This window comes from Ferrimonas kyonanensis DSM 18153 (genome assembly GCF_000425405.1).
Lineage (GTDB): Bacteria > Pseudomonadota > Gammaproteobacteria > Enterobacterales > Shewanellaceae > Ferrimonas > Ferrimonas kyonanensis.
This window is the reverse complement of the sequence record NZ_AUDJ01000023.1, coordinates 1-57,671: the sequence shown is the minus strand read 5'-3', so window position 1 is coordinate 57,671 and position 57,671 is coordinate 1. Positions and strand designations below refer to the sequence as shown.

At 58.1% G+C, this 57,671-nt stretch carries 51 protein-coding genes (1 of these 51 running past the window's edge); 22 read left to right on the top strand and 29 right to left on the bottom strand.

What is annotated here, in order from left to right; translation table 11 throughout:
- Both serC and gyrA read right to left on the bottom strand, forming a co-directional pair.
- Positions 1–198: the 5' portion of a 3-phosphoserine/phosphohydroxythreonine transaminase gene (gene serC, locus H598_RS0109035; RefSeq protein WP_028112735.1), read on the bottom strand. It extends 867 nt beyond the left edge of the window; only the first 198 of its 1,065 coding nucleotides appear in the window; its start codon is at positions 196–198; its stop codon lies beyond the left edge, outside the window.
- 176 nt (positions 199–374) lie between these two features.
- On the bottom strand, positions 375–3,014 hold the full coding sequence (gyrA, locus tag H598_RS0109030; RefSeq protein ID WP_028112734.1) for a DNA gyrase subunit A: 2,640 nt from the start codon (positions 3,012–3,014) through the stop codon (positions 375–377).
- A 357-nt stretch (positions 3,015–3,371) separates the two neighbouring features.
- On the opposite strand from gyrA, the gene ubiG (H598_RS0109025) reads away from it, so the two are divergent.
- From ubiG (H598_RS0109025) to yfaE, 5 genes are all read left to right on the top strand, one after another.
- The gene (gene ubiG, locus H598_RS0109025; RefSeq protein ID WP_028112733.1) at positions 3,372–4,109 is read left to right on the top strand and encodes a bifunctional 2-polyprenyl-6-hydroxyphenol methylase/3-demethylubiquinol 3-O-methyltransferase UbiG; all 738 of its coding nucleotides are present in this window, start codon (positions 3,372–3,374) and stop codon (positions 4,107–4,109) included.
- Positions 4,075–4,755 carry an HAD family hydrolase gene (locus tag H598_RS0109020; RefSeq protein ID WP_028112732.1) on the top strand — a complete coding sequence of 227 codons (681 nt, stop codon included), beginning with the start codon at positions 4,075–4,077 and terminating at the stop codon, positions 4,753–4,755. The genes ubiG (H598_RS0109025) and H598_RS0109020 overlap by 35 nt, the downstream gene beginning before the upstream one ends.
- Positions 4,756–5,118: 363 nt before the next feature.
- Positions 5,119–7,395, top strand: a complete 2,277-nt coding sequence (nrdA, locus tag H598_RS0109015) for a class 1a ribonucleoside-diphosphate reductase subunit alpha (protein WP_028112731.1) — start codon at positions 5,119–5,121, stop codon at positions 7,393–7,395.
- Between the two features lie 49 nt (positions 7,396–7,444).
- Positions 7,445–8,581: a class Ia ribonucleoside-diphosphate reductase subunit beta gene (gene nrdB, locus H598_RS0109010; RefSeq protein ID WP_028112730.1), complete on the top strand. Its 1,137-nt coding sequence runs from the start codon at positions 7,445–7,447 to the stop codon at positions 8,579–8,581.
- Positions 8,582–8,593: 12 nt separating this feature from the next.
- The gene (gene yfaE, locus H598_RS0109005) at positions 8,594–8,848 is read left to right on the top strand and encodes a class I ribonucleotide reductase maintenance protein YfaE (protein ID WP_035415752.1); all 255 of its coding nucleotides are present in this window, start codon (positions 8,594–8,596) and stop codon (positions 8,846–8,848) included.
- Here the strand turns inward: yfaE and H598_RS0109000 are convergent.
- Positions 8,835–9,203: a hypothetical protein gene (locus tag H598_RS0109000; protein WP_028112728.1), complete on the bottom strand. Its 369-nt coding sequence runs from the start codon at positions 9,201–9,203 to the stop codon at positions 8,835–8,837. The two genes, yfaE and H598_RS0109000, sit on opposite strands and share 14 nt — an antisense overlap.
- A 197-nt stretch (positions 9,204–9,400) precedes the next feature.
- Here H598_RS0109000 and H598_RS0108995 point away from each other — a divergent pair, with 197 nt between their 5' ends.
- Positions 9,401–9,907: a hypothetical protein gene (locus H598_RS0108995; protein ID WP_028112727.1), complete on the top strand. Its 507-nt coding sequence runs from the start codon at positions 9,401–9,403 to the stop codon at positions 9,905–9,907.
- Positions 9,908–9,999: 92 nt separating this feature from the next.
- Here the strand turns inward: H598_RS0108995 and H598_RS0108990 are convergent, their stop codons facing one another.
- On the bottom strand, positions 10,000–12,132 hold the full coding sequence (locus tag H598_RS0108990; protein ID WP_084144397.1) for a TonB-dependent siderophore receptor: 2,133 nt from the start codon (positions 12,130–12,132) through the stop codon (positions 10,000–10,002).
- A gap of 99 nt (positions 12,133–12,231) precedes the next feature.
- On the opposite strand from H598_RS0108990, the gene H598_RS0108985 reads away from it, so the two are divergent.
- The 8 genes from H598_RS0108985 to fhuF are packed head-to-tail and all read left to right on the top strand — an operon-like array spanning position 12,232 to position 23,003.
- Positions 12,232–13,773 (top strand): pyridoxal phosphate-dependent decarboxylase family protein, encoded by a 1,542-nt coding sequence (locus H598_RS0108985; protein WP_028112725.1) that lies wholly within the window; start codon positions 12,232–12,234, stop codon positions 13,771–13,773.
- A gap of 8 nt (positions 13,774–13,781) precedes the next feature.
- Positions 13,782–15,068 carry a lysine N(6)-hydroxylase/L-ornithine N(5)-oxygenase family protein gene (locus H598_RS0108980; RefSeq protein ID WP_051252617.1) on the top strand — a complete coding sequence of 429 codons (1,287 nt, stop codon included), beginning with the start codon at positions 13,782–13,784 and terminating at the stop codon, positions 15,066–15,068.
- Positions 15,065–16,270 (top strand): MFS transporter, encoded by a 1,206-nt coding sequence (locus tag H598_RS23845; RefSeq protein ID WP_051252616.1) that lies wholly within the window; start codon positions 15,065–15,067, stop codon positions 16,268–16,270. The genes H598_RS0108980 and H598_RS23845 overlap by 4 nt, the downstream gene beginning before the upstream one ends.
- The gene (locus tag H598_RS23840) at positions 16,267–18,648 is read left to right on the top strand and encodes a GNAT family N-acetyltransferase (RefSeq protein WP_084144396.1); all 2,382 of its coding nucleotides are present in this window, start codon (positions 16,267–16,269) and stop codon (positions 18,646–18,648) included. The genes H598_RS23845 and H598_RS23840 overlap by 4 nt, the downstream gene beginning before the upstream one ends.
- Complete coding sequence (locus H598_RS0108965; protein WP_245595579.1) at positions 18,648–19,481, top strand: ABC transporter ATP-binding protein; 834 nt, start codon at positions 18,648–18,650, stop codon at positions 19,479–19,481. Before H598_RS23840 ends, H598_RS0108965 begins: the two co-directional genes overlap by 1 nt.
- 8 nt (positions 19,482–19,489) lie before the next feature.
- Positions 19,490–20,344, top strand: coding sequence for an ABC transporter substrate-binding protein (locus H598_RS23835; RefSeq protein WP_051252615.1), 855 nt, complete (start codon positions 19,490–19,492; stop codon positions 20,342–20,344).
- Positions 20,341–22,293 (top strand): Fe(3+)-hydroxamate ABC transporter permease FhuB, encoded by a 1,953-nt coding sequence (gene fhuB / locus H598_RS23830; protein WP_035415736.1) that lies wholly within the window; start codon positions 20,341–20,343, stop codon positions 22,291–22,293. Before H598_RS23835 ends, fhuB begins: the two co-directional genes overlap by 4 nt.
- Complete coding sequence (gene fhuF, locus H598_RS0108950) at positions 22,269–23,003, top strand: siderophore-iron reductase FhuF (protein WP_028112722.1); 735 nt, start codon at positions 22,269–22,271, stop codon at positions 23,001–23,003. The genes fhuB and fhuF overlap by 25 nt, the downstream gene beginning before the upstream one ends.
- Here the strand turns inward: fhuF and H598_RS0108945 are convergent.
- From H598_RS0108945 to folD, 4 genes are all read right to left on the bottom strand, one after another.
- Positions 23,000–23,896 (bottom strand): fructosamine kinase family protein, encoded by an 897-nt coding sequence (locus tag H598_RS0108945; protein ID WP_051252614.1) that lies wholly within the window; start codon positions 23,894–23,896, stop codon positions 23,000–23,002. The genes fhuF and H598_RS0108945 overlap by 4 nt on opposite strands.
- Positions 23,893–24,768 carry a patatin-like phospholipase family protein gene (locus H598_RS0108940; protein WP_035415735.1) on the bottom strand — a complete coding sequence of 292 codons (876 nt, stop codon included), beginning with the start codon at positions 24,766–24,768 and terminating at the stop codon, positions 23,893–23,895. Before H598_RS0108940 ends, H598_RS0108945 begins: the two co-directional genes overlap by 4 nt.
- 8 nt (positions 24,769–24,776) lie before the next feature.
- A complete protein-coding gene (locus tag H598_RS0108935; protein ID WP_028112719.1) occupies positions 24,777–25,085 on the bottom strand; it encodes a hypothetical protein in 309 nt (102 codons plus the stop codon).
- A gap of 74 nt (positions 25,086–25,159) precedes the next feature.
- Positions 25,160–26,041, bottom strand: a complete 882-nt coding sequence (gene folD / locus H598_RS0108930; protein ID WP_028112718.1) for a bifunctional methylenetetrahydrofolate dehydrogenase/methenyltetrahydrofolate cyclohydrolase FolD — start codon at positions 26,039–26,041, stop codon at positions 25,160–25,162.
- Between the two features lie 276 nt (positions 26,042–26,317).
- Here folD and H598_RS0108925 point away from each other — a divergent pair, with 276 nt between their 5' ends.
- Genes H598_RS0108925 through H598_RS0108915 form a run of 3 tightly spaced genes read left to right on the top strand, consistent with a single transcriptional unit; the run spans position 26,318 to position 29,404 of the window.
- A complete protein-coding gene (locus H598_RS0108925) occupies positions 26,318–28,297 on the top strand; it encodes an SDR family oxidoreductase (RefSeq protein WP_028112717.1) in 1,980 nt (659 codons plus the stop codon).
- Between the two features lie 8 nt (positions 28,298–28,305).
- Positions 28,306–28,800, top strand: a complete 495-nt coding sequence (locus tag H598_RS0108920; RefSeq protein ID WP_084144395.1) for a DUF2505 domain-containing protein — start codon at positions 28,306–28,308, stop codon at positions 28,798–28,800.
- Position 28,801: 1 nt separating this feature from the next.
- Positions 28,802–29,404, top strand: coding sequence for a TetR/AcrR family transcriptional regulator (locus H598_RS0108915; RefSeq protein WP_028112715.1), 603 nt, complete (start codon positions 28,802–28,804; stop codon positions 29,402–29,404).
- Here the strand turns inward: H598_RS0108915 and H598_RS23825 are convergent.
- The 6 genes from H598_RS23825 to H598_RS0108885 form a co-directional block, all read right to left on the bottom strand.
- Entirely contained in the window at positions 29,379–30,287 is a 909-nt protein-coding gene (locus H598_RS23825; protein ID WP_035415733.1) for an alpha/beta hydrolase, read from the bottom strand. The genes H598_RS0108915 and H598_RS23825 overlap by 26 nt on opposite strands.
- A gap of 9 nt (positions 30,288–30,296) precedes the next feature.
- Positions 30,297–31,700, bottom strand: coding sequence for a wax ester/triacylglycerol synthase domain-containing protein (locus H598_RS0108905; protein ID WP_028112714.1), 1,404 nt, complete (start codon positions 31,698–31,700; stop codon positions 30,297–30,299).
- Positions 31,701–31,723: 23 nt separating this feature from the next.
- Entirely contained in the window at positions 31,724–32,074 is a 351-nt protein-coding gene (locus H598_RS0108900) for a phasin family protein (RefSeq protein WP_051252613.1), read from the bottom strand.
- Between the two features lie 24 nt (positions 32,075–32,098).
- Positions 32,099–32,596 (bottom strand): phasin family protein, encoded by a 498-nt coding sequence (locus H598_RS23820; protein ID WP_051252612.1) that lies wholly within the window; start codon positions 32,594–32,596, stop codon positions 32,099–32,101.
- A 109-nt stretch (positions 32,597–32,705) separates the two neighbouring features.
- Positions 32,706–32,981 carry a polyhydroxyalkanoic acid system family protein gene (locus tag H598_RS0108890; RefSeq protein WP_028112712.1) on the bottom strand — a complete coding sequence of 92 codons (276 nt, stop codon included), beginning with the start codon at positions 32,979–32,981 and terminating at the stop codon, positions 32,706–32,708.
- A gap of 537 nt (positions 32,982–33,518) precedes the next feature.
- The gene (locus H598_RS0108885; protein WP_028112711.1) at positions 33,519–34,751 is read right to left on the bottom strand and encodes an integrase arm-type DNA-binding domain-containing protein; all 1,233 of its coding nucleotides are present in this window, start codon (positions 34,749–34,751) and stop codon (positions 33,519–33,521) included.
- 122 nt (positions 34,752–34,873) lie between these two features.
- On the opposite strand from H598_RS0108885, the gene pepF reads away from it, so the two are divergent.
- From pepF to nrdG, 3 genes are all read left to right on the top strand, one after another.
- Entirely contained in the window at positions 34,874–36,730 is a 1,857-nt protein-coding gene (gene pepF / locus H598_RS0108880) for an oligoendopeptidase F (protein WP_028112710.1), read from the top strand.
- A gap of 496 nt (positions 36,731–37,226) precedes the next feature.
- A complete protein-coding gene (gene nrdD / locus H598_RS0108875) occupies positions 37,227–39,344 on the top strand; it encodes an anaerobic ribonucleoside-triphosphate reductase (protein ID WP_035415732.1) in 2,118 nt (705 codons plus the stop codon).
- A 55-nt stretch (positions 39,345–39,399) separates the two neighbouring features.
- Positions 39,400–39,900, top strand: coding sequence for an anaerobic ribonucleoside-triphosphate reductase-activating protein (gene nrdG / locus H598_RS0108870; protein WP_028112708.1), 501 nt, complete (start codon positions 39,400–39,402; stop codon positions 39,898–39,900).
- Here nrdG and H598_RS0108865 read toward each other — a convergent pair.
- The 6 genes from H598_RS0108865 to H598_RS0108840 all read right to left on the bottom strand — a co-directional run bounded on the left by H598_RS0108865 (position 39,897) and on the right by H598_RS0108840 (position 47,202).
- Positions 39,897–40,718 (bottom strand): MBL fold metallo-hydrolase, encoded by an 822-nt coding sequence (locus H598_RS0108865; RefSeq protein WP_028112707.1) that lies wholly within the window; start codon positions 40,716–40,718, stop codon positions 39,897–39,899. The two genes, nrdG and H598_RS0108865, sit on opposite strands and share 4 nt — an antisense overlap.
- 250 nt (positions 40,719–40,968) lie before the next feature.
- Positions 40,969–41,403, bottom strand: a complete 435-nt coding sequence (locus tag H598_RS0108860) for a hypothetical protein (protein ID WP_028112706.1) — start codon at positions 41,401–41,403, stop codon at positions 40,969–40,971.
- Positions 41,404–41,707: 304 nt separating this feature from the next.
- On the bottom strand, positions 41,708–43,675 hold the full coding sequence (locus H598_RS0108855; RefSeq protein WP_245595578.1) for an alkyl/aryl-sulfatase: 1,968 nt from the start codon (positions 43,673–43,675) through the stop codon (positions 41,708–41,710).
- 291 nt (positions 43,676–43,966) lie between these two features.
- On the bottom strand, positions 43,967–45,268 hold the full coding sequence (locus tag H598_RS0108850; protein ID WP_028112704.1) for an alkaline phosphatase: 1,302 nt from the start codon (positions 45,266–45,268) through the stop codon (positions 43,967–43,969).
- A gap of 73 nt (positions 45,269–45,341) precedes the next feature.
- Positions 45,342–45,851: a hypothetical protein gene (locus H598_RS0108845; RefSeq protein WP_028112703.1), complete on the bottom strand. Its 510-nt coding sequence runs from the start codon at positions 45,849–45,851 to the stop codon at positions 45,342–45,344.
- A 145-nt stretch (positions 45,852–45,996) separates the two neighbouring features.
- Positions 45,997–47,202 carry an OmpP1/FadL family transporter gene (locus H598_RS0108840; protein WP_028112702.1) on the bottom strand — a complete coding sequence of 402 codons (1,206 nt, stop codon included), beginning with the start codon at positions 47,200–47,202 and terminating at the stop codon, positions 45,997–45,999.
- Between the two features lie 227 nt (positions 47,203–47,429).
- On the opposite strand from H598_RS0108840, the gene H598_RS0108835 reads away from it, so the two are divergent.
- Entirely contained in the window at positions 47,430–47,696 is a 267-nt protein-coding gene (locus H598_RS0108835; protein ID WP_028112701.1) for an acyl-CoA-binding protein, read from the top strand.
- Positions 47,697–47,791: 95 nt separating this feature from the next.
- Positions 47,792–48,559 (top strand): bifunctional 2-polyprenyl-6-hydroxyphenol methylase/3-demethylubiquinol 3-O-methyltransferase UbiG, encoded by a 768-nt coding sequence (gene ubiG / locus H598_RS0108830; RefSeq protein WP_028112700.1) that lies wholly within the window; start codon positions 47,792–47,794, stop codon positions 48,557–48,559.
- Between the two features lie 21 nt (positions 48,560–48,580).
- Here the strand turns inward: ubiG (H598_RS0108830) and H598_RS0108825 are convergent, their stop codons facing one another.
- The 9 genes from H598_RS0108825 to H598_RS0108780 all read right to left on the bottom strand — a co-directional run bounded on the left by H598_RS0108825 (position 48,581) and on the right by H598_RS0108780 (position 57,397).
- A complete protein-coding gene (locus H598_RS0108825) occupies positions 48,581–51,310 on the bottom strand; it encodes a cation-translocating P-type ATPase (protein ID WP_084144393.1) in 2,730 nt (909 codons plus the stop codon).
- Positions 51,311–51,523: 213 nt separating this feature from the next.
- On the bottom strand, positions 51,524–52,063 hold the full coding sequence (locus tag H598_RS0108820) for a GrpB family protein (RefSeq protein WP_028112698.1): 540 nt from the start codon (positions 52,061–52,063) through the stop codon (positions 51,524–51,526).
- Positions 52,064–52,065: 2 nt separating this feature from the next.
- Entirely contained in the window at positions 52,066–52,455 is a 390-nt protein-coding gene (locus tag H598_RS0108815; RefSeq protein ID WP_028112697.1) for a hypothetical protein, read from the bottom strand.
- A gap of 302 nt (positions 52,456–52,757) precedes the next feature.
- Entirely contained in the window at positions 52,758–53,366 is a 609-nt protein-coding gene (locus H598_RS0108805) for a hypothetical protein (protein ID WP_028112696.1), read from the bottom strand.
- A gap of 106 nt (positions 53,367–53,472) precedes the next feature.
- Complete coding sequence (locus tag H598_RS0108800; protein WP_156896985.1) at positions 53,473–53,784, bottom strand: hypothetical protein; 312 nt, start codon at positions 53,782–53,784, stop codon at positions 53,473–53,475.
- A 277-nt stretch (positions 53,785–54,061) separates the two neighbouring features.
- Positions 54,062–54,493: a hypothetical protein gene (locus H598_RS0108795; protein ID WP_028112694.1), complete on the bottom strand. Its 432-nt coding sequence runs from the start codon at positions 54,491–54,493 to the stop codon at positions 54,062–54,064.
- Between the two features lie 262 nt (positions 54,494–54,755).
- Positions 54,756–55,700, bottom strand: a complete 945-nt coding sequence (locus H598_RS0108790; RefSeq protein ID WP_028112693.1) for a hypothetical protein — start codon at positions 55,698–55,700, stop codon at positions 54,756–54,758.
- Between the two features lie 527 nt (positions 55,701–56,227).
- On the bottom strand, positions 56,228–56,668 hold the full coding sequence (locus H598_RS0108785) for a GNAT family N-acetyltransferase (protein ID WP_028112692.1): 441 nt from the start codon (positions 56,666–56,668) through the stop codon (positions 56,228–56,230).
- A 114-nt stretch (positions 56,669–56,782) separates the two neighbouring features.
- Positions 56,783–57,397, bottom strand: coding sequence for a hypothetical protein (locus H598_RS0108780; protein WP_028112691.1), 615 nt, complete (start codon positions 57,395–57,397; stop codon positions 56,783–56,785).
- Positions 57,398–57,671: the final 274 nt, after the last annotated feature.

Here is a 57,671-nt window from a genome sequence, read left to right as displayed (position 1 = left end):
GTAGTCGTCGCCGATGTTCATCAGCTGGCGCAGGTTGGCCTCGGCGGCTTCGGCCACCGCCATAAAGGATGACGAACGGTGACTGAGCTCCATAACCGATACCCCCAACCCCTGAAAATCCAGCAACTCGGCCTGAGCCTTAGCCATCACATCAGTGGGTAACATCGCCGGACCGGCGCAGAAGTTGTATACGGTCATTGTTCTCAATCCCTAACTGCTAAAACAGCCATTTAACACCAACATGGACGCCAGCGCGATGAAAAATAATCGATAACCCCATAACCGCCAGCCACAGCGCCACCTTTTTGGTGCCGCAGGCATAAAAAAACGGACGCCGAAGCGTCCGTTATCAGGTCGAAAACCCCAGCAGGAAGTTACTCTTCGCCGGGGTCCTCGGCCGCATCACCGGCGTCAGCCTGAGGCTGAACTTCGGCGTCGGCAGCGCCCTCGCCTTCGACGGCGGTGTCGTCGACCAGAGACTCGTCTTCTTCGATCTCGTCGATGCGCTGAAGACCCACTACCTGCTCTCCCTCCTGGGTACGGATAATGGTCACGCCCTGGGTGTTGCGGCCAACCTGAGACACCTCATGCACCCGGGTGCGCACCAGGGTGCCACCGTCGGTGATCAGCATGATCTCGTCGTTTTCAGTCACCTGAACCGCGCCCACTACCGGGCCGTTGCGCTCACTGACCTTAATGGAGATCACGCCCTTGGTGGCGCGGCCCTTAACCGGGTACTCGACTTCGTCGGTACGCTTACCGTAGCCGTTCTGAGTCACGGTCAGGATGGCACCGTCGCCACGAGGCACGATCATCGACACCACCCGATCGACGTCATCCAGGCTAATGCCCCGAACCCCGATGGAGTTACGACCGACAGAGCGCACGTTGGTCTCATTGAAACGCACCACCTTACCGGCGTCGGAGAACAGCATGATCTCGTCGTCACCGTTGGTGATGTCCACGCCAATCAGCTCATCGCCGTCGTTAAGGTTGATGGCACGAATACCGGAAGACAGCGGACGGCTGTAGGCGTCCAGGGCGGTCTTCTTGATGATGCCCTTGGCGGTGGCGAAGGCGATGAATTTGCTCGGATCGTATTCACGCACCGGCAGAATCGCCTGAATCACTTCGCCGTCATCCAGGGGCAGCAGGTTAACGATCGGCTTACCACGGGCGGTGCGGCTGGCCAGCGGCAGCTGGAACACCCGCATCCAGTACACCTTACCGGCGTTGGAGAAGCACAAGATGGTGTCGTGGGTGTTGGCCACCAGCAGACGCTCGATGAAGTCTTCATCCTTCATCTTCGCCGCCGCTTTACCCTTACCGCCACGGCGCTGGGCTTCGTACTCGCTCAGCGGCTGGTACTTAACGTAACCGGCGTGAGACAGGGTCACCACCACGTCTTCTTCGGTGATCAGATCTTCCAGAGAGATGTCGGCTGAGGCGGCGGAGATCTCGGTGCGGCGCTCGTCGCCGTATTCGGCCTTGATCGCCTCCAGCTCTTCGCGAATCACTTCCATCAGACGCTCTGGGCTGGCCAGGATCAGCATCAGCTCGGCGATCTCTTCCAGCAGCTGGCGGTACTCATCGAGAATGTTCTCGTGCTCCAGGCCAGTCAGCTTCTGCAGACGCAGATCCAGAATCGCCCTCGCCTGCTGCTCGGTCAGGTAGTACTGGCCATCGCGAATACCAAACTCGGGGGTCAGCCAATCCGGACGGGCGGCGTCATCGCCGGCCTTCTCCAGCATCGACGCCACGTTACCGAGATCCCAACCGCGGGACAGCAATGCTTCGCGAGCTTCTGCCGGCGTCGGCGAGTTACGAATCAGTTCGATGACAGGATCGATGTTGGCCAGTGAGATGGCCAGACCTTCGAGGATGTGGGCCCGTTCGCGCGCTTTGCGCAGCTCGAACACGGTACGACGGGTCACCACTTCGCGACGGTGGGTCACGAAGGCTTCCAGCGTCTCTTTCAGGTTAAACACCTTAGGCTGGTTGTTGCCCAGTGCCACCATGTTGATGCCGAACACCGTCTGCATCTGAGTCTGAGCGTACAGGTTGTTCAGCACCACTTCCGGCACTTCACCGCGCTTCAGCTCGATCACCACCCGCATGCCGTCTTTATCGGACTCATCACGCAGGCCGCTGATCCCTTCCAGCTTCTTATCTTTCACCAGCTCGGCGATCTTCTCGATCAACCGCGCTTTGTTCACCTGGTACGGCAGTTCATCGACGATGATGGACTCTTTACCGGTGCTGCTGGTCTCGACATTGGTCTTGGCACGAACGTAGATCTTACCGCGACCGGTCTTGTAGGCATCGATGATGCCCTTACGACCGTTAATGATGCCGCCGGTGGGGAAATCCGGACCGGGGATCAGTTCCAGCAACTCTTCGAAAGTGACATCGCTGTTGTCGATGTACGCCAGACAGCCATTGATCACTTCGGTCAGGTTGTGAGGCGGAATGTTGGTGGCCATGCCCACGGCAATACCACTGGAGCCGTTAACCAGCAGGTTCGGCACCCGGGTCGGCATCACTTCAGGAATCTGCTCGGTGCCGTCGTAGTTGGGCACGTAGTCGACGGTTTCCTTATCCAGGTCCGCCAGCAGTTCATGGGCCACTTTGGCCATGCGGATTTCGGTATAACGCATCGCCGCGGCGGAGTCGCCATCGACGGAACCGAAGTTACCCTGACCATCGACCAGGGTATAACGTAACGAGAACGGCTGCGCCATACGTACGATGGTGTCGTACACGGCACTGTCACCATGAGGGTGGTACTTACCGATCACGTCGCCCACGATACGGGCGGATTTTTTATAGGGTTTGTTCCAGTCGTTGCTCAAACCGTTCATCGCAAACAGGGTGCGACGGTGTACAGGCTTAAGACCATCCCGGACGTCGGGCAAGGCACGCCCGACGATCACGCTCATGGCATAATCGAGGTAGGAGCTTTTCAGTTCCTCTTCGATATTAATCGGCGTGATTTCGTTAGCCAGATCAGTCATAGACAGATGTTGTCCCTAAATAGCGCCCTGAAACCTCGGTTCCAGTCGCCCCGGCCAAGCCGGTAAAAACGGTGATTGAACATTTTAACACAGTCAAAGCGATTGGAAAGTGGCGTTTCTTATCCTGATAAACAACGACTTATAAGTGGCCATTTTTCACTCAAACTGGCGGTCTCCAATGAGTGAATGACGCAATTTTAACCAGTAGTTTTGACATTTTCCGGCCGCTTTAGTGGTTTTCTCTTCAACCCCTGTCGGCGTATACTGGACCCACTCAATCGGTTCTGTGGTTGCAGCGAGGTGCTTCGGCACACAATCTCACCAGAACCCCTGCAGGCAAGATAAAAAGGACAGAGAATGCAGCAGTCGAACGTTGATCCCGTTGAAGTCGGCAAATTTGAAAAACTGGCGACCACCTGGTGGGATCCGCAAGGTCATTCCAAACCCCTGCATCAACTCAACCCCCTGCGCGCCGGTTACATCGAGCGACACGCCGACGGCTTGTACGGCAAGCAGGTGCTGGATGTGGGCTGTGGTGGCGGTCTGCTGACCGAGGCCATGGCCAAGGCCGGTGCCCAGGCCACCGGTTTGGACATGGGCGAGGAGCCGGTAGAGGTGGCGCGCCTGCACGCGCTGGAAAGCGAACTGGATATCAACTACCAGTTATGCACCGCCGAAGCCCATGCCGAGCATAAAGCCGGTCACTACGAGGTGGTGACCTGCATGGAGATGCTGGAACACGTTCCTGATCCGGAGTCGGTGATTCGCGCCTGTGCCGCCATGGTCAAACCCGGCGGCCACCTGTACCTGTCCACCATCAACAAGACCCCACTGGCTTACCTGACCACCATCGTTGGCGCCGAGCACATCGTTAAGGTCCTGCCCAAGGGCACCCACGATTATAAAAAGTTCCTGCGACCGTCACAGCTGATCCGCTGGTGCGAACAGGCAGGACTGCGGGTCGCTCACGCCGACGGCGTGCTCTACAACCCGCTGACCGAAACCTTTAAATTGTCCAACCGGATGGACATCAACTACATGATTCACGCGGTGAAACCAGATGAAAACCAAGGAAGTGAAAGCCCTACTCTTTGATCTCGACGGCACCCTGCTGGATACCGCTTTGGATCTTGGCCAGGCCGCCAATGTGGCCCTGGCCCAGTTTGGCTACCCTGGCCTCAGCCGGGAACAGGCCTACCTGTACACCAGCCATGGCAGCCGCGGGTTGCTGAAGGCGGCCTTGGGAGAGGACACCTTCGAGCGCACCGATATCACGCCGTTGCGTGAAGTCTTGCTGGCCGCCTACGCCGACAACATCAGCGAGCACACTCGCCCCTACGACGGCATCGAACGGATGCTGAGTCTGCTGGCGCAGTTGCAGTTGCCCTGGGGCATTGTCACCAACAAGCCGGAAGGCCTGGCCAGGCAGTTGCTGCAACAGCAGCCGAGCATGGCCGCCAGCGTCAGCCTGGTGGGCGGTGACACCCTGCCGGTATCCAAGCCGCATCCGGCGCCGCTGCTGAAGGCGGCGGACGAGATGGGGGTAGCCCCGGAGCAGATCCTGTATGTGGGCGACGCCGAACGGGATATGGTGGCCGCCAACCACGCCGGCATGATCAGCGTCGCCGCCCTGTGGGGCTACATCAGTCCCGAAGACCGAGCCCACGAATGGCCCGCCAGCCATCGTTGCGATCGACCCGACGATCTGTTTGATCTGGTCCGTGATCTGGCTCAAAAATAGCCACACAAACCGGCGCTGGAAATTTTTTTCCGGTGCCTTTTTTTTGTCGAAAAAGGGGTTGCTTTTCTGTCAGCGCAATGCTGGTGCAGGTTCCACGAAGCTGGCCCTTTTCTGGCTGCGGTTATTCACACAGTTACCCACAATTTGCCCACATTCGAGGGCCTTGCGCATTCCCCAAAACCGGCTTATCTTGTAGATCATCCCATTGGCGCTACTACATGTAGTGTCCGATAATAAAAAAGAACACTAACGTCGGGGATCGCCGGTCTGACCGGTGATTATCATCTCAAGTACTTACATTAAGGACATGAGACGTGCCTTCAGTCCATTGCGACTGTGTTGTTCGCACGTCGATACTCAACGATGAATAAAAATCTGCTCATTACCAAACGCAGCGGCAAAAAGGAGCCCCTCGATCTCGATAAGATCCATCGGGTGATCTATTGGGCAGCCCAGGATCTGGATAACGTCTCGGTCTCTCAGGTAGAGCTGGCCAGTCACATCCACTTCTTCGATGGCATCGAGACCGAAGCGATTCACGAAACCATCATCAAAGCCGCTGCAGACCTCATCAGTGAAGAGACCCCGGACTACCAGTACCTGGCCGCGCGCCTGGCGGTGTTCCACCTGCGTAAGAAGGCCTACGGTCAATTCGAGCCGCCGCACCTGTACGACCACGTCAGTAAGATGGTGGAGCTGGGCCGTTACGACCAGCACATTCTTCAGGATTACAGCCGCGACGAACTCAATGAGCTGAACGAGCACCTCGATCACTGGCGCGACATGGACTTCTCCTACGCGGCGGTCAAGCAGCTGGAAGGCAAATACCTGGTGCAGAACCGGGTCACCGGCGAAGTGTTCGAGAGCGCCCAGTTCCTGTACATGCTGGTGGCGGCCTGTCTGTTTGCCAACTACCCGAAGGCCAGCCGCCTGGACTACGTCAAGCGGTTCTACGACGCCACCTCCAAGTTCAAGATCTCGCTGCCCACACCGATCATGTCCGGTGTGCGCACCCCGACCCGGCAGTTCAGCTCCTGTGTGCTGATCGAGTGTGGCGACAGCCTCGACTCCATCAACGCCACCTCAGCGGCCATCGTCAATTATGTCAGCCAGCGGGCCGGCATCGGCATCAACGGCGGCAACATTCGCGCCCTGGGCAGCCCGATTCGCGGCGGCGAAGCCTTCCACACCGGCTGCCTGCCGTTCTATAAGCATTTCCAGACCGCGGTCAAATCCTGCTCTCAAGGCGGCGTGCGCGGCGGTGCAGCGACCCTGTTCTACCCCTTGTGGCACCTGGAAGCGGAAGAGCTGCTGGTACTGAAGAACAACCGCGGCACCGACGCCAACCGCATCCGTCACCTGGATTACGGGGTTCAGATCAACCGCACCCTGTATCAGCGCCTGCTGGATGGTGGCGACATCAGCCTGTTTTCCCCTTCGGACGTGCCCGGTCTGTACGACGCCTTCTTTGCCGACCAGCAAGAGTTTGAGCGCCTGTACTGCCAGTACGAAGCCGACAGCAGCATTCGCCGTAAGACCGTCAAGGCGGTGGCCCTGTTCAGCCTGCTGATGCAGGAACGTGCCTCCACCGGCCGCATCTACATTCAGCACGTGGATCACTGCAACACCCACAGCCCGTTCGACCCGAAAGTGGCCCCGGTGAAGCAATCCAACCTGTGCCTGGAGATCGCCCTGCCCACCAAGCCACTCAAGCACCTCAACGACACCGACGGTGAGATTGCCCTGTGCACCCTGTCGGCGTTCAACCTGGGTGCCATCGACAGCCTCGACGAACTCGAAGAGCTGGCGTCCCTGGCGGTGCGGGCACTGGACAGCCTGCTGGACTATCAGGACTACCCGGTACCGGCGGCCGAGCTTGGTTCCATGAAGCGCCGCACCCTGGGGATTGGCGTCATCAACTACGCCTACTACCTGGCCAAAAATGGCGCCCGCTACTCCGATGGCAGCGGCAACAACCTGACCCACAAAACCTTTGAAGCGATTCAGTACTACCTGCTCAAGGCCTCCAACGAGCTGGCCATCGAGCAAGGAGCTTGCCCGGGGTTCAATGAGACCACCTACTCTCAGGGAATCCTGCCCATCGACAGCTACAAAGACGCCATCGATGAGATCTGCGACGAGCCGCTGCATCTGGATTGGGACGGCCTGCGCGCCAGCATCGTTGAGCACGGCCTGCGCAACTCCACCCTGTCGGCGCTGATGCCGTCGGAGACCAGCTCGCAGATTTCCAATGCCACCAACGGCATCGAGCCCCCTCGGGGACTGGTGAGTGTCAAAGGCTCCAAAGATGGCATCATGAAGCAGGTGGTGCCGGGCATCGACACCCTCAAGAGCAACTACGAGCTGCTGTGGGACATTCCCAGCAACACCGGTTACCTGCAACTGGTGGGGATCATGCAGAAGTTCGTCGACCAGGCCATCTCTGCCAACACCAACTACGATCCGTCCCGCTATGAGGACAATAAGATGCCCATGGGCATGCTGCTCAAGGATCTGATGCTGGCGTACAAGTACGGCTTGAAGACGCTGTACTACCAGAACACCCGTGACGGCCAGTCCGACGCCCAGAGCAAAGCGGACAGCGACGACGATTGCGCCGGTGGCGCCTGTAAGATTTAACCGCCAGGGCCCCGCTCAGGCGGGGCGCTGCCACGGATAGGACAAGATTATGACCCACAGATACAGCACATTTTCACGGGAAGCCAACAACGCCCTGAAAGAGCCGATGTTCCTCGGCAACCCGGTGAACGTGGCCCGCTACGACCAACAGAAACACCCGATCTTCGAAGAACTGATCGAAAAGCAGCTGTCGTTCTTCTGGCGCCCGGAAGAGGTAGACGTCACTCAGGATCGCATCGACTTCAATGATCTGCCGGAACACGAAAAGCACATCTTCCTGTCGAACCTGAAATACCAGACCCTGCTGGACTCGATTCAGGGCCGCAGCCCCAATGTGGCACTGCTGCCGCTGGTATCACTGCCGGAGTTGGAAACCTGGATTGAGACCTGGTCTTTCTATGAGACCATCCACTCGCGCTCTTACACCCATATCATTCGCAACATCGTCAATGATCCCGGGGTGGTGTTCGACGACATCGTCGCCAACAGCGAAATTCAGAAACGCGCCAACGACATCTCCAAGTACTACGATGCCCTGATCGACTACACCCAGCGCTATCAGCAGTTTGGCGAAGGCCAGCATCAGGTGGGCAGCGAGCAGTTCACCCTCAGTCGCCGCGAGTTGAAGAAGAAGCTGTACCTGTGCCTGATGTCCATCAACGTCCTGGAAGCGGTGCGCTTCTACGTCAGCTTCGCCTGCTCCTTTGCCTTTGCCGAGCGGGAAGTGATGGAGGGCAATGCCAAGATCATTCGCTTTATCGCCCGTGATGAACAGTTGCACCTGGTGGGCACCCAACACATGCTCAACCTGATGGCCACCAACCAGGACGACAACGAGATGGCCGAAATCGCCATCGAGTGTCACAGCGAAGCGGTGGAGATCTTCCGCCGTGCCGCCGAGCAGGAGAAAGACTGGGCCTCCTACCTGTTTAAAGACGGCTCGATGCTGGGCCTGAATAAGAAGATCATCGAAGATTACGTCGAATTCATCACCAACCAGCGCATGAGCGCTCTGGGGCTTGCCCCGATCTTTGACAAGCGCTCCAACCCGCTGCCGTGGATGAGCAAGTGGCTGGAGAGTGACGCCGTTCAGGTGGCGCCACAAGAGGTCGAGGTCAGCAGCTACCTAACCAACCAGATTAAGAACGAAGTCCACCAGGACGAGTTCTCCTCGTTCGAACTGTAACGGTTGCAACGATTGAAACTGTGGAAAATCCGCCTCAACGGCGGCCGGGAACTGGAGCATGGCAGTCACCACACCACCCTGCTTCAGGCCCTGGAATCCGTCGGCCACTACAGTGAGTGCCGCAGTGGCTACTGCGGCGCCTGCAAGGCCACCCTGGTGAGCGGCAGCGTCCGCTACCTGACCACCCCCATGGCCTTCCTCAAACCCGGTGAGATTTTGCCCTGCTGCTGTGCCCCGGAAACGGATCTCGAGCTCAATCTTGGCTAGCGTCAGGCTCGGCTTCCCCGGTTAACGGCGTTGCCGGCCGGGCCTTGGCCATCGCCACTTCCCGCTCGGCGTATTTGTCCACCGGCGATTGTGGCGGCCGCCACCGCTCCAGAGCCAACTGCGCTTCACCGGTCATCGCCTGGCTCTGCTGCAACGAATCCTCTCCCAGGTGCTGCGCTTCCAGCCACAAAACCTGCGCCACCTCGATGGTGCTGTCCAGAATGACCCGAGCCGCCGCCTGAGCGTTGTCCATGGCTCTGTCTACCCTCTCCTGATTGGCTTCACTGCAGCCACTAAGCCATCCGACCGACCCCATCACCACCAGTACCTTTAACCACTTCATAGGTTGATGCATGACCTGCCCTCCGTCGAATAGCACTAAGCATAGTCCACTCACTCAAGATGGGCGTCGAGGCGGTTATTTCTTCGCCGGGATCACACATTCGTTGATCCAGAAGCAGAAACCTTCACCGCCCGGCCACCATTTTCCCTGTTATCGGATTCAGGCTTTGGTACACTTGCGGCATTGATAACCGGGCAACGAGACCGATAATGACCGAGCCAAACAAGATTCCACCCGAAGGCGCTTCCGCCGAGCTGTTCAACGGTGACATCAACCGCATCATGATCGCCATTCCAGCACCGAGTCACCCCGAGGTGGAGCAGGTACTGGGCAAAGGCCAACACCGCATCAAGGCCGGTGTGGTCTATCGTGTCCCCGCCATCCTGCTCTCCTTTGACTTCGGCAACGGCCTGGTGATGGATTGCCCCTTTGAAGCCAAGGGACTGGGTGAACACTTCGTTGCCCCGACACTGAATGACGACGGCCAGTTGCCGCTGACCCTGCAGGTGTTCGATGCCGAGAACGGTACCCTGCTGGAGACCACCGAGGTGGCCTTGCATGCCGACAACACCCAGGTGCTGATGGACGCGGTGGCGGATCAGCGCAGCCACGACTGGAGCCATCAGGAGTTCATCGGCCAGTTGTCCGAGCTGTATAAGATTGAGATGGGTGAGTTTTTGCAGCTGGTGCAGCAGCGGGAACTGGCGGCCCTGTAAGCCCGCCCAGGCGCACGTAAAACGGGCCCCCTGAGGAGCCCGCCCGTCTGCATTATCCAAGCCCGGCCACTGTGCCGGGCTTTTCAATAGCCTCAGAACCAGAACGACGCCGACGCTTCAATGCTGCGCTCTGCGCCCATCCAGCAGTTGTTGCCATCAAAGCACGCGCCCACATAGCGTTTATCAAACAGGTTGCTGGCCGACAGGCTCAGACTCCACTGCTCACCCAGTTGATAGGAAGCGGCCATGTCCCAGAGGGTATAGGCAGGCACCGTATCGGTGTTGGCCGCATCCAGCTGAGTTTCGCCGACGTAGCGGACACCGGCACTCACCTGCATCGCCTCCAGCGGGTAGTAATCCAACCAGGCTGACGCCGTTTGATCCGCCACCCACACCGGGGTGGTGCCCTCGATGGCCGGATCCAGTGGGTTGTCGGTCACTTCCGCATCCAGGTATCCGTAATTCAAGGTCAGTTCCAGGTTATCCAGCAGACGTTGAGACAACGCCAGTTCCACCCCTCGGGATTGCACTTCACCATTTTGCGTGTATTGGCCAAAATCCGGCGTATTCACCACTACATTCTTCTTTCGAATGTCGAAGGCGGCCACCGTCAGGGTCGAAGCCAGATCGGCATTGTGATACTTCACACCAACCTCCCACTGACTGGCCGTGGTCGGCTTGAACGCGGCGCCGGTATTGCTGTCCACACCGGACACCGGCTCAAATGACTCCGAGTAACTGAGGTAGGGCGCCCAACCACTGTCAAAGGTATAGATGGCCGCCGCCCGGGCACTCAACTCATCTTGATCGATCTCAGTGACACTGCCGTACTCGGTGCCAGCGTAGTTATTGTCGGCGGTGTCGGTGCTTTCATAGCGATCCCAGCGCGCCCCCACAACCAGGGTCAAGGCATCGAACCGAACCTCGTCCTGCAGGTAAATCCCCAGCTGAGTCTGCTCGATCACATTGGCCTGCTGATAGAAGTCCACCGGCAAGCTGGCCGGATCAATCAAGTGATAATCGGGACTGGCCAGATCCAGCATCGGCGTCTGCTGCCCCAGGGTATCGCCATAGGCGACATCGGAGTCCAGGCTGCTGTATTCCACTCCCAGCAACCAGCGATGCTCGCTGCTGCCCAGGCTGGTCAACCACGCCAACTGGTTATCCACCACGTAGCCCTCGATGGACTCATCGGTAAAATAGGCACTGCGAATCAGGTTCTGCTGGTCTGCCAGACCGTAGTTGTACATATTGCGCTGGCCCGCATCGGCATCGGTGTAGCGAAAGTTCTGCAGAAACTCCAGGCTATCGGAAAACTGATGATTGAGTTTATAGCCCAACATCAACACCTGGCGGTCGAAGCGATTCCAGTTGGCGTCACCGGCATAGGCATCGCTGGCTAATTTGCCATAGCTGGCGGAATACACCGTTCCCAAGGCAGGCAACGGCGTCGAGGGCACCATTGACGGATCATCCTGGTAGTAGGCGCTGAGCTCAATGCTGGTGTGACGGCCCATCTCCCAGACGATTGAGGGGGCAATGAAACGACGCTCCTCTCGGGTGGTTTCCTGCTGGCCGTCCCGATCCCGGTACAAAGCGATGAGGCGACCATTGAGGCCGTCGGTTAACGCCCCGGTGGAGTCGAGTGCCAGCTCATAGAGGTCGTTGCTGCCTACCCGACCTCGCAGCTCGGTCATGGCGTCGGCCTGTGGCTTTTTCGCGACCTGATTCACCATCCCGCCCGGAGGCGCGGCGCCATAGAGCACCGAGGTCGGTCCCTTCAAAATCTCAATGCTCTCTGTGGCAAAGGCATCCACCTGGGGCGCCAGGTTCCACAAGCCATTGTACTGAAGCGGCAAACCGTCGTAGAAATTCCGGTAGGTCTCAAAGCCCCGAATGGTGTACTGATCGAAGATGGTGACACTGCTGCGGTTCTCGGCCGTAACCCCTGGCACATAGCGCAGCGCCTCATTGACGCTGTCCACCTGGCGCCGGTCCAGCAACGCCCGGTCGTACACCTCAAAACTCATCGGCGACTCCAGCGGCCGCAACGAGGATTTGGTGCCGGTGGTGCGATAGGCTGCGCCCTGCACCTCAATAACCTCAATCTCACGTCCCTGCTCTTCCTGGCTGGCCCAGGCCGATGTCGGCCAACCCGCCTGGTGAATCACCGGCAACAATGCCGCGCAGACAAGCGCACGGCGCCCTGGGTGATTTCCATTCATTTTTTAATCCCTCATCCATTGATTTCTATTGTGATTATCACTTACCATTCCTGCGAATGATAACCACTCTCATTCTCGTTATCAACAAAGAGGCAATTAATGGACAACAATTGCGCTACGTTTGATGCCACTGCAGAGAAGGAACTCTCAGCGGATCTCAAGGCATCCCTGTTTACTCAACAGACTCAACATCAATACCAAACACGGATGACGCAAGCGATGCGGCTGGTCAGCCAACACATCAACACCAGTGACCGCGCCTTTACCGGCACCCGCCCCGAGGCGCTGGCGACCCTGTTCGCCGAGGTGGATCTCGACCAGCCGCTGCGACGCTGGCAATCCGCCTACACCGAACTCAGCCGCCTGTATCTCGACGACGCCGTTCATTTTCATCACCGCCACTACCTGGCGCATCTGAACTGCCCCATCACCTTGCCGAGCCTGGCGGCGGAAACCATCGCCTCGGCCTTGAATACTGCGGTGGAAACCTGGGATCAGAGCGCCGGTGCCACCCTGATCGAGCAGAAACTGGTCGATTGGAGCTGCGACAAAATTGGTTGGGGTGCCGATGCCGACGGCGTGTTCACCTCCGGAGGCAGTCAGTCCAACCTGATGGCGATGCTGTTGGCACGCTACCGCGCCTGTCAGCGCCACTGGCAGTGGGACCCTCACCAGCAGGGCCTGCCGCCCCAGGCAAACAGATTGCGCATCTATACCTCGGAGCTCAGTCACTTCAGCATCCAGAAAGCCGCCTCCATGTTGGGATTGGGGTTTGATGCGGTGGTCGCCATCCCCTCCGACCGATTCCAGCGCATGGACATGGCCGCCCTGTCACAGGCACTGCAACAGGCACGGCAACAGGGGCTGGTGCCCATGGCCGTGGTCGCAACCGCTGGCACCACCGACTTCGGCAGCATCGATCCGCTGCCCGCCATCGCAACCTTATGCGCTCGGCACTCGGTGTGGATGCATGTGGATGCTGCCTATGGCGGCGGGCTGCTGATTTCACCGAAGTTTCGCCATAAACTGTCCGGCATTGAGCTGGCCGACTCCGTGACCGTGGATTACCACAAGGCGTTTTTCCAACCGGTCGCCTGCAGTGGATTTTTGGTGCGAGAGGCGGCCACCCTCTGCTCACTGACCTACCACGCCGAGTATTTAAACCCGCTGCGCCAGCATCAGGCCGGCATCCCGGATCTGATCAACAAAAGCCTGCAAACCACTCGCCGCTTCGACGCTTTAAAACTGTGGCTCAGCCTGAGAATTCTGGGGGCCGACACCCTGGGACGCGGCTTCGATCAGTTGCAGCACCTGGCGAAACAGGTCTATTGGTTGCTGCTGTCTCAACCGGAAATTGAGGTGGTGCATCAGCCACAGATCAGCACCCTGGTGTTCCGCTACCTGCCGAGCGCTGACGCCAGCGACGAGCACATCGACACCCTGAACCGCGCCATTCGCTCCCGGTTGTCGAATCAGGGCGATGCGCTGATCGCCGCCACCCGCTATCGGGGCCACCAGTACCTGAAATTCACCCTGCTTAACCCTGCCACCGAGATCAAGGCGATCCATCAGGTCGTTCAAAGAATCTGCCGCTATGGTCAGGAACTTCACATCGCCTCTGCAGAAACGGAATTCGCCTAGGACCGCTCATGAAAATCTATGACTTTATTGCCATCGGCTTAGGGCCGTTTAACCTCAGCCTGGCCGCACTCACTCAGCCACTGGATCAAGCCGACGCCCTGTTTCTGGAGCAGCGCAGTGACTTCAATTGGCACCCGGGGATGATGCTGGAAGGGACCCACCTTCAGACTCCGTTCATGTCGGATCTGGTGACGCTGGCCGATCCAACCTCCCCCTACAGTTTCCTGAACTACCTCAAACAGCACCAGAAACTGTACCGCTTCTACATTCGAGAGAATTTCTTCATTCTGCGGCACGAGTACAACCTCTACTGCCAATGGGTGTGCCGGCAACTGACCAACCTTCGTTTCAATACTCGGGTCACCGCCATCAGTTTCGATGCCGAACACCACTGCTACCGCCTGGAAACCCGCCGCCCCGATGGCCAAGACAACGGCCTGTATTACGCCCGCAAACTGGTGATCGGAACCGGCCCAGTCCCTCACCGGCCCGACGGCTGCGACACGCTGGGTGAGCACGCCATTCACTCCAGTGAATACCTTCAGCAAAAACCGACGTTACTTGAACAACCAAGGATCAGCGTCATTGGTGGTGGACAAAGTGCGGCGGAGATCGTCTACGACCTGTTGGATGAACAGCGGCAGCGCTCGTTTCATCTCGATTGGATCACCCGCTCACCACGCTACTTCCCGCTGGAATACAGTAAACTGACCCTGGAGATGACCTCACCGGAGTACGTGGATTACTTCCACTCGCTACCGATGGCTACCCGGGATACGCTGCTGTCTCAACAGCAAAACCTGTATAAAGGCATCAACAGCGACCTGATTAACGCCATTTTCGACCGCCTGTATGAAATGGATCTGCATCATGCCCCCCGAGTCAGGCTGCTGACCAACACCGCAGTGAGTCGAGTCGAGGCCAGCGGCGCTGAGTTTCACCTGAGCCTGGATCATCAGGAGCAACAGCGCCACGCTACCCTGACCACCAACGCGCTGATTTTCGCCACCGGCTACCGTGCAGCCCTGCCCGAGTTTCTCGGCGGCATTGCCAACGAGATCTGCTGGGACAGCAAGGAGCGACTCGCGGTCAGCCGCCACTACGCCATCGACAAACAGCAACGGCTCTTTGTTCAAAACGCCGAGCTGCACAGTCATGGCTTCGTGACCCCGGATCTGGGCATGGCCTGCTATCGAAACAGCGTGCTGCTGCACAAGTTGTTGGGGTGGCAACCCTATGCGGTTGAGAAAAAGATCGCCTTTCAGCAGTTTGGTTTCGATGAGGCAGGCGCGTGAGTCCAAACCAGCTTGCCAAATGGGCACTGATTGCGGTCACCGCGTTTGCGGTGATCAGCGACAGCATGTTATTGCCGTTTTATCCCATCTACTTTGAGGTGATGTTTCACAGCAGCGACCCCTTGCTCACCAGCCGCTATCTGGCCGTCAGTTGCCTGATTGTCATCGTCGCGCTGCCGCTTTGGGCTCGAGTGGCTCGCCGATTCGGTACCCTCAAGGTTCTGATGCTGTCACAAGTAGGGGCGCTGCTGGCCAGCGTCGGCTGCGCCAATGCGCCAACGCTTGCGGTCCTATTTGCCTCGGGTTGGATCATGGTGCTGTTCAAAGCCAGCTACCTGCTGGTCTATCCCTACCTGTTGACACTGGAAGAGGCCAAACACCAGCCTCACACCGTCGGCCTGCTGTCGGTGATCGTGCACCTCGGTGCCATCATCGGCGCCCTGGTCGGCGGCAGCATTCTGCAGCTCGCCCACCCGCCTCAGGCGTTTTTGTGGATGGCCGTCGGTGATGGCTTACAGATACTGGTGTGTGGCTGGTTGCTGCTTCGAGTGCAGCCCCAAAGCCTGGTCGCCAACCGCCAGCAGCCTTGCGAAGACACCACGGCCGCCGCCCGTCGCGCCACTACTCGACCCAAAGTGCAACTGGCACTGATTATGTGGCTGTTCTACTTCAGTGCTTACCTGATCCGTCCGTTTTTCGTTCAGTACTGGCACCGGCTGTCGCCTCAGTCCGGCGAGATTGAAGCCGCCGTCATCTTTGCCATTCCTGCCGCCATTGCCATCGCGGCATTGATGCTGCAACGGCACTCGCGTCAGCCTCGCTGGCTACAGACTCTGGGCCAGATCCCGGTGGCATTGGCCATTGGCGCCGTCGGTTTTGCCCTGCAGGCTCAGCCCCAACCGCACTGGATCATCGTTGGTCGCGTGCTGTATGGCTGGGCGCTGTTCCATGCCACCGTCAAACTGGATCTTAAGATCTTTGCCCTCAGTCATCCTAACGAGTACAGCAAAGACTTCGCCACCCTGCATATCTTCCAGAGCCTGGGCGTGCTGGTCGCGTCCTATGCGGCGGGACAGCTGATGGTGGCCGGCGGTGACCAGCTGCTGTTTGTCTGTGCCAGTGGCGGATTTATCCTGACCACCTTGCTGTTCTGGCAATGGTTTATGCCCCGCGAGAAACGCCTCAAAGGAGCCACGTTATGACCACTGCCACCACCGGCGCCCCAAAGCTGGTCCTGTCTCGATTCCGTCTTTGTCTCGAGGCAACGAACCCCATGAGCCTAAGACCGTTCGAAGTGGCCGAAGACGCCCTGTGGCTGCAGCAGTGGCTGAACATGGACTACGCCGCATTCTGGGGAATGCAAGGGTGCACGGTCGATGAGGTGATCACCGAGTACACTCGGCTCGCCGGCCACAGCCAAATACTGGTGGCCGAAATCGACGGCCAACCTCGTGCCCTGTTTGAGATCTACCACCCCGCAGCCGACCCTTTGTCGCAGCATTATCCAGTGCGTCGGGGCGACATCGGGATGCACATTCTGCTGGGGCCACCCACCCGGCCCATCGCCGGATTTGGCACGGCGGTGTTTACTGCGCTGATCGCCTTTATCTTTCGCCACCCCGACGTGGCGCGGATCGTCGTCGAACCCGATGCCGACAACCGCGCCATACACCGCCTCAACGCCCATGCTGGCTTTCGCTACCAAGGGGTGCTGCGGCTGCCTCACAAACACGCCTACCTGGCTTTTCTCTATCGCCATCAACATTCAATGATGACCAACCACACCAACCCAAGGACTCGGGACACCATGAATCATCACTTTCTCACCCCTGCCAACTGGCACCAGGCCAATCGCCAACTGATCACCAAAGCGCTCAGCGAAGGGTGCCATGAGCGTCTGTTTGCACCAACGCCGTTAGAAAACGGCGACTACCAACTGGACTTTGATCAGGGCCACTACCGCTTTAACGCCGAGCGACTGGCGCTGGAACACTGGGTGATTGATCCAGACAGCATCGAGAAACACCACCAGCAACACAGTGCCCCGCTGGATGCCATCGCCTTCATCGGTGAATTCCAGCAATCACTGGGGATCAGCGACGCCCAGTTGCCGCTGTACCTGGAGGAGATCGCCAGCACGCTGCGTGCCGGAGCCTATAAGTTGGCCCATGGTGATCGTGAGGTCGACACCCTGCTCGACGCCGATTTCCAGACTCTGGAAGCCGCCATGAGTGAGGGCCATCCGGCCTTTATCGCCAACAATGGCCGCATCGGATTTGGTCAACAGGACTTCCTCGACTACGCCCCGGAAACCGGCAACGTCTTTCAACCGGTATGGCTGGCAGCACGACGCAGCCTCTGCGTGCAAAGCTTCAGTAAGTCCTTGTCAGAAAGCCAGCTGTTTCAGCAGGAGCTAGGCGACTCGCTGCTGGCGCAGTTCGAACAGCAGCTGGCCTCGAAACAGCTGCAGCTGAGCGACTACTGCCTGATCCCGGTGCACCCTTGGCAATGGCACAACAAAATCGCCATGGGTTTTGGCGCCGATTTGGCCAATCAGGATCTGGTGTACCTGGGCAGCGGCCACGATCACTATCAGCCGCAGCAGTCCATTCGCACCCTGTTCAATCACACCGCGCCACAAAAGCACTACGTCAAAACGGCGTTGTCGATATTGAACATGGGCTTTGTGCGCGGATTGTCTGCCGATTACATGGACGCCACGCCAGCCATCAACGATTGGATTGCCACCCTGATCGAGCACGATCCCTTCCTGCACGCCAACGGATTCAGTGTCCTGAGAGAGGTCGCCGCCGTTGGCTATCGGCGGCCGCAATGGCAAGGACTGGTGCCCAAGGGGGACGCTCAACTCAAGATGTTGTCCGCCTTGTGGCGCGAAAGCCCACAGCCCCGACTCCAGGGCCAGCAACGATTGATGACCATGGCCGGGTTGCTTCATTGCGGCAACGACGGTCGTTCTTTGGCGGTGGCGATGATCCGCGCCTCCGGTCTGGAGACCGCCCGCTGGCTTGAGCACTATCTGGACGCCTACCTGAAACCGCTGTTGCACTGCTTCTATGCCCACAACCTGGTGTTCATGCCCCATGGAGAAAACCTGATCCTGGTGTTGGACAACCACACGCCCCAGTACTGCTTGATGAAAGACATCGCCGAGGAGTGCGCGGTGCTGAATAAGGACGCGGTCTTGTCGCCGACCATCGCCCGCATCGCCGTTGACGTTCCGGATGATCTGAAGGTGTTGTCGATTCAGACCGACATCTTTGACGGCTTCTTCCGTTACCTCTCGGCCTTGCTGCACCGTCAGCTCGGGTTTGATCAATCTCAGTTCTGGCGACTGGTTGCCGACTGCATCCTCAGCTATCAGGCCAGCCAACCACAACTGGCGGACCAGTTCCAACGTTATGATCTGTTTGGTGCGCACTTCGATCACTCCTGCCTGAATCGGCTGCAATTGGCCAACAATCAGCAAATGGTCGACCTGGCCGATCCTGCCGGCAGTCTGCAGTTTCAGGGCCAACTGACCAACCCGATTGCGGCGTTCGCCGCCACTGAGACCCACTGATGCGTGGTCGTCAACCCTTGACCGTGGTCAGCCCTGTGGCTGACCCGGATTCGGCTATGGCCAGAGATCTGTTTCAGCTGCAACAGGTCAGCGTCAACGTGGATCGAAAAGCCATACTGCACCCGACGTCGCTGACGCTGCAGTCGGGTACCCTGTATGGCCTCATCGGTCACAATGGCTCGGGAAAATCCACGCTGATGAAAGTGCTGGCGCGTCAACTCAGCGCCAGCACCGGTCAATGTCGATTCAAGGGTCGCGAGCTGGACAGCTGGAGCGGCCGCGCCTTTGCCAGGCAGGTGGCGATGCTGCCGCAACACCTCCCTGTCACCGACGACCTCAAAGGCCATGAGCTGCTGGCCATGAGCCGTTTTGCCTGGCAGGGCCTGCTCGGCCACCAACGTGCCCGCGATCGCGCCGCCATTGAACACGCGGTCGCCCTGACCGGAACCCAACCCTTATTAACCGCTGACATCGGCTCGCTGTCCGGGGGCGAACGCCAACGGCTGTGGCTGGCGATGCTGGTGGCCCAGCAGACCGAGGTGCTGTTGCTGGACGAACCCACCTCGGCCCTGGATCCTGGACACCAATTGGAGGTATTGACCCTGATTCGGCGCCTGGCGGTTGAACAGCACAAATGCGTGGTGGTCATCATTCACGACATCAACATGGCCGCCCGTTTCTGCCACCAACTGCTGGCGCTCAAAGGCGGCAGGCTGATCGCCCAAGGGCCACCGGCGCAGCTGATGCAGCCGGAGCCCTTGCAGCAGATCTTTGACGTTGCCATGGAAGTCATTCAGCGGCCGAACCGGGCGCCGCTGGGGGTCCTCAAATGAGACTGACCATGCTGATCCTTTCCCTGCTGTGGCTGCCACTGTCGGCGATGGCCCAGCGGTCGCCCCTGAAGGTGGTGTCGCTGGACTACGCCACCACCACCACCTTAATCGCCCTCGGCTTGCCCCCGGTGGCCATCGCCGATGTAGCGGGTTACCGGCGCTGGGTACTGACGCCGCCCCTGCCCGGCGACATCATCGACCTCGGCAGTGCCAATGAGCCCAACCTGGAGCTGCTGGCTCAAATCCGGCCGGATCTGATTCTGATTACGCCCTACCAGGCCCAGCTGACGCCACTGCTGAGCCGAATTGCGCCGGTTCACAGCTTCTCAATCTACCAGTCCACCGGCGACGCCATAGAAAAGGCCGAGACCCTGACCCGCAACCTGGGTCAACTCCTGAATCTGCAGGCACAGGCGCAATCACTGATCGACCGCAGCCGCGACCATCTGCAGGCCCAACGGCGGCGACTGCAACACGCGGTTGCGTCGCCACCGCCGCTGTATCTGATCAGGATGCACGATGACCGCCATCTGTGGGTGTATGGAAAACACAGCCTCGGACAGGCCGTTATCGACAGGCTCGGCCTCAGCAATGCCTGGCAGCAGCCCACCAACACCTGGGGCTTCAGCGCCCAGAGCATCGAGATACTCAGCCAGCCGCCTCAAGCCAGGATTCTGTTTCTCGACCCCGTACCTCACGGTGGCGTCGCCACCCTAGGCCAGTCGCCGCTGTGGCGACATCAACGCTGGTTTGCCGACAACCACTACCAGGTGCTACCGGTGGTGTTGATGTTTGGCGCACTGCCATCGGCTCAGCGCATGGCCACCCTGCTGGTGGACGCACTGCTGCAGGAGGCACCATGACCCTGTCTCCCATGCGGCTGACCCTGTTTATGGCGCTGCTGAGCGTGGCACTGGCCGCAGTCTCTCTGCATCACATCGCTGGCGCCATGCCCCTGACTCAGCTTTGGCACGGCCCGGCGGACGGCTGGCAACGGTTGTTGCTGCACTACAGCTGGGCCCCGCGACAACTGGTGGCCCTGCTCTGCGGCGCCGCGCTGGGGCTGAGCGGCTGTTTGTTTCAGCAGTGCTTACGCAACCCTCTGGCCTCCCCCTCCACCCTTGGGGTCTCGGCCGGTGCGCAGCTTAGCCTGACCCTGGCGACCCTCTATGCACCGAGCCTGCTGATCATCGGTCGCCCCTGGGTGGCCATCGCCGGTGCGCTGATGGCGGCCGGCATGGCATTGGCGCTATCGTCGCGACGCCGGTTTTCCCCGCTGGCGGTGATCCTGGCTGGCATGCTGTTGAGCCTGTACTGCGCCGCCGCCAGTGCCGGGTTAGTGCTGATCCATCATGATCAGCTCGCTGGCGTATTGCTGTGGGGCGCCGGCTCACTGATACAAAATGACTGGCACAGTGTGCACGCACTGGCCATCACGCTGGTGATCACCGCCCTGCTCTCGACTCTGTTGATTCGGCCGCTGTCTCTGCTCAGCCTCGGCGAACAGGTTGCCGTCGGTCTGGGCGTCCATTTGGGCGGCGTTCGAATCACCGCCTTGATTCTGGCCACCGTCCTCAGTGCCATGGTGGCGTCCCAGGTCGGCATCATCGGCTTTATCGGCCTGGCGGCGCCGGCCCTGGCCCGCCTGTGTGGTTGCCAGCGTTTCGGGCTGCAGCTGTTATGGGCGCCAATCCTCGGTGCCCTGACCCTATGGAGTATCGATCTGGCGGTCCAGGTCATCGGTCCGGTGGCGGGCAGCCTGCTACCCACCGGCGCGGTGACGGGCCTGTTTGGCGCGCCACTGCTGATGCTACTGCTGTTTACCTTGCCCAAATCCCCACCGGCGCTGCAATCCCACTCCAGCCAAACCCGGCGCCACCACCACCCCACCGCGCTGGCGCTCGTCATGGCACTATTGTGCGTGCTGTTGGCCGCCGTTGCGCTGTTGGTCGGGTACAGACTTGAAGGCTGGGCGTTCAACCCGGGCTTGTTACCCTGGCGCTGGCCCCGGGTTATGGCAGCCGCCTGTGCGGGTGTGCTGCTGGCCAGCTCCGGTGTGATGATGCAACGCCTGCTGGCCAACCCCATGGCCAGCCCGGAGCTGCTTGGCGTCAGCGCCGGCGCCGCCATGGGGATCGCCGTCGCCATGATGGTATTTGACCGTTCAGGACTGAGCGGTCAGCTCGGCGGTGCCATCGCCGGGGCTTTTATCACCCTGATGATCATCAGCGCCGTCAACCATCGCAACCAGTATCAGGCCACCACCCTGATCTTGTCTGGCATCGCCCTGAGTGCCCTAATGGAGGGGGCGACCGTCATGATCACCGCCAGCGGCGATCCCCGTGCCGCAACCCTGCTCAGCTGGCTCAATGGCTCAACCTACCGGGTCAGTGCCCCGGTGGCGCTCACCTGTGGCCTGGCCGCCGCCCTACTGCTGACTCAGGCGGCACTGGCACAGCGACCATTGCAAGCGCTGGCTTTAGGGGATGCGAACTGCCGCAACTGCGGCTTTCACCCGGCGAAAGCGCGTTTGGGATTGCTGGCGTTGATCGCCATGATGAGTGGCGCCGCCACTCTGGCGGTTGGCCCCTTAAGCTTCATCAGCCTGATGGCGCCCCACATCGCCCGTCGACTCGGCGCCATCACCCTGGGCCAGCAACTGCTGGTGGCAGCGCCTTTGGGCGCCGGACTGCTGATCAGCGCCGACTGGGCGGGGCGATACCTGATCTTTCCCTGGCAACTGCCCGCCGGCTTGCTCACCACGCTTATCGGAGGGCCCTACCTGTTATGGCTGATGATGACCCGTCGCTGACCGCCACCCCGTTACCGACGCCGCTGGCAACCCGGTTGCAGCACTATGCCAGCCACTGCTCCAGCGCTTGGCAGCCTCAGCAAAGCGCTGACTGGCGCCCTGTTGCCAGCCGCTCGGCCTTAGTCGCCCCCCTTGGAGAGTATGGGGCGGCCATGCTGACCACGGCGACACCGCCGCTAACCCAATCGCTGGCCTCACTGTGGTCACAATGGCATTTTGGGCTGTTGCTGCCACCGCTGCTGCTGGCGGCACTGGGAACCGAGCGCTATCAACTGCAGCCCGACTCACTCCATGGCCGCTATGAACGCGGGCAGCCGAGCGGATTCTGCGGTCACTGGCAACCCAGCGTTGAGGCCAGTACCGATCTGGTGTCCCACAGCCTCAGTACCCTCATCACCAGAGACATCCTGCGCTTGTCTGAGCAAACCGGGTTAACACCGACGATTCTCTGGGGAAATGTGGCGGCAATCGTGGACTGGTTACTGCTGCAAGTGGGGGATGAGCAGGCGCTGGCATTGCGTCACGGGTTGCTGTTTGATGAACAGGCCAAACCGGCTGGACCATTAACTCGGCTGATGCTGCCACCGCCACACTGTGGACAGCGTCGACGCTGCTGCCTTCGTTTTCGACTCGATGAGGTTGACTATTGCGGCGGCTGCCCGATGCAGCGCCCACGCCGACGCCGCTTCGAGGTCGACAGTCAGGGCTAAAGTTGCTGCAGCTTGGCGCGCACCGAATCCAGGTAGCCGTCGCCGAACAGGTTGAGGTGATTGAGCAAGTGATACAGTTGATACAGAGGCCGTCGCCGCTGGTAACCCGGTGACAGCGGCCACTGCGACTCATAGCCACGATAGAACTCGGGGTCAAAGCCGCCAAACAGTTCGGTCATCGCCAGATCCGTTTCCCGATCGCCCAGGTAACAGGCCGGATCAAACACCCGCGCCTGGCCGTCGACAAAGCCCAGGTTGCCCTGCCACAAATCGCCGTGCACCAGGCAGGCCTGGGGTTGATGCTCGGCCAGCACTCGGTCACTGATCGACTCCAGTCCGGCCACCGCCGGCGCCAGGGCCTTGCCAAAGCCGCGCTGGCGCGCCAGCGTCAGTTGCGGTTGTAACCGGCACTGCCACCAGAACCGGGCCCAACACCCCTGCCAGTGGTTGTATTGCACCGTCTCGCCAATGAAATTGTGGCGGTGCCAGCCATAGCCCTGAGGATCGAGGTGATGGGGCTCGGCCTGATGCAGGCGGGCAATGGCGCGCCCGGCCTCAAAATGATTGCCGTGAGACGTCAGCGCCACAAACGGCAACACCAGAAACGCGTGTTCTCCCGCCTGCCCCAAAGTCAGAGGCGACAATGACCAGTCTCCCAGGGCCGCCAGCCCATCGGCTTCGGCCTCAAACAAGCTCAGACACTGATGACGGTTCAGCTTCACGAACCAGCTTTGGTGGCCATCGCTGAGGCAATAACAGTGGTTGATGCAGCCGCCGCCGACGCGGGTCAATTGGGTCGGCGTAAAACCGCGGCCATTGGCCCGCTCTATGGCCGCAATCACCAGCGGCCACGGCGACTGGCTCAGTGATGATAACGACCCGGCGCCGCTCATGGCGCCAGCACCTCGGCCTGCCGGCGTACATGCGCCAGTCCACAGTCGCGGCCCAACTCATAGCCACTGGCCAACGCCTGTGGCGCTCGGGTCAGGCGGCCAACCGCAAACGCCGGCGGCGGCACCAGCACTCGAATGCGGCAATCCTTGGGAGGCTCGGAGATAAACGCCAGGGTTTGGTTGTACTGTCGATGGCGCGCCTCCATGGCCGCCAGCAGCGGCGGGTGCTCCCTGAGGGCCCATCTCAACAACCAGGGAAAACGACTCGGGCGTTTGCGATAGCCCAGAGGCTGGGACAGCACCACGGTAAGATCCCGATAGCCCTGTTGATAGGCCTGGCGCACCGGAATCGAGTCCGCCACGCCGCCGTCGGTGTAGGCCTGGCCATTGAGGGACACAAAGCCGCGGTAGCCCACCGGCACCGAGCAAGAGGCCTTCATCAGCATCGCCAGATCATCGCGGTTGGCACGCAGGTAACGGCCCTGGCCGCTGTTGACCTCGGTGACCCCGATCAACAACGGGATGGCGCGGCGCTCAAAGGCATCGAAGTCAAACGGCAACTCATTGAGGGTAATGGGCCAGAGCCAGTCCAGATCCAACAGGTGGCCACCGCCGAAAAAGCGGCGAAAATTGATAAACTCGGGCCGGCAGGAGTAATCGGCGATGATGGCCCGGGTGCGGCCCTTTTGACCGGACAGGTAAGCGGCCAGCGCCGTGGACCCGGCCGAGACTCCGTAACAGGCGTCATAGGGGTAGTGCTGCTGCTCAATGAAGGCATCCAGCACGCCGGCGGCAAAGATGCCACGCATGGCGCCCCCTTCAACCACCAATGCCCGTTTGCCGTAGGCTTTGTTGGCCTCGCCTGCGTCCATACTCAGACTCAATCCTTATCGACGGTAACGGTAAACACCGGCGCAGGGGTAAGCAGGCTTTGCACCACCTTATGCAGCCGGGCCAACTCACTTTTTACCGTACTCTGGCCGGCACCAAAGAAGCTCAGCTCCAATTGCATCTCCCGACCCACGTACTGGCTGGACATCACGCTGGACTCCGACGTCGCCGACTCCATGTACTGCTCCAGCAGGCGCTCCAGCGGCGGCACCTGAGCCGGATCAACCACAAACGACACCTGCAACCGAATCAATGCAAACTCGGTGGCTTCATGACCTTCAAAACCGGGAATAACCATAACTGTAACCGTTTTATTCTGGAAAGCTGTTTAGCATCAATGATCGCCACTAACTCGCGCTTTGGCAACCAAAATCAGTCGCATTGATGCTGATTCATCTCATAGGCTTTCATTGTATTTTCAAGCAAGTAGGCAATGGTCATCGGCCCGACACCGCCGGGAACCGGGGTAATCGCCGCCGCCACCTTGGCCACCGGCGCAAACGCCACGTCGCCCACCAACTTGGCTTTGCCATCGCCCTCGATGCGGTTGATGCCGACATCGATCACCACCGCCCCGGGCTTAACCCACTCCGGCCCCACCATCTCGGCGCGGCCGACGGCCACCACCAGGATGTCGGCCTGACGGGCCAACTCGGCGCCATTGCTGGAACGGGAATGCACCACGGTGACCGAGCAGTGCTGAGCCAGGAACAGCTGCGCCGCCGGCTTGCCGACGATATTAGAGCGACCGACGATCACCACATGCTTACCGGACAGATCCTCACCGAGTACGCTCTGAGCCAGGGTTACGCAGCCCTGTGGCGTGCACGGCACCAGCGCGGTGGCGTCGCCGAGGCTGAGCTTACCGACGTTGTTGGGATGAAACCCGTCCACATCCTTGGCCACGGCGATGCGATTGAGCACCCGCTGCTCATTCAGGTGCGACGGCAGCGGCAACTGCACCAGAATGCCGTCGACACTGGGATCGGCGTTAAGGCGATCCACCAGCCCCAGCAGGTCTGACTCGGTGGTGGCCTCATCGAGGCGAAACTCCTGACCGACAATGCCCGCCTGTTGGCAGCGGCGGGTCTTGTTGCGTACGTACACATCGCTGGCGGGATTGCTGCCCACCATCACCACAGCCAATCCCGGCAACCGCTTACCCTCGGCGTCCAGTTGTGCCACTCGAGTGGCAATGGTGGCGACCAGGGTATCGGCGACCTGTTTCCCATTGATGATTGCTGCGGTTTCCATGTGACTCCTCGGGGGCTGAAAGAAAAACGAACCATCTTAGATCATCCCCCCTCACTGGCCAACGGCCGGATCATTTAACCGCTGGAATATCCAACACTGCAACGACTCAAAAGAAACGTTGTTTAATCAATAATTCATAACGCTTATGGCCGATTTCCAAGATCTTTATTGATTCTGGTCAAGCACTTATTTACTCTGAGGGTTAACTTAGGTGAAAAGTTAGACAGCCATCTGAGAGTGCCTGGGCACTCTTGCGTCAAGGAAGGAGCAATCCAGATGAGCTACTTTGTTACCGGTGCCACCGGATTGGTGGGACAACAGCTGTTACGGCGCCTGCTGGCCCGTGAAGGCACCCTCTATTGCCTGGTAAAAGACGACCAGGCCGAGCAGCGACTGCGAAAGAGCGCCAGCGAACTGGCGGCGCTGGATCGAGTGCTGCCAATTCGTGGCAACCTCAACGATCCGGCCCTGGGCCTGTGTCCCCGCGACACCGAATCGCTGCGGGACAAGATCGTGCATTTTGTCCACCTGGCCAGCCACTCCGACTTTCGCCGAAACGGCCATGAGCTGGTGAAGGCCAATGTCACCGCCACCGAGCACGCCCTGGCCTGCGCCGAGTTGCTGGGAGCCACCTGCTTCCACCACCTGAGTTCCATTGCCGCGGCCGGGCTGTACCGGGGCTGCTTCGACGAGCAGATGTTTGCCGAAGCCGAACAGTTGACTCACCCCTATTTCCTGTCTCGCCACCTGTGCGAAAAGGCGGTGCGCGAACACAATGGCCTGCCCTATCGCATCTATCGCCCAGGCATCGTCATCGGCGACAGCGAAACCGGCGCCGCCAACCGGGTTCAGGGGCCCTACTATTTCTTCAAGCTGCTGCAAAAGGTGCGCGATGCCCTGCCGCGCTGGTTTCCCCTGGCCGGATTTGAAGGCGGTCCTCTGAACATCGTGCCGGTGGACTACGTCGCCGATGCCTTCGACTGCCTGATGCACCTGGCGGATCAGGACGGCGAGTGCTTCCACCTGACCGATCCCCGCCCTTATCACGCCGGTGAGGTGCTGAACATCATCTCTCGGGCCGGGCGCGGACCGACCATGACCCTGAAGATGAACATGAACCTCACCAGCCTGCTGCCACAGCCGTGGCTGCAACTGGCGTCGCAATACCCGCCGCTGGTGAAACTTGGCCAACGCATTCTGTCGGATTACGGCATTCCACCGGATCTGATGGCGCTGCTGAACTACCCGACCCGCTTCGACAACCAGAAGACCCGTACCCTGCTCGATGCCCACCAGATCCGCTGCCCGGATCTGGCCAGCTACGCCAACCGCTTATGGGACTACTGGGAACGGGAGCTGGATCCGGACCTGTTTCTCGACGACGAACTGAACCACCGCCTGCAACACAAGACCGTATTGATTACCGGTGCCAGTTCCGGCATCGGCGAAGCCAGTGCCGAGCGCCTGGCCGCTTCCGGCGCCCACCTGCTGCTGGTCGGCCGCGATAAACAGCGACTGCAACAGGTGCAGCAGAAGGTGCGCGAACGGGGAGGCAAAGCCCAGTGTTACCTGTGCGATCTCACCGACGAGGCCCAAACCGATACCCTGGTGCAGACCCTGCTGTCCCGCCACGGCAAGGTGGACGTGATGATCAACTGCGCCGGGCGCTCGATACGACGCTCGGTCGCCGCCTCGGTGGAACGGATTCACGACTATCAGCGCACCATGGCCATCAACTACTTTGGCGCCCTTCGGCTGATTCTGGGGCTGATCGGGCCCATGGCCGAGCAGCAGAAGGGGCACATCATCATCGTCTCCTCCATCGGCGTGCTGACCAACGCCCCGCGGTTCAGTGCCTATGTGGCCTCCAACGCGGCGCTGGAATCCTTCTGTCGCTGCGCCGCCGCCGAGTACTCAGACAGCGGCGTACGCTTCACCACCATCAACATGCCGCTGGTAGACACGCCCATGAGTGCCCCCACCCAGCTGTATCAGGCGGTGCCCACCCTCAGCTCGGAGCAGGCCGCCGAACTCATCGCCCAGGCGGTGGTGCATCGACCGAAACGCATCGCCACCAAACTGGGGATTTTTGGCGCCGTGCTGCACGCGCTGTCACCACGATTGGCCGAGATCAGCATGAACATGCTGTTTCGCATGTTCCCGGAATCCGGGGAGGTTCACGAAGACAAACTGAATTACACCGAACAACAACAGATGATTGGTTTGGCTGCGATGCTCAGAGGCATCCACTTTTAGGAGATACAATGAAACTAGCAATGACCCACCTGTACAGCTGCTCCACCGCGGAACTGTTTCGTTTCTTCAGCGAGCCGGACCTGATTACCCAGAAGTACAGTGACATCGACTGTGACAACGTTCGGGTCACCGAACTGACCCCGAAGGACGACGGCCTGACGCTGTCCACCAAGCGGGAGATGGAAAGCAACGTGCCCTCGGTTCTCAAACGTCTGCTCGGCGCTCGCAACGTCGCCAAGCAAGCCGAGCAGTGGCGCATCGACGGCGACCACTACCATTGCCAGATGGCGGTAGAACTGGTTGGCGTGCCGATTAAGATCACCGGCACCCTGCACTTCGCCCCCACAGACAGCGGTTGTGCCAACCACGTCGAGCTGCAGTTGAAGAGCGCCCTGCCGTTTATCGGCAACAAGCTGACCCGCTTCGTCTGCGATGAGATTGAGCGCATGGCCAATGCCGAGCGCGACTACCTGCAGCAGCAACTGGCCAGGGAAACCGCCTGATATGGGCACCCGGGAGCGGATACTGGAGACCAGCCTGGCCCTGTTTAATCATCAGGGCTCAGGCAACGTCACCAGTCTGGACATCGCTGCCGAGCTGGAGATCAGTCCCGGCAACCTCTACTACCACTACAAGGGCAAAGAGGAGATCATCGCCCAACTGTTCAAGGAGTGCGAACTGGCGGTGGGAAAACTGTTGGCGCGGCTCGACCTCGACGCCATCAGCGAGCAGGAGTACTGGGTGTTTCTTAACTCACTGCTGCGGGTCTGTTTGCACTACCGGTTCCTGTTCCTCGACTTTCAAGCCATCGAACAGAGCACCGTCGGCAATCGGGGTAACCAGCGGCTGATCAAGCAGCTGCGTAACTTCACCGCCCACAGCCTTTCTGCCCTGCAAAAAAAGAACCTGGTGGAGATGAGTGCCCAACAGCGGTTTGAGCTGGCGGACAACCTGTTTCTGCTGGGGCTGTCCTGGCTGTGCTTCGAAACCACCCTGGGGCCGGAGAAGGAGGAGGAGGAGATGGTACGAACCGGGGCCAACCGGTTGATGTCTCTGGTCAGCCCCTACCTCAAGCGTCAGCTCAATTTTGCAGACAGCGTTCGATAAAACGGCCGCAACGATCGATGGCCTCTTTGGCCTCGGGAAGTTGATAGAACAGGGTAAACACATGAGGCAGTCCGGGCCAGATGGTCAGGTCTGCCTCTCCCCCCAGGCGCCGTACCTTGTTGGCCAGGCGCACCGAATCGTCCAGTAGAATCTCAACACTGCCCACATGCACCATGATCGGCGCCAGATCGGTCAGATCCGCCGCCAGCGGTGACGCCATGGGATCACAGGGGGTATGGCCATTGAGGTAGCTGTTGCGCAGCAGCATCAGGCTGCCGAGATCGAAGAACGGGTCTTCATTGCGCATCACAAAACCGGACTGGGTGTTCATGGTCAGATCCAGTGCCGGCGAGAACAGCAGCGCCGCCAACGGTTGCGGAAAGCCCTTCTCCTTGGCCTTCAGCATGGTGGTCAGCGCCAGGTTGCCTCCGGCGGAGTCACCACCAATGATGATCTTATCCGCGGCAATGCCCTGGTCCAGCAGCGCCTTATAGGCATTGAAGCAGTCCGACGTCGCCGCCGGAAACGGAAACTCCGGCGCCAGACGGTAGTTGACCATGACTCCGCGAGAGCCGGTAGCCTGGGTCAGGTGGTACAACATGGCGTTGTGCACCTTGGGGGAGCGGAAGCAAAAACCGCCGCCGTGAAAATACAGCAGCACCTTATCACCGGCAGGCCGGCCCTTGACCAGCCACTGACAGGGCACACCGTTGAGGTGATCGTCGATGAACTCCAGGTTGGTGGGGCTGCCGATGTAGGCGTTGAGTTTGTCCAGCCCGGCGATGACTCCGCGCATGGAGAGAATGTCGTTACACCGCTCCAGGCGACTTCGGATCGCCCGGAACAACACTTTATTCAGTGCTTTTGCCCGCCAACTAGACATTCAGCTTCCTTAACTGGCCAAGGTGTTCAGGCGCCGCGACAAGTTACCGACCACCGTCGCTTCCAGCTCATCCAGGCTTTGCTCGAGGTAATCGCCAAAGGCTTCAAAGCCCGGCAGCGAGTGACGACAGCACACCAGGCCGAAGTGCAACTGACCACCATAGCGCAACAGGGTCATGTTGAGGGTCTGGCCGGGCATCAACAGCGACAACGGGTAGGTCGCCACCAGTTCCGCGCCCTGGAAGGTCAGTGCGGTGTGGCTGGCATCCACTTCGGTGATCAGCATGTTGGCCGCCGGCGGCAGATACTGTTGATCGTCGAAACGGGCCACCATCAGCGACAGCACGTTAATGACCGACGAGTAGCGGTTATAGGCCTTAAGGCTGGTACGGTTGGTCTGACGCCGAATTCCCTGATGAGTACGCTGAATCTGGCCCAGGCGCTCAAGGGGGTCCGTCCAGGCGCCGCCCAGTTCTACCAGGCCGACGGAGATCATGTGCAAGCGCTCGCCGGTGTCGTGATCCCGCAGCGGCACCATGGCCACCAGCGGCTCACTCTCCTGCCAGTTATGCTGCTGCAGATAGCGGTGCAGCGACATGTCGCACAGGGTCAGTATCACATCGTCACTCTGAGCACCGGTCAGCAATGCCAGTCGGTTGACGCGGGCGTCGCTGAGGCTGGCCAGGGTTACCTGCTTGGCGCGACCGGCCGCCAGGTGATTAAACGGGGTCCTGGGAGCGCTGAACGGCAGTTTGATCGGGGTGTCGATCAGCTTGAGCCTGCCAGCACCGGCCATGGCCAACAGGCGAGCGCTGTCAAAGCCGACTTTGAGCTGTTTGCGCCAGAATGACGGCTGCAGCACCGCCATCACACTGGTGAACTCATCGTCGTTGTGGTCGCTGATGGACTCGCCCAGCTGCCAGAACGGCACCAGGTGCCCGCGTTGCTCGCTGATGGCAAAGCTGCGCTCCAGCAACTGCACCGCGCGCATGCCATCGGTGAGGGCATGGTGGAACTTGACCATCATCGCCACTTCACCGCTGGCCAGGCCGTCAATGATCCACAGTTCCCACAACGGCCGACTGCGGTCGAGACGGTAACTGTGAATTCGCGCCGCCAGCTCCAGCAGCTGATCGGTATCGCCGGGTTTGGGTAACTTCGACAGACGCACGTGATAACCCAGCTCCACGTCTTCGGCGTTGCGCCATTTCGGCAGCCCGAGGCGGTTACTGGTGATCACGCGATCGAAAGGGGGGGCAACCGGGCCGCCATTCACCATCTGCTGGTGCAGGGTGACGGCGAAATCCGGTTGGTCGACGGGAGGACGAAACAGCATCAGTCCTGACACGTGAAGCGGTGTCGAGTCGCTTTCAAAAAGCAGGAACACCAGTTCAGATAGAGACAATGACGCCATTAGGCCCTCCTTGGAGCTGACACCTACTTGGCCAGCTTTTCAATCGCCTCGGCAAGCTTGTCTACTTTCGCATTCAGCTCGTCGATTTGGCGCGGGTGAATACCACTGAGGCGATAGAACAGGTTGTGAACCCGGGCTTCCACCTCTTCGTTAGCGCGATCCAGGTTGTCTTCAACGCGCTGTTTGGTGTTGGACTCGATCTCGCGACCGCGCTCTACCAGACGCTCAAACAGATCGCTGGACTTGCCTTCCAGATCTTTCGCTTCTTCCACACTGCGGCTGTATACGCCCAGTCCGGCCAACCAGATGTTGCGTGCCAGCTGTTCGTTGTCTACGCCTTCTACAGGGGGGATTCCATGAAGTTCATTGTTCATACTGTGCTCCTTATTCGCCGGTTATTAAGCTGATTTGGTGGTGGTTCGACGGGTCGTCTTCGCCGCAGGCTTGGCGGCTGCCTTAGGTGCCGCTTTCGGGGCAGCCTTGGCAGGGGCCGGCTTGGCGGCAGGTGCTGGCTTAGCGGCGGCCTTGGCGGCAGCGGCTTTTTCAGCGGCCATCTTGTCCACCAGAGCGGTCAGACGATCAATCTTGGTTTCCAGCTCTTCCAGCTGGTCCACCTCCAACCCGGTTACTTTCTGAACCTGGCTGTGCAACTGAGACTCAAACGCTTCTTTGGTCTGGGTTGAAGCTTCGGACACCTTCTCGACGGTAGAAGATTCCAGCTCCTTACCGCGCTCCATCAGCTCATCAAACAAGCCAAAGCCGCGTTCAGACAACTGACCAATCTCTTCTGCACCCTTAGAGTACGCGCCCAGACCGGCCAACCAGATTTTGCGATACAGCGCTTCTTGAGCGTCTACATCAGCGGTTGCTTTTGAACCAAACAGTTTCTTTAACATGGTGCCTCCACTACGGATTAAATTGTCTTTTCATCTCTACCGTAAGCGAAGTTATTAGAAGGAGCATTCTAATCCACCTCGGGAAATTGAGCAGAATCAAATTAGGCGACTAAATAAGCAGGTCGTCCAAGGTTTCTTCAATTCCCTGGCGGATCATCGGCGCCACCGGAACCAGAATCAGTCCCAGTTTCATATCCAGTGTCACCAGTTGTGCTTCGGGAACCAGGATGCCCCGGGCTCCCATGCGACGAAAGGTCATCCGCTCGCCCTGCCATTGCCAGCGAATCTGATACTGGCGTTGCAGGTCATGAGCCATCTTCTCGCTGAGGTCCCGGATCCCCTGGTGTCCGAGTTGGTGCGATCGTTGGATGAAAATTGCGGTCATAAACAAGGCGGTCCATTTAACTTCAAATAATTATAATCATGGCGTCCTGCCAATACACACCACCCTAACAAATGCCCAACAGAACACCAATGATCATTTAGTCGAATACCGGCACCCGGTCATCAAAAATCAAACCAATACATGAGGAATAATTATTCGAATAAGTTGGAGTGATGTATGAGGAATACCGCGAAGTTTGGAGAGTGGTCATTCGCCGAGGAGAGATGACGCAATGACAAGGTCGACGAAACAGAGTGGCCGCCAGCCGCCGTTAGCTGAATTTTCGTTTCGCCAATTTGGTCACCTCGATGAGGGCAACGTCTCGAACCATTGGGTAACAAGGCACGACAATTCAAACATTGGCCTGGGCAAGCACAGAGAAGCCCGGCGAAGAGGCAGGTCTTAAAAAACGGCAATTAGAAGCAACTCATTGGAATAAATCATCACCAAAACCCTTTCTGAGATGACTGGTTACAAAATTAGTTACATCGTGTAATTTTGGTAAAAGTGGCAAAACCCACCCTGGACCCGGCATCATCAATCACTCTGCTTTTGGATGTGTAGCCTTTTGACCCACAATTTAAGGCAGTCATTTTGCTGTGCCAACACCGCCGCCGATGGCCGAGTGGTGGCCAACGGCCAGCGGGGTGAGTCGATCTCCCTGCCCTGCTCTGCCAGCCAGTGTTGACCAAGACGAGCCAGGGCGCTGGCGGTGAAGTGCGGTGGCAGCCCCAGGCTTGCCCTCAGATTTTGCATTAGTTTTGCTGGGTAATGATGCGGCATCGATTTGCGGTCATCGCTGTGACTGGGGAACACCCAGACGCTGGGGCCGGCACTGCGCTGACGACGCTTGAGCAGCTCCAGGCTGGCGGGCGATAACGGCATAATGGCGCTGTCACTGCCCTGGCCGACCTGGGCCAATCCGGCTTGCCAGTCGATGTCCTGCCACTGCAATTGGCACCAGAACGCCAGGCTCCCCAGGTTGGTCAACTGCAGCTGCAACACCAGTTTACGCGGGTCACTGTCTTCCAGCCCATTGACCTCCCGCAGATAGCGCCCCACCTGGGGCCAGCCAACCTGAACGCGATGACGCTTGCCTTGAGACACCTGAACCTGCTCAAAGGGACACGCCAGGGTTGGCGGCAGCCAGCCCTGTTGCAGCTCGTCACACAAGCCGCGTCCCACCCGGTAGAAGTGACGCAGCAGCGCCAGCCGCTGGCGGGCACCGCTTTGCTGTGGCCGAACCACCTGCAAAGCCTGGTCCGGAGTCAGGGCGTCGGCGGCCACCTCGCCCCACTCATCCCCCAACCAGCGCTCCAGTTGCTGCCGTTCCCGCCGCCACTGCGGCCGGTGCTGACGTGCGTAGTCGTCGATGTAGCGACTAATGGCGTCGTTGAGGCTCAATGGTGCCTCAGTCTGAGGCGCCGAGCCCGCCAGGGCGAGGCGCTGTGCCTCCCAGGCCGCAATGGCGGCGGCGCGATCCATCTGCGGGTAGTAACCCAGAGTTATCTGGCGGGTACTGCGGGCACCGGATGGGGTATAGCGGTACACCCAGCGGCGGGTGTGTTTGCCCACCTTGAAGATCAGGCCGGGGCAGTCGGTTTCATTGATGTCGCTGTCGGCGTGCTGATAGCCCCGCTGACTGCTCTGGCCCTCGATGTCGGCAATGGCCTGCTTAATCACCGCCTGGACCCGGCCGCGAACGCCGGTGGCCAGGCATTGATCCAGCAGCGCCAGCACCTGTTGCTTGGGCGACATCTTAATGCTCATCGCTGTTCCTTATGCGTTTATTGCCCATGCCAGTCACAGCCTGGCCGAGTCTCAGTGGTGGCCGCACACCGACCGTGGTAATCTCAGCATTCCAGTAACCATAACGATAATATGGACAAAGAATGTTTAAAAAATCATTAATTTGCGCAACCTTTTTGATTGCGTGCGCCGGTAGCACCACCGTGGTGGCCAGCAGCGATTCCCAGCAAAACTGGGATCTGTCACCTTTGTATACAGATTGGCAGCAATGGCAACAACAGAAAGACACCCTGACCCGCGACATGAAGCAGTTGAGTCGCTATCAGGGCCAGTTGGGCAACGGCGCAGGCCAACTGGCCGACGCGTTGGACCTCTATTATGATCTGGCCAAAACCCTATCCCAACTGTCGGTGTATGCCAACCTTAATGCCGATACCGATCTGCGAAACTCCGACAATGGCGCAAAACGTCAGTCGATGAACATGTTATCCAATCAGTTCGATCAGATCAGCGCGTTTATCAAGCCGGAGCTGATCGCCCTGGGCGATGCCAAGGTCGAAGCGATGATCAACCAGGAGCCACGCCTGCAACCGTACCGCTTTCCGCTGCAGGACATCCTTCGGGCCAAGGCCCACACCCTGAGCCCGCAGACCGAACAGATCATGGCCGCCACCGGCGCCCTCACCGGCAGCCCCTACTCCAGCTACGCCACCTTTACTAACGCCGAACTGCCCTGGCCTCAGGTGGAACTGGCCGGTGACACGGTTACCCTGAATCAAGCCAACTATGCCAAATACCGCAGCCATGGCGATCGGGCCGTACGCAAGCAGGCGTTCGATCAGTTCTTTGCTACCCTCAGCCAGTACCGCCGCACCATCGCCTCGATGCTGGACGCCAACGTCAAAGCCGACGTGTTCAACGCCCAGAGCCGCCACTACGACAGCGCCCTGGAGTCGGCCCTGGCCCAGGACAACATTCCGGTTGAGGTCTACAGCGCCCTGGTGGACACCACCAACGCCAACCTGGATACCCTGCAACGCTACCTGAAATTGCGGGCCCGTCTGCTTAAGCTGCAGGACCAACAGTATTTCGACATCTACACCCCGGTGGTGAAGGCCACCCGCAACTACCCCATCGACACCGGCATCGACATGATGCTGTCCTCCCTGGCGCCCATGGGCGAAAGCTACGTCAACAACATCCGTACCGGCCTTAAGCAGCGCTGGATGGACACCTACCCTAAGACCGGCAAGCGCTCCGGCGCTTACATGAGTGGCAGCGCCTACGACGTTCATCCTTATGTATTGATGAACTACAACGACGACTACGCCTCGGTGTCGACCCTGACCCACGAGTGGGGCCACGCCAACCACTCGGTGTTCGCCAACGCCAATCAGCCATACCCCACGGCCGCTTACGCCACCTTTACCGCCGAGATCGCCTCCACCTTCCAGGAGCACCTGCTGACCGACTACGCCCTGGCCAACGCCAAGGACGACGCCGAAAAGCTGTACTTCCTCGGCCAGACCCTGGAGACCTTCCGCGGCACCTTCTTCCGTCAGACCATGTTTGCCGAGTTTGAGCGGGCGATTCACGAAACCGTGGAAGCCGGTGAGCCCCTGAGCGACACCAAAGCCTCAGCGCTGTTTCTCGACCTGCTGCGTCGTTACCACGGCCATGACAAGGGGGTAATGACCATCGACGAGGATTACGGCATTGAGTGGGCCTACGTGCCGCACTTCTACTACAACTTCTACGTCTATCAGTACGCCACCTCCATCGCCGCCTCGGCCGCCTTTGCCGATGAGGTCCTCAGTGGCGACCGCGCCGCCTACGACCGCTACCTGACGCTGCTGAAATCCGGTGGCAGCGACTACCCCTACGATCTGGTCAAGCGTGCCGGCGTCGATCTGGCCACCGCGGCGCCTTACGAGGCGGTGTTTGCCCGCATGAATCGCCTCATGGATGAGATGGAAACCATTCTCAACCGCCAGCCATAACGCCAATTTTTTGACTGGTCAAAAAGGGAGCAAACGCTCCCTTTTTTTGTTATCAGAATCGAGTTTATTGGATCAGAATGATCACAAAGATCTAACCACAGCCTCAGAGCGCGCCAGCCCTAGGTGTGAATTGGGTTTTCCACAAGCTGAACTCTGTCCACTGAAATGGCGGTGATTAACCGGCTCCAGAGTCAATCACTTTTTTATTACAAAGAAACAGCAGCGGTCGCTGACTCTCTATCCAACACACACAAATTAGAAACACAAGCCAAACAAAGCCGCTACTTAACCAAAACCTGATCTTCGCCAATGGATCACAAAAAACCAACGCTTGCCATTTTTCGCTTGGGTAACTTCTTGATCCGGATCAATTTATTAGCCGCTGTTTTAGCGCCTAATATGCGACGTCCATCCTACATATAGGTCATAATTGAATCGACACACCAATATGTTGTGCCTGTCAAGACCGAAAACACAAATTTAAGGAAATTTTGTCATGCCAGTTGTGATTAAGCGAGACGGTTGCCATGTCCCTTTTGATAGCGCAAGGATTTGCGAAGCTATCAGTCGGGCTGCGCTGGCTGCCGACGTCAAAGACGACGACTACGCAGGGCGGGTAGCCCAAACCATTGAACTCGAGCTGGCGGAGTTGCAACAGGTCAACATTGACGAAATTCAGCAGATGGTGGAAAACCATCTGATGGCAGGCCCGTACAAGGCCGTGGCCCGTGCCTACATCGAGTACCGCCACGATCGTGACATCGCCCGAGAGTCCAACAGCCGCTTGAACCGTGAGATTCGTGGCCTGGTGGATCAGAGCAACGCCGCGCTGCTGCATGAGAACGCCAACAAAGACTCCAAGGTGATTCCGACCCAGCGCGATCTGCTGGCAGGGATTGTGGCCAAGCACTACGCCACCCGCCACATTCTGCCCCGCGACGTGGTCAAGGCCCACGAGAATGGCGAGATCCACTATCACGATCTCGACTACGCCCCGTTCTTCCCAATGTTCAACTGCATGCTGATCGATCTGCACGGCATGCTGACCGGCGGCTTCAAGATGGGCAACGCCGAGATCGACGTGCCCAAGTCCATCTCCACCGCCACCGCCGTCACCGCCCAGATCATCGCTCAGGTGGCCAGCCACATCTATGGCGGCACCACCATCAACCGCATCGATGAGATTCTGGCGCCCTACGTCACCAAGAGCTACGAGAAACACCTCGAGGTAGGCGAAGAGTGGCAGGTGGCCGATGCCGAAGCCTACGCCCGTGCCCGCACCGAGAAAGAGTGTTACGACGCGTTCCAGAGCCTGGAGTACGAGGTCAACACCCTGCACACCGCCAACGGCCAGACCCCGTTCGTTACCTTTGGCTTTGGCCTGGGCACCAGCTGGCAGTGCCGACTGATTCAGCAATCGATCCTCAAAGTGCGGATGGTGGGCCTGGGCAAAAACCGTAAGACCCCGGTGTTCCCGAAACTGGTGTTTGCCATTAAAGACGGCCTCAACCACAAATCCGGCGACGCCAACTACGACATCAAGCAACTGGCGCTGGAGTGCTCCACCAAGCGGATGTACCCGGACATTCTCAACTACGACAAAGTGGTTGAAGTCACCGGCTCGTTTAAGACCCCGATGGGCTGTCGCAGCTTCCTGTCCGCCTACGAAGAGAATGGCGAACTGATCCACGAAGGCCGCAACAACCTGGGTGTGGTCAGCCTCAACCTGCCGCGCATCGCCATCGAAGCCAAGGGCTCTGAAACCCGCTTCTTCGAACTGCTGGATGAGCGTCTGGCCATTGCCAAGAAAGCGCTGATGACCCGCATCAACCGTCTGGAAGGGGTGAAAGCCCGAGTGGCTCCGATCCTGTATATGGAAGGTGCCTGTGGCGTGCGTCTGCAGCCGGACGACGACATCAGCGAGATCTTCAAGAACGGCCGCGCCTCCATCTCTCTGGGTTACATCGGCCTGCACGAAACCGTCAACGCCCTGTACGGCACCGAAGCGCACCTGTACGACTCCGAGGAGCTGCGAGCTCGCGCCCTGACCATCGTTGAGCGTCTGCGCGCCGCCACCGACGCCTGGAAAGCCCAGACCGGTTATGGCTTCAGCCTCTACAGCACGCCGAGTGAAAACCTGTGCACCCGCTTCTGCAAGATCGACCAACGCCACTACGGCGTGGTGGAAGGGGTCAACGACAAGGGCTACTACACCAACAGCTTCCACCTGGACGTGGAAAAGAACGTCAATCCCTACGACAAGATTGACTTCGAGAAGCCCTACCCGGCCATCGCCAACGGCGGCTTTATCTGCTACGGCGAGTACCCCAACATGCAGCACAACGTCGAAGCGCTGGAAGACGTCTGGGACTATGCCTATCAGCATGTACCGTACTACGGCACCAACACCCCCATCGACGAGTGCTACGAGTGTGGCTTTACCGGTGAGTTCGAGTGTACCTCCAAAGGCTTTACCTGCCCGAAATGCGGCAACCACGATCCGTCCAAGGTGTCGGTAACCCGCCGAGTGTGCGGTTACCTGGGCAGCCCGGACGCACGGCCGTTCAACGAAGGGAAGCAGGAAGAGGTAAAACGCCGGGTCAAGCACCTGTAGGCATCAGGCAGCAATAACAAAAAGGGGCTGCGGCCCCTTTTTCAGTGAGGCAACCATGAACTATCACACCTACCACAGCGTTGACGTCGTTAACGGCCCGGGCACTCGCTGCACCCTGTTTGTGTCTGGATGCGAACATCAGTGCAAAGGCTGCTACAACCAAAGCACCCAGCGCCTGGACTCCGGCCACCGCTTTCCCGAGGCGTTAGCGGATCAGATCATCAAGGATCTGTCCGATACCCGCATTTCACGGCGCGGACTGACGCTGTCCGGCGGCGATCCGCTGCATCCGGCCAACGTCGATGACGTGCTGGCACTGGTGACCCGAGTCCATAGCGAGTGCCCGGACAAAGACATCTGGTGCTGGACCGGCTATCGGCTGGATGAACTCAGTGCCCATCAACAGCAGCTGTTGCCCTACCTGGATGTACTGGTGGACGGCCGCTTCGAACAGGATCTGGCCGACCCGTCGCTGCTGTACCGCGGCAGCAGCAACCAGATCGTTCACCGCCTGTCCGAGCGGGCCAAGGCCAGCGTGCCCCGCATCAACGACTAACCCCCCAGGCCGCCCAAGGACACTCGGGCGGCCTGGCGCACCAGGTTGCCCTTGCTGATGTTGTAGAAACTCACCTTGGCCAGCCAATCCTCCGGCCCCAACAACCGTCGCACCATCTCCTGCTCATCCAGCCCCTGCTGACGCAGATGCCTGGCCTGATGGCACAGCTGTTTCAGATTCTCCAGCTTCTCCGACAGCGCCTGATGCCCCTGCTCCACTACCCCGCGATGAGGACAGAACACCACTTCAAACTCCAGCTGCAGCACCTTATGAATGCTGTGCATCAACAGTTGCAACTCCTCATCGGCGCGTAGGTAACGCAGGGATTTGGAGATATAGAGATCGCCGCTGAACAGCCAGCCCCGCTCCGGCCAATGGAAACAGGTGAGATCTTTGGCATGGCCCGGGGTGGCCACCGCGGTCAGGGTATCGCCGCTGATCAGCCTGATCCGCTCCGGCAAGGGCTCGGTCTGAACCGGATAGGGCCGGCCCCAGATGAAGCGCTGAATCGGCGGGGTGCGATAACCCGACGCCAGCTTGGCCCGGCCCAGTTCCGGGGCCAGAGGGGTTAATCCGAATCGCTGGGCAATGCGGGCGGCGTTGCCGCTGTGATCTTCATGATGGTGGGTCAGCAGCAACTGCCGGGGTGGCCGGCTATCGAGGAAACGGCGCACCGACGACCACTGGTTGCTGGGACCGGTGTCGATGACGGTTTCGCCGAGGCGATAGACCACGAAGGTGGTATTGATGCCACGATTGAGCCGCCCCACCCTGGCTCCCTCAACGCCCTGATACTCAAATCGTTGTCGTATTGGCATAGCCTCTCCGTCGATGCCGGGTCAATTGCCACTCCCTGTCGGTGCTGGCGCTCGGTGCTCACGGGCTGGCCGTGTGTCTCTGTGCAAGCTAACAAAGGGATCGCAAACAAGCAAGCGCTTGGTCTTGTCCCCTTAAGTTGCCACCGAGGCCCTCACCACGGCCGAGCAATCTTTGCCAGCTGGCGCTTATCCAGCGCCAAAACGACGAAGACCGCCTCGCGGCGGTCTTCATCATCGGGTGGTATTGCCCTCAGGCCAGCGTTCGATGCTGCAGCCGCCGAGCGTAGGCCAAGACGACCAATCCCGCCAGCAGGCAAACGCCATCAAAAACCAGCTCCCAGGCACTGAACACCAGGCACTCACCACAGGAGACGATCAGCTCGGCGATCAGCCAGGCCACCCCGTAATGCACCAAAGGAAACGCCACCAGTAGCAGCGCGCCGAACCGCAACAATCCGGCACCATGCTCCGTGCCATAGGCAATCAGCAGCAGCGCCGCACTCAACCAACAGGCGGGCAGCCAGTAGCTGATCAGGGCAAAATGCTGCAACTCGTTGCTGGCCGGGATCACTTGCATACCGCGATTCTGGGTTTCAAACACCAACGGCAGGTCCATCACCGGCGCCAACAGCGGAAACAGAAACACCGCCGCCGCCAACCCCTGCAACAAGGACTTAAACTTCACTTTTTATACTCCCCAAATTCCGCTGCCTGTTTAGAGCCCCAGTCGTTACCGGAGTTCCCGAGCAACGCTTCACGGCCAATACTCGCCCCTGCTTGGGGCCAATAGCCGCTGCCGGACTCTGTAACACAACGACCCGAAGCGGCCATCACTGAAACGCCGGCGCCACTGCACAACCCCAGTGGTAGCAATTGGCCCGCAAGATTACTGAGGTACCAAGAGAAGATCAACTGCGGCCTCGCTGACGGACAACGCCGCTTCGATGGCAACAACCAAGTGACAAAGGCGGCATCACAGCCGCCCCACCCTAGGGCTCAATGATGGCGAACCCCGGCTCCGGACTGTCAAACAGACGGAAGAAGCTGACGATGTCGACCACATCACCGGACACCTCCAGCTCGTCGTGACCCAGGATCGATCGCAACTCGATCCGCCGGGTGGCGATATCGATGAACAAAGAATGGGTCAGCACCAACGCCGGTACCCCCTCTGGTACAGACTCAGGGATCTGTCGGTAGGTCATCACGCCGTTGGTCACTTCCAACAGGTAATACTCTTTCTTATCGGTCAGCCCCAATACAAACTGATAGTGCTTGTCGCCGGCGGCTTCGTAATCCAGGCGGGTGGCCCATACATCGAGGAAGTGCACCATCGGCGTTTTGGCCAACACCTCGGCCATGTTCTTCTCCATGCTGGGGCCGTCACGTTTCACTCCGTCGATCAGCTCCTGAGCGCCGCTCAGGTACACGTCGCGCCAGGGGCCGGACTCGGCCTGGTAGCCCATCTGCCGATAGGCCTGGGCCAGCATCTGCCTTGAGCGCTGATCCGAGGCATCGAAGAACACCAGGTGATTCAGTAACTCTGCCGCCCAGCGGTACTCACCGAGATCCAGCGCCACCTGGGCCTTCTCACGCATCGCCTGGGCGCCGCCAGCCAGCTCCACATAACGCCGGGCCACGGTGGAACGCGGCAAGGGATCCAGGTGGGCGGGATTGGCATCGTACCAACCATAGTAGTACTGGTAGACGCCACGAATGTTGTGCTTAAGGGTGCCGTAGTAGCCACGGGCCGAGAACGTCTGCTTGAGCCCGTCCGGCAGGTGCACCCGCTCGGCAATTTCATCGGCGCTGTAGCCCTGGTTGGCAAACCTTAAGGTCTGATCGTGAATGAACTTGTACAAGTCCCGCTGCTTAATCAGAAACTCCTGCACACTCTGCTGGCCCCACACCGGCCAGTGGTGGCTGCCAAAATACAGCTCGGCATCGGCAAAGCGCAGCCGCGCCTCATCGATGTAGCGACTCCACTGCAGGGCATCACGCACCTTGGCGCCGCGCAGGGTATAGATGTTGTGCATGGTCTGCGACACCAACTCGGCGCCGCAAAACGCCTTCCACTGCGGCAGATAGAAGGTGAATTCCGCCGGCGCTTCGGAGCCGGACACCATCTGAAACTCCAGGGTGACGCCATCGACCTCGACCACCTCACCGGTGTCATCCACCTCGCGGGTGGGCACCTCGATGCCAACGCTGCCCATGGCCAGGGACTTCCCCAGCCCCAGGTCGACGTGCCCCTTGGCGGAGGCGGTCAGATCCTTACCGTATTGGTAGCCGGCCCGGCGCACCATGGCCGGCCCCGCCAGCAGGTTTTCACTGGTGGCTTCTTTCATGAATCCGGCCGGGGCAATCACCTCGACGCCGTCGCGATCCTGACCCGCCAGCACCCCATCCACGCCGCCGAAGTGGTCGGCATGGGAGTGGGTGAAAATCACCGCGGTTACCGGTCGTTTGCCCAGCTGCTGGTTGACCATCTTCATCGCCCGGGCCGCGGTCTCGGCAGTGGTCAGGGGATCGACGATGATCCAGCCACGCTCGCCTTTAATCACCGTCATGTTGGCCAGATCATAGCCGCGCAATTGGTACAGGCCCGGCGCCACCTCAAACAGGCCATGAATGGCATTGAGCTTGGCCTGGCGCCACAGACTGGGATTGACGGTATAGGGCGCCTGCCCCTGCAAGAACCGGTACTGATCCATGTTCCAGATCGGTTCGCCGTTGGCGTTGTTGATGATCAGGCTGTCGTCGCTGGCGATCAGTCCCTTGGTGGCGCGGTCAAAATCGGTGGGATCATCCAGAGGCAGGGTGTCTTTGACCATATTCTGGTGAGTACGGGTAAAGTCGGAGGCCTCCAGCTCGGACGGGGGAACGGAGGGATCGGTGCATCCGGACAACAGCACCACGGCGGCCAGGAGAGTCGTTTTTATTTTCAATCTATTCACCGTCAGTCCCTTCCCTTTATCCTAAAACGCTAACTTATCACGCCACTGACCATTTAGGACTACATTTCAGCAACTTGGTTTCGTTGTTGTTCAGGAAAGTGGGATAAAGCGACATGGAGTGGTCAGAGGCTTTGTCTGTATTGAATTGCCGCAGCAGCATGAGCCACCGCCGCAATGACCAGAGATCCTCAAAACCCCTATGGGGCCAATGAGGCGCAGTGGCAGCCACTGCGCCCACATCGAAAAGAACCCGCTTCAATGACCCTGTCCGGCACCGGACAGGGGCTTGCATCAGCGCTGAGCCTGAATGATCTCGGTCAACTGCTTGGACAGGTCGATGTTGTCGTGGTGGCCAATAAACCGCTGCGATTGCGGCCCGATGGCGCCCACCGGCACATCGATGGCGTCATGACCGCTGGTGGTCCAGCCGGTAAAGCTGCGATCGCTGATGATCTCGGACAGGGCCCAGTACAGCGCCTCGTTATCCTGATTCAGCGACGCCAGGCGCGCCAGTTCCTGCTCGGTAAAGGCAAACTCTACATACTGGGTCAGGGTCTTGGCCATCTCAGCGGCGGACTGATTGATGATCGCCTTGCTGATGATCGGCAATGAGGCGTTAACCTGCTTCACCACCTTGGCGTCCCACTGGTACTCGCCGTTGTTGCCCAGGGTCAGGCCGCCGGTGGAGTGATCGGCGGTAAACACCACCAGGGTATCACCATGGCGTTTGGCATAGGTTTCCGCCACTTCCAGTGCCTTGGCAAAGTCGTCCATCTCTTTCATGGCGCAGGCGATGTCGTTGCCATGGCCACACCAATCGATCTCACTGCCCTCGACCAGCATAAAGAACGGTTGCTGGGATCCCTCGAACAGCCGCAGCGCGGTGGAGACCATGGCGCTGAGGCGATGAGGCTGGTCCGAGTCGATGGCGTACTCCAGCCCCTTATCGGCAAACAGCCCCATGGCCGGGGTCCGGTTCAGGCTGTCCAGCTGTGTCAGGCTGTCGGTGTATTGGTAGCCCCACTCCAGCATCGATTGCCCCAGGCCGCCGTCGTCCATGGGAAAGTACTTCTGTCCGCCGCCGAGGATCACGTCCACCAGCGGCTGGTTTTCCTGCAGGCGACGGCTGTAAAACTGCTCGGCGATGAGATCGTACTGGCTGCGCAGTTCGGCGTGGGCCACGAAACTGGCCGGGGTGGCGTGGTTAACCTGGGAGGTGGAGACGATGCCGGTTTGCCAGCCCAACCGCTTGGCTTCCACCAACATCGAGTCTAACGGCTGCTTGTGCTCATCGACGCCGATGGCACCGTTGTAGCTTTTTACTCCGGTAGCCAGGGCGGTGGCCGAGGCGGCGGAGTCGGTGACCACGGTGTCATCATGGGGAAAGGTACTGGCGCTGCCCAGCATCAGCCGGTCAAACACCGTCGGCGCCACCTGACCCACCTCACTGTCGGCCTGGTAATAACGGTAGGCGGTGGTGTACGCCGGGCCCATGCCATCGCCGATAAAGAAGATGACGTTTTTGGGCAGAGTCGGGGCCGCCGAGGCAGACGCCGACAGCATCGCCAGTGCCAGAGCAGAGGTGCGCAACATGATAACAGGGTCCTAAAATCAATAAGATTGAAGATACTGCCCTGATTTACCAATTTTTTCCACTGTACAACTGTTACAGCTTTTGCCACACCAGGGTGACCGCGCCCTCGACGCTACCGGCATCGTAACGGGCCCGCAGCGACCAGCCCGCCTTGAACCCCTGGACGATGTTGCGACCGGCGGACTCCTTGCCACCGCGTCCACAAATTTGTACCAGCACTCCGGAGTAACGCAGCAGCCGCTTGGCTTCGGCAAACAATCCGGCGGATCGCGACGGTGTGCACTCGGCGGTTTTCACCACCATTAACTCGATGTCGGCCGAGTTAGGAACATCGCTCAGGCTACCGACGTGCCATTGTATGAGGCTGTCATCAGCACACTCGGGCTTATGGGGCACCACATAGCCAACCTGGTAACCCAGTTTCGCCAGACATTCCGCCAGCTCCGGCTCCACGCCCCAGGCCAGAGTGCGGGCCTGATCCGGGACCCAATGCCGCCATCCCTGTTTCAGATAGCGCCAGGTTTCGGCGTGGCTGATGGCGGGCACGGCCGCAGCAGACTCGCGATGGGCAAATTGGTGCATAACTCCTCCTTGAATCTCGCTGATGCCTCCATACTACCCCCCGCATCACGGCGTTTATTGACCTGACACCATGAAAACTGTGATTTACCTCTATATAGGCATGGCCGTCGGCCAATGGAGCCGATTTACGGCCTCTGGTCAGACCTCAATAGCGGTAATTCAGCGCCAAGCCCATGAATTCGATAGCGTTATTCCACTGCCCCGTGAGCCGACCGAGGCGCCCCTGATCACCAAAGGCCCGATCGATGTGCGGCTCTCCCGCATCCAGATACTCGTAGAACAGCTGCAAGCGCCAGTGATCGTTAAAGCGGTAACTGGCCCCCAGTCCATAGCGAATGAGGGTGTCCACCGGCAGATCCGGGTATTGATAGGCGGGATCGTCCTGGGGCGACTGCTCGTAACCAACCCCAAACTCCAATCGCCAGTAGCGGTTCAGCGGCACATGAACGCCCAGCGCGCCGTTCCAGGTATCCTGCCACTGACGCTCGATCGCCAGCACCGGCTGCTCCCCCAGCTCAAAGGTGGTGGTATCGAACGCATCCAACCAGCCGTAACCCAGGTTCCACAGCACGGTCAGGTAATGAAACTCGTGCACGCCACTGAGCACGGCGGTGGCCGGAAAGGGAAAATTGACGCTGTCGGCCACCTCGCCGTCGCGACCGGACAGGCTGGCATTGCCTTCAAACTGATGGTCGGCTTCCATTCGAAAGCTGAGGCCGAGGCGATGATCGTGGTTGAGCTGGTACATCAGCCCCAGGTTGATGCCCATGTTCCAGCTGTCACCGTCGGTGAACAGTTGCCGCTGGGTCTCGGGAATCCCCAGTGTCTGCTCCAGCTTGGCGTACTCCAACGCCACCCCCAACGCCAACGACCAATGGGAGCTGATGGCATAGGCGACGCTGGGGTTAAACTGCAATGACAGCACCTCGACGTCGGTGACCAGCAAGGCGCCGCGAAAATCGGAGCCGTAGTCCAGTGCCGAGCCTCCCTGAGACGCCAGCGCCAAGCCGAACACCCACTCCCGGTTAAGCGGCTGCACCCAGTACAGCCCCGCCGCCAGCGCATTGGTGCCGGCGTCGCCGCCATCACTGCCACTGGCAAACAGGCCGCTGGAGCCGTTGTCTTTGTAGTTAATGCTGGAGGACACCAGTTGCGACTGCACCGCCCAGGCCGGACGCGAAAACCGCACCATCCCCGCCGGATTGGCAAAGGCGGTTTCCGCCCCTTCGGCGATGGCCGCCGAGCCGGCGCCGGCGGTAGAGGCGCTCAGATTGCCCATCTCGGGAAAAAGCGGCGCTGCGGCCCAACACGGCATCGCCACGCAAGCGGCCAACCCCAAACTCGTTTTCATCCTGTACTCCCCTCATCCCTGATAGCCACAAGGGTAGTCCAAGCCGAGCCGCGGTGCGTTGCCAACCGAATTAAAAATCAGAAAAATGAGCAACCTGCGAAATAACAGCGCAACAGTAATGCTGTCATAAACGCCACCCACACTATTCACCGCTTAATTGATCTGGCTCCTTTCCCTCGGTGCGGATCCACGCTAATTTTTAGACTGCTTAACAAGGAGAACGCAACATGGAAGAACTGAACCAACGATTCGAACAATCCCAACAGCAAGTCAAAACCCTGACCCAGCGCCCGGCCAATGAGCACCTGTTGTCTCTGTACGGGCTGTACAAGCAAGCGGTTTCCGGTGACGTGACCGGCTCCGCCCCTTCCATGTTTAAGATGGCAGAACACGCCAAGTACCAGGCCTGGAAAGCGCTGTCTGGACTGGACGCCGCCGAGTGCAAGCGCCGCTACGTTGAACTGGTGGACTCGCTGCTGAAAAAGCACAGCTAACCCCCACCCACACGGGCCTGACTCCAGGCCCGTTGTTGATCCCCTTCCCTGTGGCCTGCGTACCTGTCAGTATTGCGTTTATTTGAGTCGATACCATGCTGCATCGAGACAAACTCAGCCCGGAGCTGGCCGCCAATCTGTCTGAGCGGGAGATTGAGAAATTTGATGCCCTGGCCGAAGCCTGGTGGGATCCCGACGGCCCGTTCAAAACCGTGCTGGCCTTCAATGCCGTTCGGCTGCAGTACATCACCGACGCCATCGATGCCCATCTGGCCGATGCGGTTGGCCTTGGGCAAGCCAGTGAAAATCAGCCACTGACGGTGTTGGATGTGGGCTGTGGCGCAGGACTGCTGGCCGAACCGCTGGCCCGCCAAGGCCACCGAGTCACCGCCATCGACGCCAGTGCCCACAATATTGAGGTGGCCCGTCGTCACGCCAGACTCTCCGCCACCCAGGTAGACTACCGCCACTGCCTGACCACCGCCCTGCTTCAAGAACGCCAGCAATATGATGTGGTGCTCAACACCGAAGTGGTGGAGCACGTGCCAGACCCACAGGCCCTGCTGACCGAGTGCGGCCAACTGCTTAAACCCGGCGGACTGCTGATCGTGGCCACCCTCAACCGCACCATCAAGAGCTTCTTCGTGGCCATTATTGGCGCCGAGTACGTGCTGCGCGCCCTGCCCCGTGGCACCCATGACTGGCGCGCGTTCGTCAGCCCCACCGCGATCATTCAGGCCATTGCGCCGCAGGGGTTTGAGATCAACGACCTGACCGGCATGAGCTACAACCCCTTCAGCCGCCGCTGGCGCCTGAGCCACAGCGCCGACGTCAACTACCTGCTCAGTGCCCGCAAGCTGTAATCCTCGCCAGTGACCTTGGCGCTAGCCTTGACCCCGAACGGCCTTGTGCACCTCCATCACCACCAATAGCAGCAGGGCCAACAGCAGCAACTGCGACCAGTGCACAAACGACACCGGCTGCACCTGCAGCACCGAACTGAGGCCGGGGGTGTACATCGAGCCGATGTGGATCAGCTGCGCCGCCAGGGTGCCAAACAGCAGCAGCGGATTCCTTAGCGGGTTATGGCGAAACACCGACAAGGTCTCGGAACGGCTGTTGAACACCTGAACATTTTCAAACAGCACCATCAATAACAGGGTGCCGTTGCGCGCCTCCTCGATGCTGTAGCCCTGCATCAGCAACCACTGGAACAACACAAAGGCGATGCCGCCGATGGTCAATGCCGACACCGCCACCCGCTCGATCATCACCCGGTTGAAAATCGCCTCGTTCGGCGGTCGCGGTGGCCGCGACAACTCATTGCCCTCGGCCGGTTCAAACGCCAGGGCGATGTCCTGGATGCCATTGGTGACCAGGTTCAGCCACAGCAGCTGCACCGCCATCAGCGGCAGCGGTGTGCCGGTGATAAGGGCAAGGGTAAACAGCACCAGTTCGGCCGCGCCGGTGGAGATCAGCAAGAAGATCACCTTGCGCACGTTGGAGTAGGCGACGCGCCCCTCCTCCACCCCGGCCAGGATGGAACTGAAGTTGTCATCGGTGATGATCAGATCGGCGGTCTCCCTGGCCACCTCGGTGCCACTGGCCCCCATGGCCACGCCGACCTGGGCCGCCTTCAGCGCCGGAGCATCGTTGGCGCCGTCGCCGCTGACCGCCACAAAATGGCCATGACGCTGCAGGGATTTAACCACCTCCAATTTTTGCACCGGCTCGGCCCGGGCGTAGACCCGCGCTGATTCCGTCAGCCGATCCAGCCCCGGCTCGCTGTCGGCCAGCTTGAGATCCGCCCCGGTGACGATGGCGCGCTCGTCGTCTGCCAGCTGCAGCTGCCGGGCCACGGCCAGGGCGGTAATGGGATGATCGCCGGTGACCATCACCACTCGAATGCCCGCCTGCTGGCAACTCGCCACCGCCTGAGCCGATTCTGGCCTCAGCGGATCCACCATGCCCAACAACCCCAAAAAAGTCAGGCCGCTTAGCCGCCGTTCGGACACAGCCGCCTCAACCGGTTCGTCCATCTGGCCCTCTGCCACCGCCAACATGCGGTAGCCCTGTGCCGCCAACGCCTCGGCCCGCCGCTGAATGCCAGCCCGGTCGATGGCCAAATCCCCGCCGGCCACCGCCATGGCGCTGCACATGGACAGGATCGTCTCCGGCGCCCCTTTCACCGACCACAGGGTGTTTGCCTCGACCCGGTTAACGCTGGCGGAAAACATGTGCTCGGACTCAAACGGAATGGTGTCGATCTCGGGGCACTGGACCGCCAGTTTCTCTTTCACCATGCCCAGCTTGTGCGCCATCACCAACAGGGCGACATCGACCGCGTCCCCCTGCGCGGTCCACTCGCCATCGCGCACCATAAGCTGGGCCTCATTGCTCAGAACCGAGGCGCGGGCCAGCCGACTTAGCGGAACTTGCAGCGCCTCACCGGGGGCGTCACAGTTAATGGTTAGCCTGCCACTAGGAACGATCCCCTCGCCCGCCACCTCCAGTTGGCTGCCATCGGCCAGCTCAACCCGCTTCACCGTGATTCGATTGACGGTCAGGGTGCCGGTCTTATCGGTGGCAATGCAGGTGCACGACCCCAGTGCCTCGACCGAGATCAGGCGCCGGACGATGACGTTGCGATTGGCCATTCGCCTGAGTCCGATGGCCAGGGCGACGGTCAGCGCCACCGGCAGGCCCTCAGGAATGGCGGACACCGCCAGGGCCACCGCCAGGAAGAAGATCTCCGCCAACTCGGTGCCCCGGGCGATGGAGATAAGCGCCACCACCATCGCCGCCACTCCGACGAACACCGCCACCCGCCGGGTAAATCGCTCCATCCGCAACAGCAGCGGCGACTTGGTAACCGGGCGCAACAACACATGGGTGGCGATACGGCCAATTTCGGTGGCCAAGCCGGTATTGACCACCACGCCCCAGGCCCGGCCCCGCTCGACCATGGTGCCGGCAAAGGCCATGTTGCAGCGGTCGCCCGGCGGCGTCATCGGCACGAGCACCACATCCGGCTTCTTGCTCACCGCCACAGACTCCCCGGTCAGCAGGGATTCATCGATGACGGTGTCATGAACGGTGAACAGGCGCAGATCCGCCGGCACCCGATCGCCGGACTCCAGCGCCACCACGTCACCGGGCACCAACACGCTGGCGTCTTTGTCATGCAGCTGGCCGTCTCGAAGCACCCGCGCCCGGGCGGTGACGATCTTCTGCAGCGCCTCGGTGGCCCGCTGTGCCGAGTACTCCTGGATCGAGCCGATGATGGCGTTGAGTAACAGAATGGCGGTTATGAACACCGCGTCAGACCAGGCGGTGGTTACCGCAGACAGCAGGGCCGCCGCCAACAGGATGTAGATAAGCGGGCTCTTAAACTGCCTGAAAAAGATCACCAGCATCCCCGGCGGCTTGCCACTGGGGAGAGTATTGGGGCCATACAGGGCCAGGCGCTCGCTGGCGTGGGACTCCGACAGACCTTGGCGCGAGCTGTGCAGTAACGCCAGCACCTCATCGATGGCAACACTGTGGGGCTGGACTAAGAATCGGTCATTGTCCCGAAGGCTGTCGGCTTCGGCCCGGTCATCCGCTGTTGCCACACCACCACCCCTTCTGTCGACGCTTCGGTTTAGAGCCTATGGTGATTGAGTATAGATTGTTGATCGGCTTGTCGAAAAACCGAGGCCGCCGTTACACCGATCAAAGGGGGAGAGGCTCAAGCCTTAAACGACATCGAAGGGGAACCGGCAACCCACAGCGACTCACACTCCATCGCAGGCGCCTAAGCCAAAACCATCAACGACGCAACGGCATTAACCACCGGCGGATTGGCCGCGCGCGCTGATCCACGCCAGTGCCCGCTGCTCATGCAATTTGATGAAGGCGTCTTTACCCTGGCAGTAACGGACAATGTCGTGGTCACACCTCAGTGCCACCCGTTGTTTGAGCTGGCCATAGGCCTCGGCCACACTCGGGTGCGCCCGCAGATAATCCCGAAACGCCAGATGACGCCGCACACCGGCGCTGCCACCGGCAAAAGCATGGATCTGGTGAGTCCTGTCTTCGCCGCCCTTTTCGAAATAGCGCCGCCCGGCAATGCCGTTTTCGCCGCGGGCCGAATAACCCAGCCTCGCCAGTTGGGCGGTGATCTCCGGCGTATCCAACAACGAGACCGCCTCCACCTCGATAAGAATGTCGATAACCGGCTTGGCGCACAGCCCAGGCACCGAGGTGCTGCCGATGTGATGAATCGATACAGTGAGCCCCGCCAGTGCCTGGCGAAGCTGCGCCGACTCACTGATAAAGGCATCGCGCCATTGTGGCCGATGCGCTACTACTACCACTTCTCTCATTACTAGCGTTCCAGGTTGTTATTACTGAGGCAACGTAACTGGCCATCGCTGCCAATGGTCATCTTCACTCGCTTGTGCACCTCATTCTCCGCCACTCGGCCGCAGTGGCCGGTGACTTCGGCGCCACTGCGCTGCAACCGATAACGGTAATCACCCGGTTGCTGAGCCAGGGTGTAATACAGGGTGTTATCCGCCCCCGGCGCGATGCGGCCAAAATCCAGACGATTGCTGGGCAGGCGCACCGTCACGCTAACAGCCCCGCCAGAGGCGTTAACCACGGTGATGGACGGCAGCACAAACAGGTACCCCTGATACAGGGCCACAGTTACCACCACTGTTGCCACCACCCATTTTGCCAGCCGCTGCCAAAATGGCTCCCTGCCCTTGTTCACATTCACCGCCTTTCACACCATAACTGGCGTTACTTTAGCCGCGAACAAGCAACCGGTGCAAATGGAAGAAAGGAAACAAAGGCCGGATAGGGATGGCGTGAAAGAAAAGCGACTCGAGAAAGCGAAAAGGGAGAAACAGTAAACCAGTGAGGGACTCAGACAACGAGCTAAAAGTAGATAGAGAAAGGCTTAGGTAAAGAAATAGGTAAGTGGAGAAAGGTATCGATAGGAAAAAGATGAGTACAGAAAGAGGTAAGTAGATAAAGGGGAAACGCGCAGATACCGGCGCTTCCCCCGGCGTATCAGGGCTGTCGAACTCCCACCAGGGCAATGCAGTCGTGACTATTAGCTGAATAGACACTGGAAACAAAATAGGCAGTAGATGACAGCACAGCGGCGATGGCCTGATTCATCTCGCTATAACGCGCTAAACCAACACTGCTGCTGGCCAGATAGATAACACCGCAGTGGCGTTCCGTTGGGGTGGCGCGCAAAAATTCCAGCAGACTTTTTTCACTGTCAAAAGCCAGCAACGCATCGGCAACGCTTGCCAGTTCTCGAACATCGGTCACCCCAAGATTCGCCGGCATCTCGTGCGCTTCCAGCTTAGCCTTGATGTTGACCATTGCGTTCCAGACCAACTGACAGTCACCGCCATGTCCATCTATAAAGGCAACGATGCAGCCGCAGCTATCACAGGCCTTGGTAATCGCTTCAATCTGTTCTGAACTGGCCCCGCCCACCAGCAGCAGATCCAGGCCACTTGCTGCAATCGATGTCGATGACAACTGTGCCAGCGGAGTCGCCGACAGTAGTCCAGAAGGGATAGCGCCGCCGCGATGACTCTCGATTGAGTTCGCAAAGGCCAGGCCGACATGGACAGGCTCAAGCTCTGTCATAGCTTCAAACATGGGGGTTCCTGCGTTTTATCTGTAATGGTGGTCTCATCAACGTGCCTGTTTGCCAAACCAAAGTCCGCTGATCGCACTTAGTCACCGTTAACCACATCGAAGCCATTCAGCACTTTACCAAATACAGGTGCGGCTGCGCCGACTTGTAGTTGATGTATCTGAGCACCCTCGCCTTTTGGAATCGCTCACCCGGATTCCAGTTGTCAAAGATGGCCTTACCCTCGATAAACCTAAGCTCAGTAAAGCGCTGGCTCAGCGGAGTATCCCGTTCCCCAAGAATTGGTGCAGACACCCCCTCAAAGCGATCGCAGGTCAAATCGTACACCCGGTCATCGACCAGCACCCAAAAGTGCCTCTCGTCACCGCGTCGATCATAGCCTTCAACCACACACACCCGACACTCGGGGTACTGAGTCATCACCCTATGGGCGAAGTAACGACACGCCCCTTCGCACCCACGATTCGGAAACCGAAACGAACCCACGAACAAGGCAACGCACTCTTCTCGAGCTAGCTCAAAAATAGACCGCATTTCCTTGGCGAGCTCGATGATGTTAGGTGTCATCGGTAGTCATCCCATCAGGGTTCTTAGCGAAAGTGGACAAGTTTAACTTAATGACGTGTCAACATGGCAAAAATGAAATTAACTTCGATGTTATTCAATATTTATTATCTACTTTATAGACCAGATGCCGTCACTCGCTCCTACTTGCCAACGATGGGTATATTTCGTAATGCAATTTGCTATCATCTGGTAATGTCGAAGAATCCAAATCACTACAGTAGGCCACCTGATATTGACTTGCCGTTGTTTCTACATCATCAGCAAAACCAAAGCACTTACCCAAGAATCCATGTTGGTCAAAAACCTCTACGGTAAACTGTATCTGCTCCCAAGTTTCATTTGAGTTATTCGTAATTTTTGCAGGGATTGTAAGTCTGAGCCCTTTGTCTAGAATTCGATGCTCTGAAATTTCAATAAAATCGGGGTTATCAATTGTGATGCCATCATCCCAACCCTCATACTTTTGGTATAAACTGGCAGCCAGAACTACTCCCAGCGTAAAACCGATTCCCCAAGACAAGCCTGTTAACGTCTTTCCAAAATAGAACTTAAAATCTGCCACAGCATCCTCGAAGTAAAAACAAACATTTCATTTTTATGACAAATCATATCGAACAACGCTGATTAATGCCAGCCAAAGGCTACAAATGGATCCCTTGTCTCTGAAACGTCGAAAGCACCGACGCTAACAGTGACAGAAAATTGTGTAATAAAGCCTCCATATGCGTTTATAGAAAGCGCTTTATCAGCGCAGTATAATTTGCGCTAATTCGACACGGTAAACGTTCAGTCTAAAAAGAATAGTTATTGCCCTTTCAATTGGATTAAATTAATGTTTTTTCATGCCATTCCAGAACCTCATCTTTTAATGCTTTCAAATCATCTATCGTTCTTTCAGGTAGTTGACTATATATTTTAGTTATTTCTGCTCGGCTAGATTTCATTTTGTTCAACTTCTTCTCTGGGCTAAAAGCCTCATATACGGAAGCCTTTCCCTTTCCTATAAAGTAGTATCTAATTTTGGGCGAGTTTATTTTTGAGAAATTTACTGAAACTATGGTATATTCAGATTTCACCCCCACAAACTCATCACCTAAACTATCAACCCTAACCTTTCCCCAATATAATCTAGGATACAACCCTTTACTAGAAAGCAAATCTATCTTAATAGATTCAAGTGATTTGTTTTTAAATAGATTTGAATTAAATAATTGAAATTCTTTTATATAATCAAACTCAACCATTCTATTATTTAAACTATTTGCTGAAACCATTCCAAAATGAACACCTATTCTTTCAGGCCTGCTTTCTCTAGCCAGTTTATCAAGGCTTACAGATGGAAAGCCATAAAAAAGAGTACTGAAACAATCTAGCCCATCAAAATATTTAAGTGTAACTGGGTTATCACTTACTACCTTACAAACCACTTTTTTCCCTGGGAAAATTCTATTAAGTAGAGTCAACTTTCGAATGGCTTCTTTCTTAAGAACACGTAAATTTTCAGACTTCTGTGTCAACGTGCACTCATAGAACAGCAACGAGTTTTCACTGATCTCAATGCAATCAAACTCAGCAAGAGATATTTTATTACTATTGTACAGAATCCTTCCTCGTTGATCACAAAAAAAACCTGTTTTTTTATACTTGTTGTTCTTTGGTGTGTAAGGGCCTTTCGAAACAATTCTCCTTTTACTTTCAAAGAGGTCATTAATTTTACCTACCATGTTTTCTAGGAAAGACGCCTCATAAACCTCTCCTTTGAAGTTCATCGTCTTCCAGTGGTCACCTGGAGACTTCAAATAACTGTCACTATGACAGTAAGAATATTTATAAAGACTCAAAATATAACCTCATCAAGGACGTAGATATCATAATTTAATCTGCGATTGTGGCTCTTCATCGTTTAACCGTGGGTTAAAAAAGCCTTAGCTATATCGTTTTTTGAAGTCACAAACAAACTCTGCAGTCGACACGATTAAAGCTAACACACTTTTCGGCGAGTTGAATGTGCACAAGGAAAGTGCGGATATTGCATTAGTTTCTGACACAGTGGATGATGCCGTGCGTTACTACGGAGCCATCCTCCCCAACCTAAGAGCCTTAATCAAGCTGTGAAAATTGCAGGCTACCAAGGCCAATAATCACTATGTGATCGACGAAATTTAGCTTGGTACCAACAATAAACTTTTTGTGTCCTAACAGTAGCAACACAGCATTTACAGCTACCGATTGTCACGTAAAATAGCCTCTATAAGTGTTTCCAGAAAGCACTTAGCTAGCTTGACACTCTGATAGTTCAGTCGGAGGGGATGTATTTTGTCCCTTTACATGGAGAAAGCTCATATGTATTGTTTTTTGTCCAAATATATTTTGGTGCTACAGCATCAACAAAGTCTACGCTACCAGAAAATTCTTTAGCGACGCTCCCCCAGAATCTAACTGAATTACTCAAAGGGTCTATCAGTATTTCGCTCTTTAATTTAAACAACTCTCTGATAATAAAAACTGCGGCTGCTCTACCAAACCCTTTTCCTCTATACTCTTTTGGTACAAAAAACCTCGCCAATTCTATAAAATCACTTTCATTATCATTCAAATCATAGATAACAGCAAAGGCTACAGAACTACCGTCAGCAATCTGAAGATAGGAACAGTCAGCACCAAATCCAACATTAATTTCATCTGTTTCACAAAATGCACTTTTGACTAACTCAAAACCAACCTCAAAATACTCCATATTGACTACATTCCTTTCTGAAAAATACTGCATTAAGGCTTGAACCGCGCTACTACAGAATCCAACGATTAGACGAAAAATCTTAATTGTTAGAAATCGCCATTGAATTCTTTATTAAATCTCTAATTCTGACAACTTTATTGCTGCATGCCTACCCCACGTAGTCCAATGGAATAACATCCCCAAAAATATCATAACAAAACCAAGCCCAAACATCGTAATGCCAAGTTGAACTGGTAGGTACTTAAATGCAGTAGCAAAAAAGAATAGCAACAAAGATATAAAACCTAATAAGACGACCCCCATGGAAAACCAAATAACCGCGTTATTTATCCAAACATCTTTTCTACCAACCTTTAACTCTATTCGCCCGGACTCACCTAAAGCCATAAATGGATAAGCTCTTCTCAGGAAGAACCAACGGGCTTGATCTGGATACTTCTTGTTAATATTTACCAGTGCGTCACGATACGGTTTATCAGCTCGAATGCCATGACTTTGATAAAACAATTGAGCTTCAACACTTTCTTGAATTGCAAACTTCACATTGTCACTAAGGTGATGGTTATCCAAACAATTAATTAACAAATCTAATTGCCTAGATTTTCGTTCATGGAGCCCTTTGTAAACTCCGGAAAGGTCAATTTTATATAGCCAGAAAAGTACAACAGACAATGTAATAATAGAAAGTTGTGCTTTTTCTATAATTTGAACTACCACTTCTAGCACTCGATACTCCCAATTGAATTTTCACGCCTAAAACACGGGCATAACTTCGATACGCCCGCGAGCTTTGACTCATTGGATTTTTACTCTAAAATTCCAAACTCACCCTTAATAAGGTTTAACCGTTCTTTGATTTTTTATAAATTGTTCGTCCACTGATTGGTAAAACGGTCATATGATCATGACCCGATAAAATGGACACGGGTTTGTTATGCCGCGACTCTCTCATATTGCTGCGGACTTTGATAGCCCAGGCTTGAGTGCAATCGACGACGGT

What these genes read in the sequence shown, in the direction of transcription:
- H598_RS0108850 (WP_028112704.1), bottom strand. Translation starts at nt 45,268, where the DNA reads ATGTTGCGCACCTCTGCTCTGGCACTGGCGATGCTGTCGGCGTCTGCC.
- H598_RS0108965 (WP_245595579.1), top strand. Translation starts at nt 18,648, where the DNA reads ATGCGTGGTCGTCAACCCTTGACCGTGGTCAGCCCTGTGGCTGACCCG.
- H598_RS0108905 (WP_028112714.1), bottom strand. Translation starts at nt 31,700, where the DNA reads ATGGCGTCATTGTCTCTATCTGAACTGGTGTTCCTGCTTTTTGAAAGC.
- H598_RS0108935 (WP_028112719.1), bottom strand. Translation starts at nt 25,085, where the DNA reads ATGGTTATTCCCGGTTTTGAAGGTCATGAAGCCACCGAGTTTGCATTG.
- pepF (WP_028112710.1), top strand. Translation starts at nt 34,874, where the DNA reads ATGTTTAAAAAATCATTAATTTGCGCAACCTTTTTGATTGCGTGCGCC.
- H598_RS0108800 (WP_156896985.1), bottom strand. Translation starts at nt 53,784, where the DNA reads ATGACTCAGTACCCCGAGTGTCGGGTGTGTGTGGTTGAAGGCTATGAT.
- H598_RS0108845 (WP_028112703.1), bottom strand. Translation starts at nt 45,851, where the DNA reads ATGCACCAATTTGCCCATCGCGAGTCTGCTGCGGCCGTGCCCGCCATC.
- fhuF (WP_028112722.1), top strand. Translation starts at nt 22,269, where the DNA reads ATGGCTGATGATGACCCGTCGCTGACCGCCACCCCGTTACCGACGCCG.
- gyrA (WP_028112734.1), bottom strand. Translation starts at nt 3,014, where the DNA reads ATGACTGATCTGGCTAACGAAATCACGCCGATTAATATCGAAGAGGAA.
- H598_RS0108835 (WP_028112701.1), top strand. Translation starts at nt 47,430, where the DNA reads ATGGAAGAACTGAACCAACGATTCGAACAATCCCAACAGCAAGTCAAA.
- H598_RS0109000 (WP_028112728.1), bottom strand. Translation starts at nt 9,203, where the DNA reads ATGCATCAACCTATGAAGTGGTTAAAGGTACTGGTGGTGATGGGGTCG.
- H598_RS0108790 (WP_028112693.1), bottom strand. Translation starts at nt 55,700, where the DNA reads ATGAACTTCAAAGGAGAGGTTTATGAGGCGTCTTTCCTAGAAAACATG.
- H598_RS0109020 (WP_028112732.1), top strand. Translation starts at nt 4,075, where the DNA reads ATGAAAACCAAGGAAGTGAAAGCCCTACTCTTTGATCTCGACGGCACC.
- H598_RS0108885 (WP_028112711.1), bottom strand. Translation starts at nt 34,751, where the DNA reads ATGAGCATTAAGATGTCGCCCAAGCAACAGGTGCTGGCGCTGCTGGAT.
- ubiG (WP_028112700.1), top strand. Translation starts at nt 47,792, where the DNA reads ATGCTGCATCGAGACAAACTCAGCCCGGAGCTGGCCGCCAATCTGTCT.
- H598_RS0108920 (WP_084144395.1), top strand. Translation starts at nt 28,306, where the DNA reads ATGAAACTAGCAATGACCCACCTGTACAGCTGCTCCACCGCGGAACTG.
- folD (WP_028112718.1), bottom strand. Translation starts at nt 26,041, where the DNA reads ATGGAAACCGCAGCAATCATCAATGGGAAACAGGTCGCCGATACCCTG.
- H598_RS0108820 (WP_028112698.1), bottom strand. Translation starts at nt 52,063, where the DNA reads ATGAGAGAAGTGGTAGTAGTAGCGCATCGGCCACAATGGCGCGATGCC.
- ubiG (WP_028112733.1), top strand. Translation starts at nt 3,372, where the DNA reads ATGCAGCAGTCGAACGTTGATCCCGTTGAAGTCGGCAAATTTGAAAAA.
- H598_RS0108865 (WP_028112707.1), bottom strand. Translation starts at nt 40,718, where the DNA reads ATGCCAATACGACAACGATTTGAGTATCAGGGCGTTGAGGGAGCCAGG.
- nrdB (WP_028112730.1), top strand. Translation starts at nt 7,445, where the DNA reads ATGACCCACAGATACAGCACATTTTCACGGGAAGCCAACAACGCCCTG.
- H598_RS0108785 (WP_028112692.1), bottom strand. Translation starts at nt 56,668, where the DNA reads ATGGAGTATTTTGAGGTTGGTTTTGAGTTAGTCAAAAGTGCATTTTGT.
- H598_RS0108990 (WP_084144397.1), bottom strand. Translation starts at nt 12,132, where the DNA reads ATGAATGGAAATCACCCAGGGCGCCGTGCGCTTGTCTGCGCGGCATTG.
- H598_RS0108925 (WP_028112717.1), top strand. Translation starts at nt 26,318, where the DNA reads ATGAGCTACTTTGTTACCGGTGCCACCGGATTGGTGGGACAACAGCTG.
- H598_RS23835 (WP_051252615.1), top strand. Translation starts at nt 19,490, where the DNA reads ATGCTGATCCTTTCCCTGCTGTGGCTGCCACTGTCGGCGATGGCCCAG.
- H598_RS0108840 (WP_028112702.1), bottom strand. Translation starts at nt 47,202, where the DNA reads ATGAAAACGAGTTTGGGGTTGGCCGCTTGCGTGGCGATGCCGTGTTGG.
- H598_RS0108980 (WP_051252617.1), top strand. Translation starts at nt 13,782, where the DNA reads ATGAAAATCTATGACTTTATTGCCATCGGCTTAGGGCCGTTTAACCTC.
- H598_RS0108995 (WP_028112727.1), top strand. Translation starts at nt 9,401, where the DNA reads ATGACCGAGCCAAACAAGATTCCACCCGAAGGCGCTTCCGCCGAGCTG.
- H598_RS0108945 (WP_051252614.1), bottom strand. Translation starts at nt 23,896, where the DNA reads ATGAGCGGCGCCGGGTCGTTATCATCACTGAGCCAGTCGCCGTGGCCG.
- H598_RS23820 (WP_051252612.1), bottom strand. Translation starts at nt 32,596, where the DNA reads ATGTTAAAGAAACTGTTTGGTTCAAAAGCAACCGCTGATGTAGACGCT.
- H598_RS0108890 (WP_028112712.1), bottom strand. Translation starts at nt 32,981, where the DNA reads ATGACCGCAATTTTCATCCAACGATCGCACCAACTCGGACACCAGGGG.
- H598_RS0108915 (WP_028112715.1), top strand. Translation starts at nt 28,802, where the DNA reads ATGGGCACCCGGGAGCGGATACTGGAGACCAGCCTGGCCCTGTTTAAT.
- H598_RS23840 (WP_084144396.1), top strand. Translation starts at nt 16,267, where the DNA reads ATGACCACTGCCACCACCGGCGCCCCAAAGCTGGTCCTGTCTCGATTC.
- nrdA (WP_028112731.1), top strand. Translation starts at nt 5,119, where the DNA reads ATGAATAAAAATCTGCTCATTACCAAACGCAGCGGCAAAAAGGAGCCC.
- H598_RS23825 (WP_035415733.1), bottom strand. Translation starts at nt 30,287, where the DNA reads ATGTCTAGTTGGCGGGCAAAAGCACTGAATAAAGTGTTGTTCCGGGCG.
- H598_RS0108900 (WP_051252613.1), bottom strand. Translation starts at nt 32,074, where the DNA reads ATGAACAATGAACTTCATGGAATCCCCCCTGTAGAAGGCGTAGACAAC.
- fhuB (WP_035415736.1), top strand. Translation starts at nt 20,341, where the DNA reads ATGACCCTGTCTCCCATGCGGCTGACCCTGTTTATGGCGCTGCTGAGC.
- H598_RS0108805 (WP_028112696.1), bottom strand. Translation starts at nt 53,366, where the DNA reads ATGTTTGAAGCTATGACAGAGCTTGAGCCTGTCCATGTCGGCCTGGCC.
- nrdD (WP_035415732.1), top strand. Translation starts at nt 37,227, where the DNA reads ATGCCAGTTGTGATTAAGCGAGACGGTTGCCATGTCCCTTTTGATAGC.
- H598_RS0108985 (WP_028112725.1), top strand. Translation starts at nt 12,232, where the DNA reads ATGGACAACAATTGCGCTACGTTTGATGCCACTGCAGAGAAGGAACTC.
- nrdG (WP_028112708.1), top strand. Translation starts at nt 39,400, where the DNA reads ATGAACTATCACACCTACCACAGCGTTGACGTCGTTAACGGCCCGGGC.
- H598_RS0108940 (WP_035415735.1), bottom strand. Translation starts at nt 24,768, where the DNA reads ATGGACGCAGGCGAGGCCAACAAAGCCTACGGCAAACGGGCATTGGTG.